Below are 57,671 nucleotides of genomic sequence, written 5' to 3'. Positions count from 1 at the left end.
GTCGCCCGGGCCGGGGTTGGTCGGGTCGGTCTCGCCGCCGAGGTGACGCATCACGCCCCACACCGCGTTGAGCGCGGTCTGGACGGCGCCCTCGGCCCAGCCGGCCGTCCAGGAGATGTCGTCGCCCGCGAGGAACAGGCCACGCCGGTCCTCGGGCAGCCGGTCCTGCACGAAGTGGGTGAACAGGCGGCGCTGGTACCGGTAGTGACCGGGCAGGTTGGCCTTGAACGCGCCCATGAAGTAGGGCTCGTTCTCCCAGGAGACGGTGACCGGGTTGCCCACGATGTGGCTGCGGATGTCGAGGTTCGGATAGATCTCGCCGAGCGACTTCAGCATGACCTCCATCCGCTCGTGGGCGGACAGCGGCAGCCACTTGAGGCTGTCGTCGCACCAGGTGTAGGAGAGGCAGATGGCCGCCTGGCCGTCCGGGCCGTTGTCCAGCAGGTAGGTGCCGCGGGTCATCCGGTCGGTGAGGGTCATCGACATCAGGTCGCGGCCGGTCTGCGGGTCCTTGTCGCGCCAGAACGGCCGGTCCACCGGCACGAACAGCTTGCTGGACTCCATGTAGTGGGTGCGCTCGACGGCGGTCCAGTGGTCGATCGGCAGCAGGGCGTCGTCGCACTGGATCTTGGAGAGCAGCATCCAGGACTGGGCGGTGAACACCGCCGCCCGGTAGGTGCGGATGTCGCCGTCCGCGTCGGTGACGGTGATCCGGTTGCCGGCCGTGCGGTGCAGCCGGGTGACCGCGGGGCGGGGCTCGCCGGCCGGGTGCAGGGAGCTCAGCGAGGTGCCGTGGGGCCAGTGGACGATCTTCTGCGGCTCCCGTTCCCACAGCCGCAGCGGCAGCTGCTGGGAGCCGCCGACGATGCCGCGGTGGTGGTCGTCGGCCTCGGTGTAGACGACGCGGAGGATCTCCAGGATGGAGTTGGGGAAGTCGGTGTCCCAGCCGCCGGTGCCGAAGCCGACCTGGCCGAAGATCTCCCGGTCGCGGAAGGAGGAGAAGGCCGGGGAGTCGCAGAGGAAGCCGTAGAAGGTCTGGTTGTCGAGCTTCTCGACCAAGCGGGCCCAGACCTCGCGGATGCGCGGGACGTCGCGCTCGCGGATGGCGCGGTTCATGTCGGAGAAGTCCGCGCCCTCCTCCAGGCACCGGGCCCAGGCGTCGGCGACCCGGCGGTACACCTCGGGCAGGTCCTCGGCCGACTCCGCGTAGTGCGACTCGCCCTTGAGGTCGACCACCGTCGAGGGGGTGCAGGGGGCCAGCGGGTTGGGGAACGGCTTGGTCTCCAGGCCGACCAGGTCGATGTAGTGCTGGAGCGCGGTGGAGCTGGGCGGGAAGCGCATCGCGCCGAGTTCCGCCGTCAGGTCGGGGTCGCAGCCGTCGAAGCCGACGGTGCGCAGGCGTCCGCCGAGCTGGTCCGCCTCGTAGACGACGGGCTTGAGGCCCATCTTCATCAGCTCGTAGGCGGTGACCAGGCCGGACAGACCGCCGCCGATGACGGCGACCTCGGTGCCGTGCTCGGTGGCGGGCACCTGGCCGAGCCCCGCCGGGTGGGCGAGGTAGTCGTCGTAGGCGTAGGGGAAGTCCGGGCCGAACATGGTGACCGGGGGCAGCCCGTCACCGGGGTGCGGGACGGCGGTGGGCACGGTGGACGTCATCGGGTGCGGACTCCTGTGGATGCTGCTGACGGGGCGGGGGCGGGGAGGTGCGGCAGGGCGGCGGCGGTGCGGCGGCGCGGGTGGATCAGACGGTGCCGGTGCGCTCGGCGGTCCCGGCGGGCTCGGCGATCGTGGCGGGCTCGGCGATCGTGGCGGTCGTGGCCAGGGAGCCGTAGAGGCCGGGGCGGCGGTCCTCAAGATAGGGGTTGACCTTGCGCGAGGCGGCCGGGAGCAGCGGGTCGAGGTCGGCCAGGAGCAGTTCCTCGTCCTCACCGGCCCGGGCCGTGACGACGCCGTCCGGGGCGGCCACCGTCGAGAGCCCGACGAACCGGAACTCCCCCTCCGAACCGGTGCGGTTGACGTACGCGACGTACATCTGGTTCTCGAACGCCCGCACCGGGACCACGGAGTCGGCCACGAACCGGTACGGGTGCATCAGGGCGGTGGGCACCAGGAGGAGGTCGGTGCCGGCCAGCGCGTGGCCCCGGGTGTTCTCCGGGAACTCCACGTCGTAGCAGATCAGCAACCCCACGGTGAGCGAGCCGAGGCGGGCCTGGACGACGGGGGTGTCGCCGGGGGTGAAGTGGGCGCGTTCGAAGTCGCCGTAGAGGTGCGTCTTGCGGTAGTTGGCCAGCGGGGTGCCGGCCGCGGAGATCAACTGCACGGAGTTGTACACGTGCGCGCCGTCGCGCTCCGGGTAGCCGTAGGCGATCGCGATGCCGTGGCGGGCCGCGACGGCGGCGAGGGCCCGGGCCGACGGGCCGTCGGCGGGCTCGGCCAGCCGCGGGACGTCGTCGCCGATCGCGTAGCCGGTCAGGAACATCTCCGGCGCTGCGATCAGCTCCGCCCCCGCGCGGGCGGCGCGGGCGGCCGCGGCCTCGAGGGCACGCAGGTTCGCGTCGACCTCGCCGGGGCGGCCGGAGCTTTGGAGCAGGGCGGTGCGCATGACGGGGTCTCCGACGGGAAGGTGGGGTGAGCTGCGGTTTCGCCGCGCCCACGACAGTACGGTCCGCGGCTCGGGGCGGACAATACGCATCCGTTGCGGACAACCGCCCGAAACGTTGCGTGTTCCCCGCCCGTCCCGGCGATTCGTTGCGCCCTTCACCGCACGGACCGGCGGTGGAGGAGCAGCAGGGCGGCGGGGACCGCGTAGGCGGTGGCGAGGAGGGCGAAGGTGCCACCGTGCGACAGGGAGAGGACGCCGTAGGCCGCGTAGGTCACGATCACGGCGAGGTCGGTGCCCATCCCCGCGACGGAGGTGACGGTCGCCCGTCCCGGCCCCCGGATCGCCGCCTGCAGCGCCGCGTCCGCCAGCACCGTCGCCAGCTGGAACCCGGCGAAGGCGGCCCCCACCAGCGCCGCCGTCCCCGGTGGCGAGCCGCACGCCGCGCCCGCCGCCAGCAGCCCGGCGGAGGCGAGCAGCAGCACTGCCAGTCCCCGTCGCCCGCGTCCGCGCCCCCGGCTCCCCGGTCCGAACCGGCGCTCCACGGGTGCCGCCAGCAGTCCGCCGGCCGCCGCGCCCGCCCAGATCACCAGCAGGTACCAGGACGCCTCGCCGTCACCCGCCCCCGCCTCACGGATCAGCAGCGGTGTGTACTCGTCGAGCGCGCCCCATACGCCGGCCACCGCCGGCACCAGCAGCACCGCGCCCACCGGCCACCGCCGCAGCCGGACCCGGGCCCCGCCGTCCTCCCCGGAACCCCACTCCCCGGCCCCGCTGCTCGTGGTCCCGCCGTCCTCCTCGGAACCCCGCTCCCCGGCCGCGCCGCTCGCGGTCCCGCCGTCTCCGGTGCCACCATGCGCGGTCACGCCGTCCCCGGTGCCACCATCCCCGGTCACGCCGTCCCCGCCGGACGCGTCCGGCTCCCGTAGCCCCTCCGGCATCGCGTGCGCCGCCACCGCCGTCAGCAGGCACGCCGCCACCGACGCCGCGCCGACCAGCGCGAAGCCGCCCGCCCGCAGGAGCGGACCGGCCGCGGCCATCGAGACGACGACGCCGAGCACTTCGGCGGTGCGGGCGCGGCCCATGACCGCCGGGTAGGTCCGCACCGCACCCGCCCGCTCGAGTTCGTCGTGGACCAGCGCCTCCAGGGCGCCGGAGGAGAACGAACCGCCCAGGCCCCACAGCACGAAGCCGGCGGCGAACGACCAGAAGGAGGGCGCCAGGACCCACAGGGCGAAACCGGCCGCCGTCAGCAGCGGACCGGCGCGCAGCAGGGCGCGCCGGGACCACGCGTCGGCCAGCACACCGGAGGGCGCCTCGGCGAGGACTCCGGTCAGGGACCAGAGGGCGAAGAGCGTGGAGATCTGTCCCGTGGACAGCCCGGTGTCGGCGAAGAGCAGCGCGTACACCGGGTACAGGGCGACGCAGTCGCCCAGGAAGGAGTAGCCGTACAAAGCCGCCGTCAGACGGCGCGTGCCGGCCGTCGCGGTGGCGGAGTCAGGTCAATGTCGTCGGCGCTTCATACCGTCGAGGGTAGTCCGGATCCGCCGGAGAAGCGCCGCAGAAGCGGGGAGAGCACGAGCACGGACTTGGTCCGCTCGACGAACGGCTCCCCCGCGATCCGCTCCAGCACCTGCTCGAAGTGGCGCATGTCCGCGGCGAACACCTGGACGACCGCGTCCGCCTCCCCGGTGACGGTGGAGGCGGACACGACCTCGGGATAGCGCTCGAGCCCGCGCCGGATGGTCTCCGGCGAGGTGTTGCCGCGGCAGTAGACCTCCACCAGGCCCTCGGTGGCCCAGCCGAGCGCCGCCGGGTCCACGCGGACCGTGAACCCGGTGATCACTCCGGTCGCCCGCAGCCGGTCCACCCGCCGTTTCACGGCGGGGGCGGACAGGCCGACCGTCTGGCCGATGTCGGCGTAGGACCGGCGCGCGTCCTCGGCGAGGGCGCGCACGATGCGTTCGTCGAGCTCGTTCAGCAAGGTGCGAAGGTCACTTCCGTACGGGGTGGTACGGGCAGTAGAACAGATTAGCTCCAGCTGGCGTGCAGCGGCTTGCCCTCGGCGTAGCCGGCGGCGCTCTGGACGCCGACGACGGCCTTGTCGGCGAACTCCGCCAGGTCGCCCGCGCCCGCGTAGGTGCAGGAGGAGCGGACGCCCGCGACGACGGAGTCGATGAGGTCCTCCACGCCCGGCCGCTGCGGGTCGAGGAACATCCGCGAGGTCGAAATGCCCTCCTCGAACAGGCCCTTGCGGGCGCGGTCGTACGCGGACTCCTCCGAGGTGCGGTTGGCGACCGCGCGGGCGGAGGCCATGCCGAAGGACTCCTTGTAGTAGCGCCCGTCGGGGGCCTGCTGGAGGTCGCCCGGGGACTCGTAGGTGCCGGCGAACCAGGAGCCGATCATCACGTTGGAGGCCCCGGCCGCCAGGGCCATCGCCACGTCGCGCGGGTGACGGACGCCGCCGTCGGCCCAGACGTGCTTGCCGTGCTTCTTCGCCTCGGCGGCGCACTCCAGGACGGCGGAGAACTGCGGGCGTCCCACGCCGGTCATCATCCGGGTGGTGCACATGGCGCCCGGGCCCACGCCCACCTTGACGATGTCGGCGCCCGCCTCGATCAGGTCGCGCACGCCCTGCGCGGAGACGATGTTGCCCGCGACGATCGGCACCTGGGGGTCGAGCGCCCGGACGGTGCGGACGGCGTTGATCATCGACTCCTGGTGGCCGTGCGCGGTGTCGATGACCAGGGTGTCGATCCCGGCGTCGAGCAGCTGCTTGGCCTTGCCCGCCACGTCCCCGTTGATGCCGACGGCCGCGGCGATGCGCAGCCGGCCCTGGGCGTCGACGGCGGGGGTGTACAGGGTGGCGCGCAGCGCGCCCTTGCGGGTGAGGATGCCCGCCAGGCGGCCGTCGGCGTGAACGGCGGGGGCGTAGCGGCGGTTGGCGTGGTCGAGGGTGTTGAACGCCTCACGGGGGTCGATGTCCGCGTCCAGCAGCAGGAGGTCACGGGACATGACCTGGGCGAGCTGGGTGAAGCGGTCGACGCCGGAGAGGTCGCGGTCGGTGACGACGCCGACCGGCTTGTAGTCCTCGTCGACGACCACGCCGGCGTTGTGGGCCCGCTTGGGCAGCAGCGAGAGCGCGTCGGCGACGGTCTGGTGCGGCGAGAGCACGATCGGCGTGTCGAGCACCAGGTGGCGGCTCTTGACCCAGCCGACGACCTCGGTGACGACCTCGATCGGGATGTCCTGCGGGATGACCACGAGCCCGCCCCGGCGGGCGACGGTCTCGGCCATGCGGCGTCCCGCGACGGCGGTCATGTTGGCGACGACCAGCGGGACCGTGGTGCCGGTGCCGTCCGGAGCGGAGAGGTCGACGGCCTGACGGGAGCCGACGGAGGAGCGGCTCGGAACCATGAAGACGTCGTCGTAGGTGAGGTCGTACGTCGGCTGGACGTCGTTGAGGAATCGCACGTGCACATCCCGAAAGAACAGATACGGCCCTGCGGCGAGGACCGCCGAGGGAAAAAGGCACGTACTTCAGTTTCCCCCGGCGGATGCGGGCAGAACCAGCCACAGAACGTCCGGAAGTGCGATCTTCAGCCTTGTATCTTCCTACCAATGCCGTGCGGGCCGCGGGCGGTGCGGCGGCGGCGCAGGTGGGGGAAGCGTTCCCTGGCGTGCCAGCCGAGCTGGATGCGGGTGTTGACGCCCGCCGCGTCCATCATCTGCCGGATGCGGCGCTGCACGGTCCGCTGCCCGATGCCCAGCCGCAGGGCGACGGTGGCGTCGGTGCATCCCTCGAGCAGCATGCCCAGGATCTGCAGGTCGAGGCTTCCGGTTTCGGCTCCGTGCGCTTCCATCCGCTGTCCCCTCTCGCGCGGCGGTCCCGGTCCCGGCGACCCGGCCATTTTGCGATCATGTTCATGACCGCACAACACGGGCGGCGTCTTCCGCGCAGGGTTGGCCGAAAGCCGCCGCCGGGAGGACGCCGGACGGCCCGCGCCTGGGGCGCGGGCCGTCCGGAGCGGCACGGGGGCGGGACCGTGAGGGCGTCAGACGCCGTCGGGGTCGGCCCGGTTGAGAGCGGGAGCCGGCGTCGGACCCGCGGTCAGCAGGTAGTCGGCGGCCGACGTGTCGGTCACCAGGCTGGTGACCAGCCCCGAGCGCAGCACCGCGTCGATGGCGGAGCCCTTGCGCGCGCCGCCGGCGATGGCGACCACCTCGGGGATGCGGCGCAGCTGCTCCGCCTTCACCGTGATGCACCGCTCGCCCAGGTCGCGGCCGACCCGCCGGCCCTGCGCGTCGAACAGGTGCGCCGACATCTCCGCCGCGACGCCCAGCGAGGCGTAGTGCTCCCGCTCCTCGTCGCTGAGCATGTCGTGCACCGTGGAGACGCCGGGGTCCCAGGAACCGATCGAGACGCAGGCGACGGTGACCTTGTCGAAGTACTCGAAGGCCCGCGCGATGCCCGTCTGGTTGCGCAGCGCGGCCGCGGTGGCCACGTCGGGCAGCAGCATCGGCGCGTAGATGGGGTGGGCGTCGCCGCCCGACACCTGGGCGGCGCGGCGCACCGCCTCCACCGAGCCGCGCTCGGCGGTTCCGGCGTCGTAGACGCCGGTCAGCTGCACCACCGTGCACTGCGGCAGCTTGCTCAGCGCCGCCGCCATGTGGATGGTGGACCTGCCCCACGCCAGACCCAGGACGTCCCCCTCGTCGATGAGCTCGCCGAGGAGGTCCGCGGCGACCTCGCCGAGGTTCTCCGGGTCCGGGGAGTCCTGGGCCTCCGCGGGGGACTCGACCACGACGGCGTGCCGCAGGCCGTACCGGGCCCGGAGCGCGTCGGAGCGCTCCGCGTCCAGTTCGGCCGGGACACGGATCTCGATCCGCACGAGGTCCCTCTCGAGGGCGGTCTCCAGCACCCGCGCCACCTTGAAGCGGCTCACGCCGAACTCCTCGGCGATCTGGATCTTGGACTTGCCCTCGAGGTAGAAGCGGCGGGCCATGGCCGCCGCCTGCACCAGCTCAGCGGGACCCATCCGCATGGCTGACCGGCCCGCCGACATACCCGACACGGCGCTCTCCTCACTGCTGTTCACATCTTGGACCTGCCGTCCATCCTCGCAGATGCGGCAGGGCGGATCCGCCTTGATCGGCGTCGTTCACATTCCGTTGGCCCGGCATCTGCCGGGCGCTGGGCGGCGGGTGCGGTTCAGTGGGCGCACGCCCAGGACGCGGAGGCGGTCGCCGCCTGCGCCTTGGCGCGCAGCGCCCGCACCGCCTCGGCCGGGTCCTCGGCGCTGTACACCGCGGAACCGGCCACGAACACGTCGGCGCCCGCCTCGGCGCAGCGCTCGATGGTGGACTCCGAGACACCGCCGTCGATCTGCAGCCAGAGCTCCAGGCCGTGCTTGGTGATGAGCTCACGGGTGCGGCGGATCTTGGGCAGCATGATGTCCAGGAATGCCTGGCCGCCGAAGCCGGGCTCGACCGTCATGATCAGCAGCATGTCGAGCTCGGGGAGCAGGTCCTCGTAGGGCTCGATCGGCGTGGCCGGGCGCAGCGCCATGGAGGCGCGGGCGCCCTTGGCGCGGATCTCGCGGGCGAGGCGCACCGGCGCGGCGGCGGCCTCGACGTGGAAGGTGACGGACCCGGCGCCGGCCTCCACGTACTGCGGGGCCCAGCGGTCGGGCTGCTCGATCATCAGGTGACAGTCCAGCGGGGTGTCCGTCGCCCGCGCCAGGGACTCGACCACCGGCACGCCGAGGGTCAAGTTGGGCACGAAGTGGTTGTCCATCACGTCGACGTGGAGCCAGTCGGCTCCGGCGACCGCCTTCGCCTCGTCGGCGAGGCGCGCGAAGTCGGCGGACAGGATGCTCGGGTTGATCTGCACGGCCATGCCCACAGCCTGCCATGGAGCGGGCCCCCGGGCGGCATCCGGGGGCCTTCCACTTTCCGCCCGGGGCCGGTCTCCGGGCACGGTCGGGGGCGCGCCCCGGGTGCGGTCGTTACGCGAGGCGGCGCAGCAGCGCCAGATACATCGCGTCGGTGCCGTGCAGGTGCGGCCAGAGCTGGACGTCGGGCCCTTCCCCGAGGTCGGCCACACCCGGCAACAGGGGCCGCGCGTCGAGGAGTTCGGCCTCGCCGGCGTGCTGCTTGAGCACGTCGTCGACGACGGCGCGGGTCTCCGCGAGGTGCGGGGAGCAGGTCACGTAGCCGACGACCCCGCCGACCCGGACCGATTCCAGCGCGGTGCGCAGCAGCGCCCGCTGCAGCGGGGCGAAGCCGTCGAGGTCCTCGGGCCGCCGGCGCCAGCGGGCCTCCGGGCGGCGCCGCAGCGCGCCCAGACCGGTGCACGGCACGTCCATCAGGACGCGGTCGAACGAGCCGGGACGCCACGGCGGGCGCGTCCCGTCGGCGGCGATCACCTGGTACGGGCCGGGGTTGCCCTCCAGCGCCCGGGCGACCAGGCCGGCCCGGTGGGGCTGCTTCTCGGAGGCGAGCAGCACGGCGCCGCGCTCGGCGGCCAGCCCGGCGAGCAGCGCCGCCTTGCCGCCGGGGCCCGCGCAGCCGTCCAGCCACGCCTTGTCGGGGCCCTCCAGCGGCGCGTTGGCCAGCGCCAGGGCGACCAGCTGGCTGCCCTCGTCCTGGACGCCCGCGCGGCCCTCGCGCACGGCCTCCACCGCCCCGGGCTCGCCGCCCTCGGTGAGCCGCACCGCGTACGGGGACCAGCGCCCCGGCGCGGCGGCCTCCTCCTCCAGCGACTCCAGCAGCTCGGCCGCGGTGGCCCGCCCGGGGCGCGCCACCAGGGTCACCTCGGGCCGCTCGTTGTCCGCGGCCAGCAGCTCCTCGACGCCGGCCCGGCCGCCGCCCAGCGAGTCCCACAGCGCGGAGACCACCCAGCGGGGGTGGGAGTGGACCACGGCGAGGTGGTCCTCCGGGTCCTCGTCGTAGGGCGGGGCGACCTGCTCCAGCCAGCCGTCGAGGTCGTGCCGGGCGATCTTGCGCAGCACGGCGTTGACGAACTTGGCGCGGCCGTCGCCGAGCACCACGCGGGCCAGCTCCACGGTGGCGGAGACCGCCGCGTGCGGCGGGATCCGGGTGCCCAGCAGCTGGTGCGCGCCGAGCGACAGCACGTCGAGCACCGGCGGGTCCACCTCGCGCAGCGGCCGGTCGACGCAGTCCGCGATGATCGCGTCGTAGGTGCCCTGGCGGCGCAGCGTGCCGTAGACGAGCTCGGTGGCGAGGGCGGCGTCGCGGCCGTCGAAGCCCTCCTTCTCGCGGGCCTTGCGCAGCAGCGGCGGCAGGACCAGGTTGGCGTACGCGTCCCGCTCGTCGACGGCGCGCAGCGCCTCGAAGGCGAGGACGCGGACCGGGTCCTTCTGGGGCCGGCGGTACGGCTTGGCGGGCCTGCGGGGGCGGCGGGAGGGGTCGCTCACGAAAAAGGTGCTCCGGATCGGGTCATCGAGAAGGTGGTACGTCCCCAGACTACGGCCCGCGGACCCGCGGCCCGCCGCGCCCCGCTCCCCCGGCGGCCCGTCCCGGCCGCCGGGGTCTCCGCCGCCGCCCGTCCCGGCCGCCTGCTGTCTCCCCCGCCGCCCGTCTCAGCCGCCCAGGGTCTCCCCGGCGGCGATCCGCACGCCGCGGGCCCAGTCGGCGGCGCGCATGGGCTTCTTGCCCTGGGGCCGGAGCCACACCAGCTCCACGGCGTGCGAGCCGGTGCCGACGTGGACGTTGTTCTTGGCCGCCGCGATCTCGCCGGGCGCCAGGTCGGTGCGGTCGGGGACGGGGGTGACCTGGGTGAGCTTCAGGCGCTCGCCGCGGAAGGTGGTCCAGGCGCCGGGGGCGGGGTTGCAGCCGCGCACCACCCGGTCCACCCGCAGGGCGGGCGCGGCCCAGTCGACGCGTGCGTCGTCCACGGTGATCTTCGGTGCGAGGCTGACGCCGTCGGCGGGCTGCGGCACGGGCTCGAGGGCGCCGTCCTCGATGCCGTCCATGGTGGCGGCCAGCAGGCCGGCGCCGGCCAGTGACAGGCGGGTGAGCAGGTCGCCCGCGGTGTCGGTGGGACGGACCGGCTCGGTGACGGTGCCGTAGACGGGGCCGGAGTCCAGGCCCTCCTCGATCAGGAAGGTGGACGCGCCGGTCATCTCGTCGCCCGCCATCACGGCGTGCTGCACGGGGGCGGCGCCGCGCCAGGCGGGGAGCAGCGAGAAGTGCAGGTTGACCCAGCCGTGGGCGGGGACGTCGAGGGCGACGCGGGGCAGCAGGGCGCCGTAGGCCACCACCGGGCAGCAGTCGGGGGCGATCTCGCGCAGCCGGGCCAGGAAGGCCTCGTCGCGCGGGGTGGCGGGCCTGAGCACCTCGATGCCCGCCTCCTGGGCCCGCTCGGCCACCGGGCTCGCCACCAGCCGGCGGCCCCGTCCGGAGGGCGCGTCGGGGCGGGTGACGACGGCGGCCACCTCGTGCCGCCCGGAGGCGATCAGTGCGTCCAGGGCGGGGAGGGCGACCTCGGGGGTGCCTGCGAAGACGAGCTTCATGGGTGGGTCAGGGCCTCTCGGGGCGGGGATGCGGGCGGCGCACCAGTCTAGGAGGCCACGGGGCGTCACGGCTCGCCCCCGTGGCGTCCTCGGGCGTCCGTGGGCGTACCGGGGCATCCGGGGCGACGCGGCGGGAGCGGCCGCGCGTGCGCTCGCCCCAGGGCGCGCGGCGGGTGCCGAGCGCCCCCACGACCGTGACCCCCCGGGGGTCGGGCGCGTTGGTCAAAGGAGAGTTGACCACAGCGGGCCGCCTTCGTCGCGGCCGATCCTTTCATCGCCGGTTCGAGAGGCTTGTTCATGGCCGACCACGCAACCCACGACGCCCAGGCTCGGGCCAGCCTGCACCTGCTGGTACGGGACATCGAGCGGGTCCGCCGGCAGGTGGACGCGTTGCGCACGCTCACCGCCCAGCTCGGGAACGTCTACCGCCCGCGCCGTACGGGTTCCTCCGCCGGCTTCGTCGTCTACGGGCGGGCGCCGGCGCCGACGGTCCGTCTCGCGCAGGAGCTGCGCGACAGTGTCGAGACGCTGGTCACGGCGGCGGTCGACTTCGACCGGTCGCTGGGGTTCTCGTGGGACGCGGTGGGGTCCGCGCTGGGGGTCACCAAGCAGGCGGTGCACCGGCGGTACGGGGCGCGCAGGGCGGCGCAGCAGGCGGCCGCCGAGGCCGAGCGGCAGTCCCGGCAGCAGCCGCCCGCCGCCCCGGGGGACCTCCCCACGGTCCCCGCGGCCCGCCAGCCCCTCCCCGACCGCCCCACGCCCTTCCCCTCCCCCCGCAACGGCACCTGAGGGCCTCCCGCTGCGGGCGGCTGTGCCTGCCCGTCCCTGCGGGCGGCCGGGCAGCCCAGGGGCGACGGCGGCCGCGGGGGCGTGCCGCCTCGGCGGCGGTCCCACAGAGGCGTGCGGCCTCGGCGGCGTGCGGCGGAGGTCCCGCGGAGGGCACGGCGACACCCCTGGGTACGGGTCAGCCGATGTCCGGGGGGTCGATGCGCAGGCGGACGGGGGTGGCGCCGCCGCGGGCCATGCGGGCGGCCTGCGCGGACTTGAGGGCGGCGGCCAGCGCGGCCCCCCGCCCGGGCGGGACCCGCACGAGGGCCCGCTCCCAGATCTCTCCCGGCGGCGGCGCTCCCCGGCGGGCCGCCCCAGCCCGCCCCGCGGGCGTCACCGGCAGCGGCACGGGACCCAGCACCTCCGCCTCCGCCGGCAGCTCCGCGGCCGAGAGGAACTCCGCCACCGCCTCCGGCGGCCCGGACACCGCGGCCATCCGCGACACCGGCGGGAACCCGAGCTCCGCCCGCTCCGACAGCTCCCGCAGCGCGTGCCCCACGGGATCCCACCGCACCAGTGCCTGCACCGGCCGCAGCGTCGGCTCGGCGACGACGACGACCGTCCCCCCGGCCTCCTGCCCCCGCACCAGCGCGGCCGCCGCGATCCACCGCCGCAGCGCCTGCTCGTCGGAGCGCAGGTCCTGCCGCCCCAGCATCGCCCAGCCGTCGAGCAGCAGCGCGGCCGCGTAGCCGCCCTCGGCGACCGGTTCGGCCCCGGGCGTGGAGACCACCAGGGCCGGACTCCCCGGCACCGTGTCCAGCACCTGCTCCCGTCCCGAGGTGCGCACCGGCACCGAGGGAAAGGCCCGTCCCAGTTCCTCGGCGGTCCGCCGCGCCCCGACCACGCTGGCCCGCAGCCGCAGCGCCCCGCACTCCGGGCAGTGCCACTCGGGCTCGGCCCGCCCGCACCAGGCACACGCCAGGCGTGTCTCGTCCTGACCTTCCAGTGGTCCCGCGCAGTGCCGGCAGCGGGCGGGCGTCCGGCAGTTCGCGCAGGCCAGCCGGGGCACGTAGCCGCGCCGCGGCACCTGCACCAGCACCGGCCCGCTGCGCAGGCCCTCGCGGGCGACCTGCCAGGCCAGGGTGGGCAGCCGGGCGCTGCGCGCCGCCTCGTCCCGGGCGAGATCGTGGTCGCCGACGGTCCGCACCAGCGGTGCGGCGGCCCGCACCAGCGCCCGCCCGGCGACCAGCGGCCGCGCCCAGCCGCTCTCCACCAGCTGCGCGGCCTCCACCGTGGTGCTCCACGCCCCCAGCAGGAACCCGCAGTGGGCGTGGGCGGCCCGCAGTTCGAGCACCTCCCGGGCGTGCGGCTGGGGGGCGTGCGGCTCGCTGTGGCTGTCGTCGCCGTCGTCCCAGACCACCACCAGGCCGAGGTCGCGGACCGGCGCGAACATGGCGGCGCGGGTGCCGACGACCGCGCGCACCGAGCCGCGCCGCACCGCCAGCCACTGGCGGTAGCGCTTCTCGGGGCCGGCGTCGGCGGTCAGCAGGACGTGGCGGCCCTCGCCCAGCACGGTGGTGAGCGCGGCGTCGACCCGGGCGGCGACGCGCCCGTCGGGGACGACGACCAGCGCGCCGCGCCCGGAGGCCAGCGCGGCGGCCACCGCGCGGGCGATCTCCTCGCTCCAGCCGGGGCCCGGCAGCGCGTTCCACACCGCCCGCGGGGAGCCGCCGAGGGCCAGGCTCTCCAGGAACGCGGGGCCCTGCTCGTAGCGGCTCCAGGAGCCGGGGGCGGGCGCGGCGGGCGGCGGCAGCGGATCGGGCGAGGGGGCGCGCTCGGCGGTGGCGTTGCGCGGCGGGACGGCGAGCTGCAGCACGTCGGCGAGGCTGCCGGCGTAGCGGTCGGCGACGGCCCGGCAGAGCGCCAGCAGGTCGGGGCCGAGCACCGGCTCCGGCGAGACGACCTGGGCGAGGGCGGCGAGCGGGCCGCTGTAGTCGGACTCGGCGAGCCGCTCGACGATGAAGCCGTCCACCAGCCCGCCGCCCTCGCGGCGCCCGCCGCGCACGCGGCCCCGGCCCGCGCCGAAGCGGACCCGCACCCGGACCCCGGGACGGGCGTCGGCGTCCAGGTCGGCGGGGACGGCGTAGTCGAAGTAGCGGTCGAGGTGCAGGACGCCCTTGTCGACGAGGACGCGCGCCACGGGGAGGTGCTCGGCGACGGGCGCGCCGCGCCATGTCCTCGGCTTGGCCTTGGGCGCCTTCTCCTTGCCCTCGCGGACGCCCGCCCGGATGAGCGCGAGCTGCTCGGGCGGCGCGCCGTTCGCGCCGCCCTCCCGGGGAGTCTCTTCGCTGCTCACGCCGTCATTGTTCCACCGGCCTCGGACACCGTGCGGTGCCCGGCCGCCCGCCCGCCGGCCAGCCGGCCGGCCGCGCCGGTGCCCTGGCCCTGTGGACGCGCGGGACGGCCGAGGCCCGGCCGCTCCCCGAAGGGGCGGCCGGGCCTCGGCACGGACAGCGGGGGCGGACTCAGGCGCCCGCGGCCTTCTTGAGCTCCTCGACGCGGTCCGTGCGCTCCCAGGTGAAGTCGGGCAGCTCACGGCCGAAGTGGCCGTACGCGGCCGTCTGGGCGTAGATCGGCCGCAGCAGGTCGAGGTCGCGGATGATCGCGGCCGGCCGCAGGTCGAAGACCTCGGTGATGGCGGCCTGGATCTTCTCCACGTCGACCTTCTCGGTGCCGAAGGTCTCGACGAACAGACCCACCGGCTCGGCCTTGCCGATCGCGTAGGCGACCTGGACCTCGCAGCGCGCGGCGAGCCCGGCGGCGACGACGTTCTTGGCCACCCAGCGCATCGCGTACGCGGCGGAGCGGTCGACCTTGGAGGGGTCCTTGCCCGAGAAGGCGCCGCCGCCGTGGCGGGCCATGCCGCCGTAGGTGTCGATGATGATCTTGCGGCCGGTGAGGCCGGCGTCACCCATCGGGCCGCCGATCTCGAAGCGGCCGGTCGGGTTGACCAGCAGGCGGTAGCCCTCGGTCTCCAGCTTGATGCCGTCGTCGGAGAGCGCCTGCAGCTCCGGCTCCACCACGTACTCGCGGATGTCCGGGGTGAGCAGCGAGTCGAGGTCGATGTCCGAGGCGTGCTGCGAGGAGACGACCACGGTGTCCAGGCGGACCGCCTTGTCGCCGTCGTACTCGATGGTGACCTGGGTCTTGCCGTCGGGGCGCAGGTAGGGGATGGTCCCGTTCTTGCGCACGTCGGACAGGCGCTTGGAGAGGCGGTGCGCCAGGAAGACCGGCAGCGGCATCAGGGTCGGCGTCTCGTCGGAGGCGTAGCCGAACATCAGGCCCTGGTCGCCGGCGCCCTGCCTGTCGAGCTCGTCGTCGTCACCCTCGACGCGCGCCTCGTAGGCCGCGTCGACGCCCTGGGCGATGTCGGCGGACTGCGAGCCGATGGAGACCGACACGCCGCAGGAGGCCCCGTCGAAGCCCTTCTTGGAGGAGTCGTACCCGATCTCGAGGATCTTGTCGCGCACCAGCTGCGGGATCGGGGCGTAGGCCTTGGTGGTGACCTCGCCGGCGACGTGCACCAGGCCGGTGGTGATCAGCGTCTCGACCGCGACACGGGAGGTCGGGTCCTCGCGCAGGAGCGCGTCGAGAATGGTGTCGCTGATCTGGTCAGCGATCTTGTCGGGGTGACCTTCGGTCACGGACTCCGAGGTGAACAGGCGACGGGACACAACGCTCCCTGGGTTTGCAGCGGCTGCTGGCTGAATCTTGGGCGACGACGCGGGGCTGCGCCCGGACGTCCGGCACAGTCTAGTAGGTGTTGCCCGTTTGGCGGGCCATCGATCTCACCCTACGGGCGGAAGGGGCCAGGACGGACCGCAACATCCGGCACATCACGCCCCGCGCGCGCCCGGGTGCGGATCACGGTGCGAGACGTCCGGCGACCAGGTCCCAGACGGTGTCGGCCAGGTCCTCCTTGGGGCCGCGCGGCACCGGCGTCTCGCTGCCGTCGGCGCCGAGGACCAGGGCCTCGTTCTCCTCGGACCCGAAGGTCAGGTTCTCCCCGACCTGGTTGACCACCAGGAGGTCGCAGCCCTTGCGCTTCAGCTTGGCCCGGCCGTTGGCGACCACGTCGTGGGTCTCGGCGGCGAAGCCGACCACGACCTGGCCGGGGCGGGCACGCCCGGCGGAGATCTCCGCAAGCACGTCGGGGTTGCGCACCAGGGCGACCGGCTCGGGCTCCTGGCCGTCCTTCTTCTTGATCTTCCCCTCGGCGTACACGGCCGGGCGGAAGTCGGCGACGGCGGCGGACATGACCACGGCGTCGGCGTCCCGGGCGGCCGCCACCACGGCCTCGCGCAGCTCCACGGCGGTGCCCACGCGGACCACGTCCACGCCCGCCGGGTCGGGCAGGGCCGCGTTGGCGGAGACCAGGGTGACCCGGGCGCCGCGGGCGGCGGCGGTGCGGGCCAGGGCGTAGCCCTGCTTGCCGGAGGACCGGTTGCCGAGGAAGCGGACCGGGTCCAGCGGCTCGCGGGTGCCGCCCGCGCTGATCACCACGTGGCGTCCGGCCAGGTCGGCCGGAGCCGGTCCGCGGGTGAGCACGCGGCGGCAGAGCTCGTAGATCTCGACCGGGTCGGGGAAGCGGCCCTTGCCGGTGTCGACGCCGGTCAGGCGGCCCACGGCCGGCTCGACCACCACGGCGCCGCGGCGGCGCAGGGTGGCCACGTTCTCCTGGGTGGCCGGGTGCTCCCACATCTCGGTGTGCATGGCGGGGGCGAAGACCACCGGGCAGCGGGCGGTGAGGAGGGTGTTGGTGAGCAGGTCGTCGGCGAGGCCGTGGGCCGCCTTGGCCAGCATGTCGGCGGTGGCGGGGGCCACCACGACCAGGTCGGCGGCCTGCCCGATGCGCACGTGCGGCACCTCGTGGACGGACTCCCACACCTCGGCGGAGACCGGGTTGCCGGAGAGCGCGGACCAGGTGGGCGCGCCGACGAACTGCAGGGCCGAGGCGGTGGGCACCACCCTGACGTCGTGGCCGGACTCGGTGAACCGCCGCAGCAGCTCACACGCCTTGTAGGCGGCGATGCCGCCGCTGACGCCCAGGACGATCCGGGGCCGGCCGTCCGTCTCGTGCACCGTCGTGTCCACCGTGTCTCTCCCCTGAAGTGCCTACCTGTGCCGGTTCCGAGCCTACGCAGGGCCGGCGGTCGCCTCGGGAGGCGGCCCGGGCAGACCACAGGCCCGGCAGCTCGCTGCCGGGCCTGTGGCCGATGAAAACACGTGGCTCCGCGGGAGCCGGCGAGTCAGCGCGTCGGGTCCGTCGCCGGGCCGTCGACGGCCTCGGAGGTGAGCAGACCGGCGTTGATCTCGCGCAGGGCGATCGAGAGGGGCTTCTCGTGGACGTGGGTGTCGACGAGCGGGCCCACGTACTCGAGGAGGCCCTCACCGAGCTGCGAGTAGTACGCGTTGATCTGGCGGGCACGCTTGGCCGCGTAGATCACCAGGCTGTACTTCGAGTCGGTCGCCTCGAGGAGCTCGTCGATCGGCGGGTTGATGATGCCCTCGGGCGCGGTCATGGAAGAGGACACGCTCTGACCTTCCGATAAGGATGAATGAGATCTGGGAGCTGTCCCGCCCGGATCGCTCCGGCGGGATCGGCGGGCACCGGGCCCGCCCTGCGACGGTCCTCCCGACCGCCGGACAGGTCCGTGACCTGTCGCTGCCGGCCCGCGCGTGGTGGCATGCGTTTTCGGCCGACACCCCGGAGTATAGCTTCGCGGCCGGACGATCCGCGCAGCGTACCCCGCGACGGCCCCGCGCACGAGGGGCCGCGAGGGTCCGTCAGACGGTGCCCATCAGCGTCAGGAGCTCCCGCGCCACGGCGTCCACGGAGGTGTTGACCAGCGTGACGTCGAACTCCGGCTCGGCGGCCAGTTCCACCTTGGCGGCCTGCAGCCGGCGCTCGATCACCTCGGGCGACTCGGTGCCCCGCCCGGTGAGCCGGCGCACCAGCTCGTCCCAGGACGGCGGCGCGAGGAACACCAGCTGGGCCTGGGGCATGGACTCGCGCACCAGGCGGGCGCCCTGGAGGTCGATCTCCAGGAGCACGGGCTTGCCCGCCTCGAGCCGCTCCATCACGGCGCCCCGCGGGGTGCCGTAGCGGTTTCCCGCGAACTCTGCCCATTCCAGCAGCTCGCCGTTGGCGATCATCTTGTCCATCTCCTCGTCGGTGACGAAGAAGTAGTGGACACCGTCCTGCTCGCCCGGGCGGGGCTTGCGGGTGGTCGCCGAGACGGAGAGCCACACGTCGGGGTGCTCGTTGCGCATATGGGCGACGACCGTGCTCTTGCCGACCCCGGAGGGGCCGGAGAGCACGGTCAGACGCGGACGTACGTCCTGGGGGACGGGGGTGGTCGTCCCCCGGGGTGTTGCAGCCATGCGCCGATTATTCCAGTAATCCCGGGTGGTCCGGGACTCAGGAGGCGCTGCCGCCGAACTCCCGCTCCAGGGAGGCGATCTGGTTGGAGCCAAGGCCACGCACCCGGCGGCTCTCGGAGATCCCGAGTCGCTCCATGATCTGCTTGGCGCGGACCTTGCCGACGCCCGGCAGCGACTCGAGCAGGGCGGAGACCTTCATCTTGCCGATGACGTCGTTCTCCTGGCCCTGCTTGATGACCTCGTGAAGGGAGGCGCCGGAGTGCTTGAGTCGATTCTTGACCTCGGCCCGCTCCCGGCGAGCCGCGGCGGCCTTTTCGAGCGCGGCTGCGCGCTGTTCGGGGGTAAGGGGCGGAAGAGCCACGCCTACGTCACCTCGGATGTCGAACTGTCGGATACGGACCGGTGAGGAACTCGCTTGCCCCACACCCGGTGAGCCACACACCGCAGTTGGCCTGTGGCTCTGGTCGGAGACTAGCGGTCCGGGCAGCGAGAGTCAGCGAGAACGACGGAAAAGTCCTGGTCAGACTCAGGAGCGGCTCGATAGCGGCCGACATTTACGACAAACCGGAGCGGTTTCGCGTGCCGGAGGGCGGAGATACGGATGAAGCGGGTCCGCGACGGGGGGCCTTCCCCGTCGCGGACCCGCTTCACCGGCGCCCGCGCCGTCCTTCGGCGTGCCCTGTCAGCCTTCGGCGGCCGTGCGGACCTCGTCGGCGTACCGCTCGGCCGCGTCCCGCAGCGCCGCCGGATCCGGGCCCTCGCCCAGCACCGCGCGGGAGACGTTGGGGACCACGTTGCGCACCGCCGCGCCGAAGACGCGCGGGAGGTCGGCAGGGGTCGCGCCCTGGGCGCCGATCCCCGGGGCCAGCAGCGGCCCGTTGACGTCGAGGTCGTAGGAGGACAGGTCGCCCAGCGTGGCGCCGACCACCGCGCCGAAGGAGCCCAGCGGCTCCTCCCCCGCGTTCTCCGCGGCCAGGTGGGCCAGCATCGTCGCGCCGACCCGGCGGCCGTCCTCGCGCACCGCGTGCTGCACCTCGCCGCCCTCCGGGTTGGAGGTGAGCGCCAGCACGAACAGTCCGGTCCCGCTCTCGCGGGCCAGGTCCACGGCCGGCTTCAGAGAGCCGTAGCCGAGGTACGGGGAGACGGTGAGCGCGTCGGAGAAGAGCGGGGCGTCCTTGCGCAGGAACGACTCCGCGTAGGCGGCCATGGTGGAGCCGATGTCACCGCGCTTGGCGTCCATCACGACCAGGGCGCCGGCCGCCCGGGCCTCCTCCACGGACCTCTCCAGCACCGCGAGGCCGCGGGAGCCGAAGCGTTCGAAGAAGGCGATCTGCGGCTTGAGCACGGCGACCCGGTCGGCGAGCGCCTCGACCACGGTGCGGCTGAAGCGCTCCAGCCCGGCGACGTCGTCGGCCAGGCCCCAGGAGCCGAGCAGGGAGGCGTGCGGGTCGATGCCGACGCACAGCGGCCCGCGCTCGTCCATCGCGCGGCGCAGACGTGCGCCGAAGGGTTCGAGGTGGCTCATGCGGCGTTCCCCTTCCGTGCGTTCCTCGCGTCCTTGCGGACGTCGGCGCCGACCGCGTCGGCGAGGGTGGCGTAGGGGCTCTGGCGCAGGCGCTGGGCCAGGCCCTTGTGGATCGCGCGGGCCCACAGGGGGCCCTCGTAGATGAAGGCGCTGTAGCCCTGCACCAGGGTGGCGCCGGCCAGGATGCGCTGCCAGGCGTCCTCGGCGGTCTCGACGCCGCCGACGCCGACCAGGGTGATCCGGTCGCCGACGCGGGCGTAGAGGCGGCGCAGCACCTCGAGCGAGCGCGCCTTGAGCGGGGCGCCGGACAGGCCGCCGGCCTCCTGCACCTGGGCGGGCGAGGAACGCAGGCCGAGTCCGGCGCGGGCGATGGTGGTGTTGGTGGCGATGATCCCGTCCAGGCCCAGTTCGACGGCCAGGTCGGCGACGGCGTCCACGTCCTCGTCGGCGAGGTCGGGGGCGATCTTCACCAGCAGCGGCACGCGGCGGCCGGTCACCGCGCGGTCGGCGGCCTCCCGGACGGCGGTCAGCAGCGGGCGCAGCGCCTCGGTGGCCTGGAGGTTGCGCAGGCCCGGGGTGTTGGGCGAGGAGACGTTGACGACCAGGTAGTCGGCGTGGCGGGCGAGCCGCTCGGCGGACTTCACGTAGTCGGCGGCGGCCTCCTCCTCGGGGACCACCTTGGTCTTGCCGATGTTGACGCCGACGACCGGCGTGAAGACGGGCCTGCGGGCGGCCAGGCGGGCGGCGACGGCGGCGGAGCCGTCGTTGTTGAAGCCCATCCGGTTGATCAGCGCGCGGTCCGCCACCAGGCGGAAGAGGCGCTTGCGCGGGTTGCCGGGCTGCGCCTCGCCGGTGACGGTGCCGATCTCGACGTGGTCGAAGCCGAGCATGGCCATGCCGTCGATGGCGACGGCGTTCTTGTCGAAGCCGGCGGCCAGGCCGAACGGGCCGTGCATCCGCAGGCCGAGGGCCTCGGTGCGCAGCTCGGTGTGACGCGGGGCGAGCCAGGCGGCGAGGAAGGTGCGCAGCACGGGGATCCGGGCGGCGACGCGGATCCAGCGGAAGGCGAGGTGGTGGGCGGCCTCGGGGTCCATGCGGCGGAACACGAGGCGGAAGAACAGCTTGTACATGAAAAGGGCTCCTCATGAGGAGGGGGACACCTTCCGGTGTCCCCCTCGTCGGTCACTGTCCGCGCGACGCGGTCAGTTGTTCCGCGTGTTCCTGCAGGGAGCGGACCGAGACGTCGCCCTGGGTGAGGGCGTCGATGCCCTGCACCGCGGCGGCGAGCGCCTGGACGGTGGTGAGGCAGGGGACGCCCCGGGCCACGGAGGCGGTGCGGATGTCGTAGCCGTCCAGGCGGCCGCCGGTGCCGAAGGGCGTGTTGACGATGAGGTCGACCTGTCCGTCGTGGATCAGCTGGACGATCGTCTTCTCGCCGTTCGGGCCCTCGCCCTCGGACTGCTTGCGCACCACGGTGGCGGGGATGCCGTTGCGGCGCAACACCTCGGCGGTACCGGAGGTGGCGAGCAGTTCGAAGCCGTGCTGGACGAGCTCCCGCGCGGGGAAGATCATCGAGCGCTTGTCGCGGTTGGCGACCGAGATGAAGGCACGGCCCTTGGTGGGCAGCGGGCCGTAGGCGCCGGCCTGCGACTTGGCGTAGGCGGTGCCGAAGACCGAGTCGATGCCCATGACCTCGCCGGTGGAGCGCATCTCCGGGCCGAGGACGGTGTCCACGCCGCGGCCGTGCACGTCGCGGAAGCGCGACCACGGCATCACGGCCTCCTTGACGGAGATCGGCGCGTCCAGCGGCAGGTCGCCGCCGTCGCCGTTCGCCGGCAGCATGCCCTCGGCGCGCAGCTCGGCGATGGTGGCGCCGAGCGAGATGCGGGCGGCGGCCTTGGCCAGCGGCACCGCGGTGGCCTTCGAGGTGAAGGGCACGGTGCGCGAGGCGCGCGGGTTGGCCTCGAGGACGTAGAGGATGTCGCCGGCGAGGGCGAACTGGATGTTGATCAGGCCGCGGACGCCGACGCCCTTGGCGATGGCCTCGGTGGAGGCGCGCAGCCGCTTGATGTCGTAGCCGCCGAGGGTGATCGGGGGCAGGGCGCACGCCGAGTCGCCGGAGTGGATGCCGGCCTCCTCGATGTGCTCCATGACGCCGCCGAGGTAGAGCTCGGTGCCGTCGTAGAGGGCGTCGACGTCGATCTCCACCGCGTCGTCGAGGAAGCGGTCGACCAGGACCGGGCGGTCCGGGGAGATCTCGGTGGACTCGGCGATGTAGGCCTCGAGGCGGGACTCCTCGTAGACGATCTCCATGCCGCGGCCGCCGAGCACGTAGGACGGGCGGACCAGGACCGGGTAGCCGATCTCGTCGGCGATCCTCTTGGCCTCGGCGAAGGTGGTGGCGGTGCCGTGCTTGGGGGCGGGCAGGCCGGCCTCGGCGAGGACGCGGCCGAAGGCGCCGCGGTCCTCGGCGGCGTGGATCGCCTCCGGGGAGGTGCCGACGACGGGCACGCCGTTGTCCTTGAGCGCCTGGGACAGGCCCAGCGGGGTCTGGCCGCCGAGCTGGACGACGACGCCGGCGACCGGGCCCGCCTGCTGCTCGGCGTGGACGATCTCCAGGACGTCCTCCAGGGTGAGCGGCTCGAAGTACAGCCGGTCGGAGGTGTCGTAGTCGGTGGAGACGGTCTCGGGGTTGCAGTTGACCATCACGGTCTCGTAGCCGGCGTCGCTGAGCGCGAAGGAGGCGTGGACGCAGGAGTAGTCGAACTCGATGCCCTGGCCGATGCGGTTGGGGCCGGAACCCAGGATGATCACCGCGGCGCGCTCGCGCGGGGCGACCTCGCTCTCCTCGTCGTAGGAGGAGTAGAAGTACGGGGTCTTCGCGGCGAACTCGGCGGCGCAGGTGTCGACGGTCTTGTAGACCGGGCGGACGCCGAGGGCGTGGCGGACCTGGCGCACGACGTCCTCGCGCAGGCCGCGGATCTCGCCGATCTGCTGGTCGGAGAAGCCGTGGCGCTTGGCGTGGGCGAGCAGGTCGGGGGTGAGCTCGGTGGCGGCGGCCAGCTCGTCGGCGATCTCCTTGATCAGGAAGAGCTGGTCGACGAACCAGGGGTCGATCTTCGTGGACTCGAAGACCTCCTCCTGGGTGGCGCCGGCCCGGATGGCCTGCATCACGGTGTTGATGCGGCCGTCGGTGGGCCTCACGGCCTCGCGCAGCAGCTCGTCCTTGTCGCCGGGCTCGCCGGTGAAGGTGAACTGGCTGCCCTTCTTCTCCAGGGAGCGCAGGGCCTTCTGGAGGGCCTCGGTGAAGTTGCGGCCCATGGCCATGGCCTCGCCCACCGACTTCATGGTGGTGGTGAGGGTGGAGTCGGCGGAGGGGAACTTCTCGAAGGCGAAGCGGGGCGCCTTGACCACGACGTAGTCGAGCGTCGGCTCGAAGGAGGCCGGGGTCTGCTCGGTGATGTCGTTGGGGATCTCGTCCAGCGTGTAGCCGACGGCCAGCTTGGCCGCGATCTTGGCGATCGGGAAGCCGGTGGCCTTGGAGGCGAGCGCGGAGGAGCGGGAGACGCGCGGGTTCATCTCGATGACGATGACCCGGCCGTCGACGGGGTTGACCGCGAACTGGATGTTGCAGCCGCCGGTGTCGACGCCGACCTCGCGGATGACGGCGATGCCGATGTCGCGCAGCACCTGGTACTCGCGGTCGGTGAGGGTCATCGCCGGGGCGACGGTGATGGAGTCGCCGGTGTGGACGCCCATCGGGTCGAAGTTCTCGATGGAGCAGACGACCACGACGTTGTCGTGCTTGTCGCGCATGAGCTCCAGCTCGTACTCCTTCCAGCCGAGGATGGACTCCTCCAGGAGCACCTCGGTGGTCGGGGAGAGCGTGAGGCCCTGGCCGGCGATGCGGCGCAGCTCCTCCTCGTCGTGGGCGAAGCCGGAGCCGGCGCCGCCCATGGTGAAGGAGGGTCGGACGACGACGGGGTAGCCGCCGAGCGTGTCGACGCCGGCGAGGACGTCGTCCATGGAGTGGCAGATGACCGAGCGGGCGGACTCGCCGTGGCCGATCTTCTTGCGGACCTCCTCGACGACCACCTTGAACTGCTCGCGGTCCTCGCCCTTGTGGATGGCCTCCACGTTGGCGCCGATCAGCTCGACGCCGTACTTGGCGAGCGTGCCGTTCTCGTGGAGGGAGATCGCGGTGTTGAGCGCGGTCTGGCCGCCGAGGGTGGGCAGGAGGGCGTCGGGGCGCTCCTTGGCGATGATCTTCTCGACGAACTCGGGGGTGATCGGCTCGACGTAGGTGGCGTCGGCGATCTCCGGGTCGGTCATGATCGTCGCCGGGTTGGAGTTCACCAGGACGACGCGCAGGCCCTCGGCCTTGAGGACGCGGCATGCCTGGGTGCCTGAGTAGTCGAACTCCGCGGCCTGGCCGATGACGATCGGGCCGGAGCCGATGACCAGGACGGACTGGATATCGGTGCGCTTAGGCACGCTGGCCCTCCATGAGCACGTTGTTCATCAAAGACGTGAAGCGGTCGAACAGGTAGGCGGCGTCGTGGGGACCCGCGGCCGCTTCGGGGTGGTACTGGACGCTGAACGCGGGCCGGTCGAGCAGTTGCAGGCCTTCGACGACGTCGTCGTTGAGGCAGACGTGGGAGACCTGCACGCGGCCGTACGCGGTCTCGGAGATCGTGTCGATGGGGGCGTCGACGGCGAATCCGTGGTTGTGGGCGGTGACCTCGACCTTGCCGGTGGTGCGGTCCTGGACCGGCTGGTTGATGCCGCGGTGGCCGTACTTCAGCTTGTAGGTGCCGAAGCCGAGGGCGCGGCCGAGGATCTGGTTGCCGAAGCAGATGCCGAAGAGCGGGGTGGAGCGCTCGAGGACGCCGCGCATCAGCTCGACGGGGTGCTCGGCCGTCTCCGGGTCGCCGGGGCCGTTGGAGAAGAACACGCCGTCGGGGTTCACGGCGTAGATCTCGTCGAGGGTGGCGGTGGCGGGCAGGACGTGCACCTCGATGCCGCGCTCGGCCATCCGGTAGGGGGTCATGCCCTTTATGCCGAGGTCGATCGCGGCGACCGTGAACTTCTTGTCGCCCTGCGCCCGGACGACGTACGCCTCGGTGGTGGCGACCTCCTCGTAGAGGCTGGCGCCCTTCATCGGGGCCGACTCGCGGACCCGGGCGAGCATGGCCTCCTCGGAGGCGACCGCCTCGCCGGAGAAGACGCCGACGCGCATCGCGCCGCGCTCGCGCAGGTGGCGGGTGAGGGCGCGGGTGTCGATGCCGCTGATGCCGACGACGCCCTGCTCGGCGAGCTCGTCGTCGAGGGTGCGGGTGGAGCGCCAGTTGGAGGGGACCCGTGCGGGGTCGCGGACGACGTAGCCGGACACCCAGATCTTGTGGGACTCGCGGTCCTCCTCGTTCATGCCGGTGTTGCCGACGTGCGGCGCCGTCATGACGACCACCTGGCGGTGGTAGGACGGGTCGGTGAGGGTCTCCTGGTAGCCGGTCATGCCGGTGGAGAACACGGCCTCGCCGAAGGTCTCCCCCACGGCCCCGTAGGCGCGGCCGCGGAAGATCCGGCCGTCCTCCAGGACGAGTACTGCGGGAGACGTGGCTCCCCTGGTGGAGGTCGTCATCGTGCGCCTTCCGTCTGCTGGTGGTGCTGTGCGGTCATGTGGTTGATGGCGGTGACCCAGTCGGCGTGCTCGGCCGACCGGTCGGAGCGGAAGCCGGAGTCGATCAGCCTCTCGCCGAGCTCCCAGGTCACCACCAGCAGGCCGCCCTCGGTGAGGACCTTGCCGGCGATGCCCTTGTCGAGCCGGGCCTCGCGGAGCTTGCCGGCCGGGACGAAGAAGTCGGTGGCGCCGGGGCGGCCGACGACCAGTCCGGCGTCGGTCAGGGTGAGCTCGGCGCGGCTCCGGGTGCCCAGGCCGTGCGCCACGATGCGGTCCAGCCAGCGGCCCGCCTCGGTGGAGCCGTGGTACCGGCCGCTCATGGTCAGCTTGGGCTCGCCCAGCTCCTCGGGCGCCTGCGGGAGCTCGGCCACGTCGCCTTGGAGGGTGCTCCGCCACTTCCAGCCCTCGCGCATCAGCCAGTAGACCAGTGCGACGAAGAGGGCGAGGCCGATGACCCAGGCGATGCGGCCCGGCCAGTTGGTGACCTCGGCCGACTTGCGTTCGGCCTCGGCGGCGAGGGTCAGGAGGAGGGGGGTGGAGGTCGTCACGCGAGCTTCCCGTCGGAGTAGGTGGCCGTGCCCCGCAGCCACGTGTGGGTGACACGGCCCGGCAGCTCACGGCCCTCGTAGGGGGTGTTGCGGCTGCGGGAGGCGAAGCCCGCGGGGTCCACGCCTCCACGGTATGCGGTGTCGACCAGGGTGAGGTTCGCAGGCTCACCGACGGCCACCGGACGGCCGTGGCCCTGGGCCCGGCCGATCCGCGCGGGCGCGGCGGACATCCGGTCGGCGACGCCGGCCCAGTCCAGCAGGCCCGTCTCCACCATGGTCTCCTGCACCACGGACAGGGCCGTCTCCAGGCCGACCATGCCCATGGCGGCGGCGGCCCACTCGCAGTCCTTGTCCTCGTGCGGGTGCGGGGCGTGGTCGGTGGCGACGATGTCGATCGTGCCGTCGGCCAGCGCCTCGCGCAGGGCCATGACGTCGCGCTCGGTGCGCAGCGGCGGGTTGACCTTGTAGACCGGGTTGTAGCTGCGCACCATCTCGTCGGTGAGGAGCAGGTGGTGCGGGGTGACCTCGGCGGTCACGTCGATGCCGCGGGACTTGGCCCAGCGGACGATCTCGACGGAGCCGGCCGTGGACAGGTGGCAGATGTGGACGCGCGAGCCCACGTGCTCGGCGAGCAGGACGTCGCGGGCGATGATCGACTCCTCGGCCACCGCCGGCCAGCCGCCGAGGCCGAGCTCGGCGGAGACCACGCCCTCGTTCATCTGGGCGCCCTCGGTGAGCCGGGGCTCCTGGGCGTGCTGGGCGACGACGCCGCCGAAGGCCTTCACGTACTCCAGGGCGCGGCGCATGATCACGGCGTCGTGGACGCACTTGCCGTCGTCGGAGAAGACGGTCACGCCGGCCGCGGACTCGTGCATCGCGCCGAGCTCGGCGAGCTTCTCGCCCTCCAGGCCGACGGTGACGGCGCCGATGGGCTGCACGTCGCAGTAGCCGTGCTCCTGGCCGAGGCGGTACACCTGCTCGACCACGCCGGCCGTGTCGGCGACGGGGAAGGTGTTGGCCATCGCGTACACCTGCGTGTAACCGCCCTTGGCGGCGGCGCGGGTGCCGGTGAGGACGGTCTCGGAGTCCTCGCGACCGGGCTCGCGCAGGTGGGTGTGGAGGTCGACCAGGCCCGGCAGGAGGACCTTGCCCTCCGCCTCGACGACCGTGTCGACACCCTCGGCGTCCAGGCCGGCGCCGACGGCGGCGATCGTGGAGCCGTCGATCAGGACGTCCTGCGGCTCGCCGCCCAGCACGCGCGCACCGCGGATCAGGGTCTTGCTCATGGGTTCTGCCTTTCCTCGGATGCGGTTCACTGGCCGGGCGTGGGCTCGTTGGCGTTGCCGCCGAGCAGGAGGTAGAGGACCGCCATCCTCGTGAAGACGCCGTTGGCGACCTGCTCGGTGACGGTGCAGCGGTCGGAGTCGGCGACCTCGGCGGTGATCTCCATGCCGCGGACCATCGGTCCGGGGTGCATGACGATCGCGTGGTCGGGCGTCTTCGCCATCCGGTCGGCGTCCAGGCCGTAGCGGCGGGAGTACTCGCGCTCGGTGGGGAAGAAGGCGGCGTTCATCCTCTCCCGCTGGACGCGCAGCATCATCACCGCGTCGGCCTTCGGGAGGGCGGAGTCGAGGTCGTAGGAGATCTCGCAGGGCCAGGTCTCGACGCCGACCGGCAGCAGGGTGGGCGGGGCCACGAGGGTGACGTGCGCTCCGAGGGTGTGCAGCAGGTCGACGTTGGAGCGGGCCACCCGGCTGTGCAGGACGTCGCCGACGATGGTGACGTGCTTGCCGGTGAGGTCCTGCCCGAGACCGGCGTCGGGGCCGACGAGGCGGCGGCGCATGGTGAAGGCGTCCAGCAGGGCCTGGGTGGGGTGCTGGTGGGTGCCGTCCCCGGCGTTGATCACGGGGGCGTCGATCCAGCCGGAGGTCGCCAGGCGGTAGGGGGCGCCCGAGGCGCTGTGGCGGATGACGACCGCGTCCACGCCCATGGCGGCCAGGGTCTGGGCGGTGTCCTTGAGGGACTCGCCCTTGGAGACGCTGGATCCCTTGGCGGCGAAGTTGATGACGTCGGCGGACAGCCGCTTCTCGGCGGCCTCGAAGGAGATCCGGGTGCGGGTGGAGTCCTCGAAGAACAGGTTGCAGACGGTGCGGCCGCGCAGGGCGGGAAGCTTCTTGACCGTGCGGTCTCCGACCCGTGCCATCTCCTCGGCGGTGTCGAGGATGTGGACGGCGTCGTCGCGGGTCAGGTCGGCGGCCGAGATGAGGTGACGCTTCATCGGGCAGGCTCCGTGGGAAGGATCATCTGGGAGATTTCGGGCAGGCGCGGACGCGCCGGCGCACCCCGGGTGGCGGGGTCGCGCCTGCGGGTCTAGTGCCGTTCGCCCTGGGAGGCCGGCTTGGCGCCGAGCAGCACGGTGTCGCGACCGTCCTCCTCGGCGAGCTGGACCTTGACCGTCTCCCGCAGCGACGTGGGGAGGTTCTTGCCGACGTAGTCGGCGCGGATCGGCAGTTCGCGGTGGCCGCGGTCGACGAGGACCGCGAGCTGGACGGCCCGCGGGCGGCCGATGTCGTTCAGCGCGTCGAGCGCGGCGCGCACGGAGCGGCCGGAGAAGAGCACGTCGTCGACGAGCACGACGAGGCGGCCGTCGATCCCGTCACCGGGGATGTCGGTGCGGGCGAGGGCCCTGGGCGGCTGCAGCCGCAGGTCGTCGCGGTACATGGTGATGTCGAGGGAGCCGACGGGGATCTTCCGTCCGGTGATCTCCTCGAGCTTGTCGGCGATCCGGCGGGCGAGGTAGACGCCCCTGGTCGGGATGCCGAGCAGCACGACGTCCTCGGCGCCCTTGGCGCGTTCAACGATCTCGTGCGCGATGCGGGTCATGACCCGCGCGATGTCCTGGGCCTCGAGCACGGCACGTGCGTCGGACCCCTGCGCCGCCGAGGCGGAGCTGTTCGTGTCCATACGAAAAGGACCCCCTTCTCCGCCTCACGGGACGGACCTTAAAGGACGTCGTGGTTACGGCCTCTACCCTAACAGGCGCCCGAAGGCCCCGGCCGTCCCCCCTCCCCCGCCGCGGGCCGCCGCCGAATTCACCCGTGCGGAGCAAGCGAGCGAACCGATCATCGAACCGTCGGTCCGGACCATTCCGCTTGACGGGGCAGAGTAACGCTGCGTAACCTTACAGTGAGTTACCAACCGTGCGGCACGCCGGGAGGGCGCGGCGCGATCATGGCTCCGCCCCGCCACCGACACCCGGTCCGCACGCGCCGCCGACTGTCCGGGAGCTTTATGTCCAGCGAATACGCAAAGCAGCTCGGGGCCAAGCTCCGGGCCATCCGCACCCAGCAGGGTCTGTCCCTCCACGGCGTGGAGGAGAAGTCCCAGGGCCGCTGGAAGGCCGTCGTGGTCGGTTCCTACGAGCGCGGGGACCGCGCCGTGACCGTGCAGCGCCTCGCCGAGCTGGCGGACTTCTACGGTGTCCCCGTGCAGGAGCTGCTCCCCGGCACCACGCCGGGCGGCGCCGCCGAGCCGCCGCCGAAGCTGGTCCTCGACCTCGAGCGCCTGCAGCACGTGCCGGTGGAGAAGGCCGGCCCGCTGCAGCGCTACGCGGCGACGATCCAGTCCCAGCGCGGTGACTACAACGGCAAGGTGCTCTCGATCCGCCAGGACGACCTGCGCACCCTGGCCGTCATCTACGACCAGTCGCCCTCGGTGCTGACCGAGCAGCTGATCAGCTGGGGCGTCCTGGACGCCGACGCCCGCCGTGCGGTCGCCCACGAGGAGAGCTGACCGAACGGGCGTGCAGAAACGAAACCTCAGACCGAAGGGCCCCGGCGTGACGCTGGGGCCCTTCGGTGTTTCCTGCCTGGTGCGGCGGGCGCGGCTCAGGCCTCGTCGCGCCGCAGCGACGGCTTGAGGTCCTTGAACCGGCCGAGCAGCCCGTTGACGAACGCGGGCGAGTCGTCCGTGGAGAACTCCTTGGCCAGCTGCACCGCCTCGTCCAGCACCACGGCGTCGGGCGTCTCGTCCACCCAGATCAGCTCGTAGGCGCCGAGCCGCAGGATGTTGCGGTCGACCACCGGCATCCGGTCCAGCGTCCAGTCCACGGCGTACTGGGCGATCAGCTCGTCGATGCGGCGGACGTGGTCCGCGTACCCCTCGACCAGCTGCATCGTGTACTCGCTGACCGGGGGCTGCCGGGTGTCGTTCCGGGAGTGCCGGACCCAGTCGGCGAGGACGGACAGGACGTCCACGCCGCGCTGGTCCGCCTCGAAGAGGATCTGGAACGCGCGCTTGCGGGCCGTATTGCGGGCAGCCACGGTTAGCTGTTCACCCGGCCGAGGTAGTCGCTGGTGCGGGTGTCGACCTTGATCTTCTCGCCCGTGGTGATGAAGAGCGGGACCTGGATCTGGTGGCCCGTCTCCAGGGTGGCCGGCTTGGTGCCACCGGTGGAGCGGTCGCCCTGGACGCCCGGCTCGGTCTCCTGGATGGTCAGCTCGACGGCGGCCGGCAGCTCGACGAAGAGCACCTCGCCCTCGTGCTGCGCGACGACGGCGGTGAAGCCCTCGACCAGGAAGTTGGCGGCGTCGCCGACAACCTTGCGGTCGATCATCAGCTGGTCGTAGGTGTCCATGTCCATGAAGACGAAGTAGTCGCCGTCCATGTACGAGAACTGCATGTCGCGCTTGTCGACGGTGGCCGTCTCGACCTTGACGCCGGCGTTGAAGGTCTTGTCGACGACCTTGCCGGAGAGCACGTTCTTGAGCTTGGTGCGCACGAAGGCCGGGCCCTTGCCGGGCTTGACGTGCTGGAACTCGACGACGGACCAGAGCTGGCCGCCTTCGAGCTTGAGCACCAGGCCGTTCTTGAGGTCGTTCGTGGAAGCCACGGTTGCGGAATCTCCTGGACTGACGTGGACGACCTGGGGAACGGGCGGGCGCTACGGCTCGGAAGCTACAGCGCGAGCAGCTCCTTGGTCGTGATGGTGAGTAGCTCGGGTCCGCCGTCCGCCTCGGGGCGCACGACGAGCGTGTCATCGATCCGGACCCCGCCCCGACCGGGGAGGTGAACCCCCGGCTCGACGGTGACCGGCACGCAAGCGTCCAGTTTACCCATGGCCGCGGGGGCCAATTGCGGGTCCTCCGCGATTTCCAGCCCGACACCGTGTCCGGTCCGCGCCGGGAGGGCGCTGCCGTACCCGGCGGAGGCGAGGACCTGCCGGGCGGCCCGGTCCACCTCGCGGTGTTCGACGCCCGGGGCCAGGGTCTCCCGGCCCGCGCGCTGGGCGGCGAAGACCACCTCGTACAGCTCGATCTGCCAGTCCGCGGGCGTGGTGCCGATGACGAAGGTCCGCCCGATCTCGCACCGGTAGCCGCGGTAGGCGGCCCCCATGCACACGGAGAGGAAGTCGCCCTCCTCCACCCGCCGGTCGGTGGGCCGGTGTCCGGGCCGCCCGGCGTGCGGGCCGGTGGCCACCGAGGTGGGGAAGGCCGGGCCGTCGGCGCCGTGGTCGACGAGGCGGCGCTCCAGCTCCAGGGCGAGGTGGCGTTCGGTGCGGCCGACCAGGATCGACTCCAGCAACTCGCCCAGCGCCTGGTCGGCGATCTCGGCGCCCGCGCGCAGGCAGGAGATCTCCTCCTCGTCCTTGACCACCCGCATCTGCTCCACGGCGACGCCCAGATCGGTCAGCCGCAGCCGGGAGGCCACCGAGCCGATGGCCCGGTGCCGGGCCACCGTGAGGTGGTGTTCCTCCACGGCGAGCGAGTCGGCGCCCTCCTCGGCCGCCAGCCCGGCGGCGGCCACCGCCGCGTCGCCGCCCTCCGGGGAGAGGCTGCCGCCCAGCGGGCGGATCCGCAGCAGCTCGTCGGGCCGGCCGCCCTCGCGCGCCCCGGACGGCTGCTGCTCCTCGAGCGGGTGCGGGCACAGCAGGACGTCCTCGGCGCCGTCGCGGGGCGCGAGCAGGAGCGCGGCGCCGGGCGGGGCGGCCCCGGCGAGGTAGCGCACGTTGGCGGGGCGGGTGACCAGCGCGGCGGCGCTGCCGGCAGCGTGGCAGCGTTCCCTCAGCCGCGCCCGACGGGCGGCGAACACCTCTGGCATGGCCCGAGCGTATGTTCCGGCGCGTTCGACCGCGTCCTGAACGCCGCCGGTCGGGTCTGCGGGGCCCTCGCGGGGTCAGGGCCTCGGCCGGGTCACCACTGCGGGGGCGCGGCCATGGAGCGGGCGAGGACGTCGTCGAGCAGCCGGGCGGTGGCCGGGACGTCCAGCTGGGAGTTGTCGATGATGGGCAGGCCCGAGCCGTACCAGCCGGCCATCCGGCCGTGGATCCGGGCGACCTCCTCGTCGGTGAGCCGCCGGTTCCCGGAGCGCTGGGCGTTGCGCTCGAGCACGACCTCCAGGCCGGGCAGCAGCACCACCGGCAGCAGGCCGGGGCCCACGTGCCGCTTCCAGCCGCCCAGCCCGACGACGGGCCGGTCGGGGAAGACGGCGTCGTCGATCACGCAGGAGATGCCGTTGGCGAGGAAGTTGCGGGCGGCGAAGCCGCAGGTGCGGCGGGCCAGGCGGTACTGGGTCTCGGACTGCTCGTTCCACCCGCTCTGCGGGTCGGCGAAGCCCGCGCGCACCCATTCGCGGACGTCGTCCAGGCTGACGTGGGCGGTGGGCACCCTGCGGTGACCGGCCCAGTACTTGGCGACGCTGGTCTTGCCCGCTCCGGCGGGGCCGATCAGCAGCACCGCGAGGGTCGCCGTCCGGGGGTCGGGCGGGACCGGGGCCGGCGGCGCCGGGTGATGGACCCCGCCCTGGGCCAGGGGGACCCCCGGCGCGTGCACCGGGCCCCCCGGGGGCAACGGGACCTGCCCGGTCGCCTCCGGCGCCTGCCCCGCCCAGGCGGTCCGCCCGGGCCCGTGGGGCGGCGGCAGTTCGGACCCCACCGCGTGCTGCATCCCCTGCCACTCCGTCTCGTGATGGTCTCGCGTCGGTCGTGCCGACCGTACCGGCCGTCGGAACGGTACCGCCCCGCGCCGTCTGGTGGGGAACGGGCGGGGCGGCCGGAAAGTGCCCTGCGGCGGTGCGGGGCCGAGGCCCGCTACTCGGCGACCTCGCCGTAGGCGGCGAGCAGCACCGCCGGGTCGGGGCCCTCCAGCACGGTGGGGCGGGCCAGGCCGTCCAGGACGATGAAGCGCAGCAGGTCGCCGCGGGACTTCTTGTCGACCTTCATGTTCTCCAGCAGCTTGGGCCACTGGTCGTAGCGGTAGGTCAGCGGCAGGCCGAGCGAGCGCAGGACCTCGGTGTGCCGGTCGGCGGTGGCGTCGTCGAGCCGCCCGGCGACCCGGCCGAGCTCGGCGGCGAAGCGCATGCCGACGGCCACGGCCGCGCCGTGGCGCCACTTGTAGCGCTCGTTCTTCTCGATGGCGTGGGCCAGGGTGTGGCCGTAGTTGAGGATCTCCCGCAGGCCCGACTCCTTGAGGTCGGAGGAGACCACCTCGGCCTTGACCCGGATGGCGCGCTCGATCAGCTCGGCGGTGTGCGGGCCCTCGGGGCTGCGCGCGGCCTCGGGGTCGCCCTCGATGAGGTCGAGGATGACCGGGTCGGCGATGAAGCCGGCCTTGACGATCTCGGCGAGTCCGGAGACGTAGTCGTGCACCCCCAGCGAGTCCAGCGCGGCCAGGTCGCACAGGACGCCGGCCGGCGGGTGGAAGGCGCCGACCAGGTTCTTGCCCTCGGCGGTGTTGATGCCGGTCTTGCCGCCGACGGCCGCGTCCACCATGGCGAGCACGGTGGTGGGGACGGCGATCCAGCGCACGCCGCGCAGCCAGGTGGCGGCGACGAAGCCGGCGAGGTCCGTGGTGGCGCCGCCGCCGACGCCGACGATGACGTCGGTGCGGGTGAAGCCGGTCTGGCCCAGCGCCTTCCAGCAGTAGGCGGCGACCTCGGCGGTCTTGGCCTCCTCGGCGTTGGGCACCTGGATCGCGACGGCCTCGTAGCCCTGCTCGGCCAGGTCGGCGCGGAGCGCGTCCCCGGTGTCGGCGAGGGCCTCCGGGTGGATCACCGCGACGCGCTTGGCCTTGTCGCCGACCAGGCCGCCGAGCTCGCCGAGGAGCTGCCGGCCGACCAGGACCTCGTAGGGATCGGTGCCCGCCGTCCCGGCGACCTCGATCCGGGTCACGGCCTCGCTGGTGCTCATGCTTCGTCCTCGTTCTTGCGGAGTTCGGTTGCGTCGAGGACCGCCTCGGCGACTTCTTCGGGCGTGCGCCCGTCGGTGGCGACCACCACGCGGGCGACCTCGGTGTACAGGTGGCGGCGGGCCTCCATCAGCTCGCGCCACTGCTTGCGCGGGTTGACCGTCAGCAGCGGGCGGGCGACGTTCAGTCCGGTGCGCCGGACGGCCTCGTCGACGTCCATCGACAGGTAGACCACCGGGTGGGCGGCCAGCAGCGCCCGGGTGCCGGCGTCGAGGATCGCGCCGCCGCCGAGGGCGAGGACGCCGTCGTGCTCGGCGAGCGCGGCGGCGACGGCCGCCTTCTCCAGGGCGCGGAAGTGCTCCTCGCCGTCGTCGACGAAGATCTCCGAGATGGGGCGGCCCTCGGCGGCGACGATGTCGTCGTCGGTGTCCCGGTAGGCGACGCCCAGCCGGGCGGCGAGCAGGGCGCCCACGGTGGACTTGCCGACGCCCATCGGGCCGACCAGGACCAGCCGGGGCCCGGCGCCCGTTGGGGCCTCCTGGCCGGCCGGAGGTGCCGGGCTCATCGGACGGTCAGGCTGTCGAGGTACGAGCGGACGTTGCGGCGGGTCTCGGGGACGCTGTCGCCGCCGAACTTCTCCGCCACCGCGTCGGCCAGCACCAGCGCCACCATGGCCTCCGCGACGATGCCGGCCGCGGGGACGGCGCAGACGTCGGAGCGCTGGTGGTGGGCCTGCGCGGCCTCGCCGGTGGTGACGTCCACGGTGCGCAGGGCGCGCGGGACGGTGGCGATGGGCTTCATCGCGGCCCGCACCCGCAGCAGCTCACCGGTGGTCAGGCCGCCCTCGGTGCCGCCGGCGCGGCCGCTGGCGCGGCGGATGCCGTCCGCGGTGGGGAGGATCTCGTCGTGCGCCTGGGAGCCGGGCACGCGGGCCAGGTCGAAGCCGTCGCCGACCTCGACGCCCTTGATGGCCTGGATGCCCATCAGCGCGGCGGCCAGCCGGGCGTCCAGGCGGCGGTCCCAGTGCACGTGCGAGCCGAGGCCGACCGGCACGTCGTAGGCGAGCACCTCGACGACGCCGCCGAGGGTGTCGCCGTCCTTGTGGGCCTGGTCGATCTCGGCGACCATCCGCTTGGAGGTGTCCGCGTCGAGGCAGCGCACCGGGTCGGCGTCCAGCTTCCCGGTGTCCGCGGGGGTCGGGTACACGCCGTAGGGCGCCTTGGCGGCGGCCAGCTCGACCACGTGGGAGACGATCTCGATGCCGGCCGTCTCCTTGAGGTAGGAGCGGGCGACGGCGCCGAGCGCCACGCGGGCGGCGGTCTCACGGGCGGAGGCACGCTCGAGGATCGGGCGGGCCTCGTCGAAGCCGTACTTCTGCATGCCTGCCAGGTCGGCGTGGCCCGGGCGGGGGCGGGTCAGCGGCGCGTTGCGGGCGAGACCGGCGAGGATCTCCGGGTCGACCGGGTCGGCGGACATGACCTGTTCCCACTTGGGCCACTCGGTGTTGCCCACCATGATCGCGATCGGGGAGCCGAGGCTGAGGCCGTGGCGGACGCCGCCGAGGAAGGTGACCTCGTCGCGCTCGAACTTCATGCGCGCGCCGCGGCCGTAGCCGAGGCGACGGCGGGCGAGGTTGTCGGCCACCATCTCGGTGGTGACCGGCACGCCGGCCGGAAGTCCTTCCAGCGTCGCGACGAGTGCGGGTCCGTGGGACTCCCCCGCGGTCAGCCAGCGCAACCTGCTCAACGGTGCTCCTCCTGCTCGCGCCAGTGATCGGCGACGGCGCGCCCAGGTCCTGGCCAGGCCCGCCCTGCCCCCGATCCTCCCATGCCGGGGGTGACGCCCGGCCCACCGGTCCACCGGTCGGACATGGCGTCCCACGGGAGGAGACCGCCCGGGCGGGCGTCAGCGGGCGGCGAGCGCGCGTTCCCCGGCCTCGCGCATGGCGGCCAGCGGACCCGGGGAGCGGCCCGTCATCTGCTCGACCTGGAGGACCGCCTGGTGGACCAGGAGGTCCAGGCCGCCGACGACCGGGCCGCCGGCCGCGGACCAGCGGGCGGCCAGCGGGGTGGGCCACGGCTCGTAGAGGACGTCGAAGAGGGTGCCGGGCTGCGCGGGGACGGCCTCGGCGAGGGCGTCGGTGCTGCCGGCGGGGGTGGTGGCGATCACCAGCGGGGCGCGCAGGGCCTCGGCGGCGTCGTCCCACGGAGCGATACGGACGTCCGCGTTCAGGCGGGCGCCCCACTCGCGCATCTCGGCGGCGCGCGCCTCGCTGCGGACGTACACGGCGATCTCGCCGTCGCAGATCCGGGTCAGCGCGGCCAGCGCGGAGGAGGCGGTGGCGCCGGCGCCGAGGACGGCGGCGGTGTCCGTCCTCCCGACGCCGCGCTCGCGCAGGGCGGCGACCATCCCGGGGATGTCGGTGTTGTCGCCGACGCGGCGGCCGTCCTCGGTGAACACCACGGTGTTGACCGCCTCCACGGAGGCGGCGGTCGCGGTCACCGAGTCGAGCAGCGGGATGACCGCCCGCTTCAGCGGCATGGTCAGCGAGAGCCCGGCCCACTCCGGGCCCAGGCCCTCGACGAAGCCGGGCAGGGCGGCCTCGTCGATCTCGAACCGGTCGTAGCTCCAGCCGTCCAGGCCGAGGGCCGCGTAGGCGGCCCTGTGCAGCTCGGGCGAGAGGGAGTGGGCGATGGGCGAGCCGAGCACGGCGGCGCGGCGACCGTTACCGCTTCTGGCTCTCATTGAACTTTTCCTTCAGGACCAGGAAGTCGTCGTGGTTCTTGGCGAACTCGGTGTTGTTCATGCCGTCGGTGGCGACGAAGTAGATCCAGCCGTCGCTGGTCGGCTTCAGCGCGGCGTCCAGCGCCTCCTGACCGGGGTTGCCGATCGGCCCCGGCGGCAGGAACTTGTTCGTGTACGTGTTGTACGGGTCGCGGTTCGTCTGGATGTCCCGCTCGCTGATCTGGATCTGGCTCTGACCCATGGCGTAGTTGAACGTCGAGTCGAACTGGAGGTAGTTGTTCGTCTCGGTGTTGTCCGGGGCCAGCCGGTTGTAGACGACCTCGGCCATCTTGCGGAAGTCGTCGTGGGTCTTGCCCTCCGCCTGGACCAGGCTGGCCACCGTCACGACGTCCATGGGGCTCTCGAGGTCCAGCTTCTCGGCCGCGGCCTCGAGGTCCTGCTTCTCGTACGTCTCGACGGCCTTGGACACCATCTCCTTGAGGAGGTCCTCCGGCTTGGTGTCCTCGGACGCCGGATAGGTCGCCGGGAAGAGGAAGCCCTCGAGGGGATCCTTTATGTCCTTGTCGTCGTCGGCCCACTCGGGCAGGCCGAGGGTGTCGTACTTCTCCTCGGCGATCTTCCGCGTGGTGCCGGCCTTCAGCTTCAGCTTCTTGTCGACCGCCTTGTAGACGGCGACGTTGCGCATGCCCTCGGTGACGACGACGCCCTTCGCCCCGCTCTTCTTCGGGTCGAGGAGCCACTCCACGGCGGACTCGGCGGACATCTCCTTCTCCAGCTGGTACGCACCCGCCTGGAGGTCGCCGCCGTTCTCGGTGAGGGCGGCGACGAAGCCGTCGACGCTCTTGACGACGCCCTTCGCCTTGAGGATCTGACCGACCTGCGCGCCGGAGGAGCCGGGCGGAATGGTGATGGACACGGCCTGCCCGTTGCCGTCCCCCGAGTAGTCCGGGGCGGCGGCGAAACGTTCCTGGTAGAGGTAGTAGCCTCCGCCGACGACCAGCGAGCCGACCACCAGCAGGGCGATCAGGCAGCCGCCGCGGCCTCTGCGGCCCTCCTCGCGGTCGTCGCGGTCGCCGCCGCGCCCTCGCCGCTCGGAACGGCCGCCGCGCCCGCGGCCCTCGCGGGCCTGCCGCCGGTCGCGCGGGGCCTCGTCGTCGTCCTCGTCGTCCCGGCCGGTGAAGAAGGGGTGCTCCTCCTCCTGCGGCTCGGCGTCCCACTCGCCGGGGCCCTGGTCGTGGCCGGAGCCCTGCTGCTGGGGGTAGCCGCTCTGCCCGTAGCCGTCGTCGTACTGCTGCTGGTGCTGCTGGTGCGCCTGCGACTGCTGGTGTTGCTGCGCCTGCGGCTGCTGCTGCGCCTGCTGGTGCTGCTGGGCGTAGGGATCGTGCTGCGGCTGGCCGTACTGCTGGCCGGTGCCCCAGTCGCCGCCGTACTGCTGCTGACCGTCGCCGTACTGCTGCTGCTCGCCGCCGTACTGCTGGTGCTGCTGACCGTCGCCGTACTGCTGCTGGTGCTGCTGCCCGTAGCCGTCGCCGTACTGCTGCTGGTGCTGCTGCCCGTAGGGGTCGTGCTGCGGCTGGCCGCCGTAGGGGTCCTGCTGCCCGTGGGCGTGCTGCTGCCCCTGGGGGTACTGGCCCTCCCATCCGCCGTCCCCGTAGTACGGGTCACCCGGATGCCACGGTTCGGAGCCTTGGCCCCGGCCATACTCAGTCATCGATCCCCTAGAGCCGCGAGGCGGTGTCTCGGCCGGCGCCGGTCGGGCAGGGAGCCGCGCCGCCTCTCGTTACGCGACGGCATTCGAACGTGCGCCGCATCGCGCGGAACGTTACCGTACCGCGATCAGCCCGCCACCTCGACTGCTTCCCCTGGCGCAGCGCCGGACACCCGTTCGGACTCCAGTGCCTGCTGCAGGATGATCACGGCCGCGACCTGGTCGATCACGGAGCGTCCCTTCTTGGACCGCACGCCCGAGGCGCGCAGGCCCTGGCTCGCCGTGACCGTGGTCATCCGCTCGTCGACCAGCCGCACCGGGACGGGGGCGATCCGCGCGGCCAGCTCCTGCGTGAAGCCGCGCACCTTGGCGGCCGCGGGGCCCTCGCCGCCCTTGAGGGAGCGGGGAAGGCCGACCACGACCTCGATCGGCTCGTACTCCTCGACGAGCTGCGCGAGGCGCCGCTGTGCCGCCGGGACGTCCCGCCCGGGCACGGTCTCCACCGGTGTGGCGAGGATCCCGTCGGGGTCGCACGAGGCGACCCCGATCCGGGCGTCCCCGACGTCGACGGCCAGCCGGCGTCCTCTGCGCATGTGCTCGATTCCCTCTTCGGAGTTACTTGGCCGTGTCGGCCACGAGGCGCTCGACGGCGTCGACGGCCTCGCCGATGGCGGCCGGGTTCTGGCCGCCGCCCTGGGCGACGTCCGGCTTGCCGCCACCGCCGCCGCCGAGGGTCTTGGCGGCGACCCGGACCAGGTCACCGGCCTTGAGGCCGCGGTCGCGGGCGGCGTCGTTGGTGGCGATGACCGTCAGCGGCTTGCCGTTGACCGTGGTGAACAGGGCCACCACGGCGGCCCGGCCGCCCTGGATGCGGCCGCGCACGTCGAGGACCAGCTTGCGCAGGTCGTCGGCGGTGGTGCCGTCCGGCACCTGGCCGGTGACCAGGGCCACGCCGCGGACGTCCTTGGCGGACTCGGCGAGACCGGCGGCGGCCTGCAGCACCTTCTCGGCGCGGAACTTCTCGATCTCCTTCTCGGCGTCCTTCAGCTTGCCGAGCATGGCGGCGACCTTCTCCGGCAGCTCCTCCGAGCGGCCCTTGAGCAGCTCGGTGAGCTGGTTGACCACCGTGTGCTCACGGGCCAGGAAGTTGTACGCGTCGACGCCGACCAGGGCCTCGATGCGGCGCACGCCGGAGCCGATGGACGACTCGCCGAGCAGCTTCACCAGACCGAGCTGGGCGGTGGAGTGGACGTGGGTGCCGCCGCACAGCTCCTTGGAGAAGTCGCCGATGGTCACCACGCGGACCCGCTCGCCGTACTTCTCGCCGAACTCGGCGATGGCGCCCTGCTTCTTGGCCTCGTCGATGCTCATCACGTCGGCGCGCACGTCGAGGTCGCGGGAGAGCACCTCGTTGATCTTCTGCTCGACGTCGGTCATCACGGCCGTCGGCACGGCGGCCGGGGAGCCGAAGTCGAAGCGGAAGCGGCCCGGCTGGTTCTCCGAGCCGGCCTGGGCGGCCGTCGGGCCGAGCGCGTCGCGCAGGGCCTGGTGGGTGAGGTGGGTGGCCGAGTGGGCGCGGGCGATGGCGGTGCGGCGGCGGTGGTCGATCGAGGCCTCGGCCTTGGAGCCGAGGGTCACCTCGCCGACCTGGACGACGCCCTTGTGCACGTAGACGCCCGGCACCGGCTTCTGGCAGTCGCGGATCTCGATCACGGCGCCGGAGTCGGCCTTGATGCGGCCGGTGTCGCCGATCTGGCCGCCGCCCTCGGCGTAGAACGGGGTGCGGTCCAGGACGATCTCGACCTCGTCGCCCTCACGGGCGGCCGGGGAGGAGACGCCGTCGACCAGGATGCCGACGACGGTGGACTCGCCCTGGGTGTGGGTGTAGCCGATGAACTCGGTCTCGCCGGCGGCGTCGGCGATCTCGCGGTAGGCGCCGAGCGAGGCGTGGCCGGTCTTCTTGGCCTGGGCGTCGGCCTTGGCGCGCTCCCGCTGCTCCTTCATCAGGCGGCGGAAGCCGTCCTCGTCCACCGACAGGCCCTGTTCGGCGGCCATCTCGAGGGTGAGGTCGATCGGGAAGCCCCAGGTGTCGTGGAGCAGGAACGCCTTGTCGCCGGCGAGGACCTTGCCGCCGGCGGCCTTGGTCTCGGTGACGGCGGTGTCGAGGATGTTGGTGCCGGCCTTCAGCGTCTTGAGGAAGGCGTTCTCCTCGGCGAGGGCCACCTTCTCGATGCGCTCGCGGTCGGTGACCAGCTCGGGGTACTGCTGCCCCATCATCGCGATGACGACGTCGATGAGGTCCTTGACCACCGGGCCGGTGGCGCCGAGCAGGCGCATGTTGCGGATGGCGCGGCGCATGATGCGGCGCAGCACGTAGCCGCGGCCCTCGTTGCCGGGGGTGACGCCGTCGCCGATGAGCATCACCGAGGTGCGCATGTGGTCGGTGACCACGCGCAGCGAGACGTCGGAGGAGGCGGCGTCGCCGTAGCGGACGCCGGTCAGCTCGGTGGCCTTCTCGATGACGGCCATCGAGGTGTCGATCTCGTACATGTTCTGCACGCCCTGCAGGATCATGGCGAGCCGCTCGAGACCGAGACCGGTGTCGATGTTCTTGCTGGGCAGGTCACCGAGGATCCGGAAGTCGTCCTTGCCGGTGCCCTCGCCCCGCTCGAACTGCATGAAGACGAGGTTCCAGATCTCCACGTACCGCTCGTCGTTGACGGCCGGGCCGCCCTCGACGCCGAACTCGGGGCCGCGGTCGTAGTTGATCTCGGAGCAGGGGCCGCAGGGGCCGGGGACGCCCATGGACCAGAAGTTGTCCTTCTTGCCCAGGCGCTGGATCCGCTCGGCGGGCACGCCGACGACGTCGCGCCAGATCTGCTCGGCCTCGTCGTCGTCCTGGTAGACGGTGATCCAGAGCTTCTCGGGCTCGAGGCCGTAACCGCCCTTGTCCTGGGGGCTGGTGAGCAGCTCCCAGGCGAGCTTGATGGCGCCTTCCTTGAAGTAGTCGCCGAAGGAGAAGTTGCCGCACATCTGGAAGAACGTGCCGTGGCGGGTGGTCTTGCCGACCTCCTCGATGTCCGGCGTGCGCACGCACTTCTGCACGCTGGTGGCGCGCGGGTACGGCGGCTTGACCTCGCCCAGGAAGTAGGGCTTGAAGGGCACCATGCCGGCCGGGACGAGGAGCAGAGTCGGGTCGTCCGCGATGAGCGACGCCGAAGGGACGACGGTGTGCCCGCGCTCCTCGAAGAAGCTCAGCCAGCGGCGGCGGATCTCGGCCGACTCCATCAGTGGTCCTCATTCCGGTTGTACGAGTACGTGTCGACGTACTTCTCGTTGCTGCGGTGGGTGGTGCCATGGCGGTGGTCCACGGCGGCGACCGGCCGCACGGTGGTGCGCCCCGGCTCCAGGGCGGCCGGGCGGGGTCCGCCCTCGACGGAGGCGCGCAGTCCGAGCGCCTCGCCGAGTTCGGCCTCCCGCTGGGCCATGTTGTCGCGCACGTCGAGTGCGAAGTCCTTCAGCCGGTGGCCCGCCTCGAGCGCCTTGTTCGCCGCCTGCGCGGCGAGGCTCTCGGGGGTGAGCTGCTTCAGCTTGCGGTTGACCTTGGTGGTGGCCCACACGCCGGCGGCTGCGCCGGCGGAGAACCAGAAGGCTCGACGGAACATCGGTGGTTCAGTCCCTCTTCCGCTTCGTCCGGCTGGCCCGGCCCTCGGCCGGGAGGGTTCGGCCCACGATCACGGTGCGCCGGGGTTCGCGCGACGCCCCGGGTGCGGCGTCGCCCCGGCCGAGCGCGCGACGCACGCCGTAGCCGAACGCCGCGACCTTCACCAGGGGGCCGCCGAAGGTGGAGGCCACGGTCGTCGACAGCGCGGACGCGTTCGACGTGACCTCCTGGACGTCCGATGCGATGGCGTCGACCCGGTCGATCTGGGTCTGTGCGGAGCGCACGGCGTCGGAGGCGTCGGCGAGCAGCGGGACGGCCTGTTCGGTCACGTCCGCCACCAGCTTGGTCGTCGCCTTGAGCGTCTGGGCCAGTCTCGCCAGTGCGACGGCGAGGAAGGACACCAGGATGGCCCAGAAGACGGCCACCAGGATTCCGGCCACCTCTCCACCGGACACTGCGCACCCGCTCCCTGACATCGGAAAAGTCGTGCCCCGAGCCTATCGCGCCACGGACCGCGCCCTGTACCGGATTCCCGGCGCCACGGCCGGGGCGGGGCCCGGCCCGCGGGGGCGGACCGTGCCGGGGAACGGCGACGGCCCGCCGCCGTGCCGGGGAACGGCACGGCGGCGGGCCGAGGCGCGCGGTGGTACTACGTCGGCCGAAGGATCAGCGGGCGTAGTACTCGACGACGAGCTGCTCGTCGCAGATCACCGGGATCTCCTTGCGGTTCGGCTCACGGTCCAGGCGGAACGCCAGGGCCTTGAGGTTCACCTGCAGGTAGCGCGGGGTCTCGCCGTCGGGGGCGAAGCCACCCTCGCGGGCGACCTGGAACAGCGTCTTGTCCTTGGAGCGGTCGCGGACCTGCACGACGTCGTCCGGACGGACACGGAAGGACGGCTTGTCGACCTTCTGGCCGTTGACCTGGATGTGGCCGTGGACGACCATCTGGCGGGCCTGGTAGATCGTGCGGGCGATGCCCGAACGCAGGACCAGCGCGTCGAGACGGCGCTCGAGCTCGATGATCAGGGCCTCACCGGTCTTGCCCTGCACCTTGGAGGCACGCTCGTAGGCGCGGACGAGCTGGCGCTCGGACACGTCGTACTGCGCGCGCAGACGCTGCTTCTCGAGCAGACGGACCTTGTAGTCCGAGTTCTGCTTGCGGCCGCGGCCGTGCTCACCCGGCGGGTAGGGGCGGGCCTCGAAGTACTTGACGGCCTTCGGGGTCAGCGCGATGCCGAGGGCACGCGACTTCTTGACCTTGGGGCGGGACTGGTTCGCCATGGAACCGACACCTCATTGTTTCTGTGTGAATACGGCTTCACCAGGGTTAGGGGAGGTCGCAATCCGCAGCCCGGGAAACCCGTGGGCTCCGAGGAACCCGGCGGGCAGCCGCTCCCAGGTCTGGGCACATACGTGCAGCACGCGAGTGGCCCACCGACCGGTTCTCCGGGCGCGTGGACCGGAGGCGGTGGTGGGCTGCCCGCGACACCTTCGACGGTGCGCGACGCTCCTGGATCCCCACGCCTCGCGGCACGGGGTTCCGGCTGGATGTCCCGCCTGGTGGAGTCCGCCGGGGCGGACAACGGGACGCAGCACTTCGGGCAATGCTACAGGGGCCGCGGCGGTGCTCCGGACACGGGGCCGCCTGGGCCCGGAGCCGCCCCGGGCCCAGGCCCTCCGTCGGCATTCAAGCCCTCCGTCGGGATCCAGGCCCTCCGTCGGGATCCAGGCCCGCGCCGGTCCTCAGGACCGCCGGCGGCCGAGGTTCTTGCGGGTCCACTCCACGGCGTCGGCGTACCGCGCCTCGGCGCCGTGCCGGGTGGGCGCGTAGTACTCGCGGTCCTTGATCGCGTCCGGCGCGTACTGCTGGGCGGCGATGCCCTCGGGCAGGTCGTGCGGGTAGACGTACCCCTTGGCGTGCCCCAGCTTGGCGGCGCCCTGGTAGTGGCCGTCCCGCAGGTGCGTGGGCACCGGACCGGCCAGGCCCTTGCGGACGTCCTCCAGCGCGGCCCCGATCGCGGTCGTCGCGGCGTTGGACTTGGGGGCGAGGGCCAGCGCGATGGTGGCGTGGCTCAGCGTCAGCGCGGCCTCGGGGAAGCCGATCATGGCGACGGCCTGCGCGGCGGCCACCGCGATCGGCAGGGCGTTGGGGTCGGCCAGGCCGATGTCCTCGCTGGCGGAGATCATCAGCCGGCGGGCGATGAAGCGGGGGTCCTCCCCCGCGTCGATCATGCGGGCCAGGTAGTGCAGCGCGGCGTCGACGTCGGAGCCGCGGATGGACTTGATCAGCGCGCTGGCGACGTCGTAGTGCTGGTCGCCGTCCTTGTCGTAGCGGACGGCGGCACGGGCGACGGAGTCCTCCAGCGTCTCCAGCGTGATGGTGTCCTCGCCCTTGGCCAGCGCGGAGCCGGCGCCCGCCTCCAGGGCGGTCAGCGCGCGGCGGGCGTCGCCGCCGGCGATCCGCAGCAGGTGCTCCTCGGCGTCCTCGGGCAGTTCGACCGAGCCGCCGAGCCCGCGTTCGTCGCTCACCGCGCGGCGCAGCAGGCCGCGCAGGTCGTCGTCGGTGAGCGGCTCCAGGGTGAGCAGCAGGGAGCGGGAGAGCAGCGGCGAGATCACCGAGAAGTAGGGGTTCTCGGTGGTGGCGGCGATCAGCGTGACCCAGCGGTTCTCGACGGCGGGGAGCAGGGAGTCCTGCTGGGCCTTGCTGAAGCGGTGGATCTCGTCGAGGAAGAGGACGGTCTCCTTGCCGAAGCCTCCGGTGGCGCGGCGGGCGCCGTCGATGACCGCCCGGACCTCCTTGACGCCGGCGGTGATGGCGGAGAGCTCCACGAACCGCTTGTCGGTGGCCTTGGAGATGACGTACGCGAGGGTCGTCTTGCCGGTCCCGGGCGGACCCCAGAGGATCACCGAGGAGGGCCCGGCCGGGCCGGCGGCCCCCTCGCCGACGAGGCGGCGCAGCGGGGAGCCGGGCTTCAGCAGGTGCCGCTGGCCGACCACCTCGTCGACCGTGCGCGGACGCATCCGGACCGCCAGCGGACTGGCGGCCGGGTCCTTCTCCTGGCGTTCTTCGGCTGCGGCGGTGAACAGGTCGGGCTCCACACAAAAACCCTAAGCCACCGCTCCGACAGCGCCGGGCCCGGAGTCCGGGCCCGGGGCGTCAGGCCCAGAGGTTCGCGCCCCAGCGGGTCAGGATCAGGATGGCGATGATGCCGATGTGCACCACCGGAAGAGGCCAGGTGAACTCGGCCAGGAAGGTGCGCACGGCCTTGGGCGCGGGCAGGAATCCCTGCCGGACGTTGAAGGAGGTCACGTACCAGAACATGATGATCGTCACGGTCCAGGCGAGCATGCACCACAGGCAGAGCTTGTTGATCTCGTACAGGGACTGGATCATCAGCCAGGTGCAGAAGCCCACCCCGAAGAGCGTGCCGGCGTTGAAGGTGAGCCAGTACCAGCGGGGGAAGCGGGCGCCGGAGAGCACGCTCATGCCCACGCAGACGACGATGCCGTAGGTGACCAGCCCCAGCAGCGGGTTGGGGAAGCCGAAGGCCGCCGCCTGGTCGCTCGCCATGATGCTCTTGCAGGAGAAGATCGGATTGATGCCGCAGGCCGGCTCGTAGCCCGGGTCCTCGAGGATCCGGAACTTGTCCATGGTGATGATCCCGGAGGCGAAGACGCCGAGCAGGCCGGTGATCACCAGCAGCAGCCCGAAGCCCCGGCTGCCGCCTTCCCGGCGCGGGCCGTCCTCGCCGGTCCTGGGCGCCGGTACGTCCACTCTCGTCATGCTGCTCATCACACCGATCCCTTGTATGGCAGGGGCTGAAGAAGGGGCTGGGGCACGGCCAATTGTGCCGCAGTCTGACGCCTCGACCGTTCGACCGACATAAACAGGGCCCACCGGTGGTACCGGCGGGCCCCCGCACACGGGACACCTGGCCCAAGAGGGCACACCTGTGCGCATCGCACGGCGGCGCCGCGCGCACGGCGGTGCGGCGTCGTGCGGGACACGACGCCGCGTGCGACCGCCTCAGGCGGCCACGTGCCGCACGGTCCGGGTCCGGCGACGGCCGGTGAGCAGGTGGTCGGCGCTGAAGCGGCCGGCGCCCACGGCGGCGAGGGCCAGGGCCGCCGCCCCGAGCACCAGGACGAGTTCGTAGCCGCCCGCGTCGACGAAGAGGCCGTTGCCCGCGTGCACGAAGGCGAACGCGCCGATCATGTCGATCAGCAGCAGCACCCCCGCCGCGGGCACGGCGAGCCCGGCTATCAGCGCGGCGCCACCGGCGAGCTCCACGACGGCCGCGAACCACGCCGAAGCGGTCGCGGCGGGCACGCCCGCCTGGTCGAAGAAGGCGGCGGTGCCGTCGATGCCGTTGGTGAACAGCTTCTGCCAGCCGTGGGCGAGGAAGACGACGCCGACGGCGACGCGGGCGAGGAGGAGGGCGAGGTCACGGGCTGCGGCGGGGAAGGTCATGTCTGGTCCTGTCGTTGCTGTGGGGGCGCCGGGGGCCGGTACACGGCCGCCCCCGGCGCGGGCGAGGAAGTCGGCGCCGGGGTGGAACTCCCGGACGAGGCGCCGCGGGGGGTGCGGTCGGATCCGCGGGGACGGTCGGTCGACGACGGGCCGGTCGACGGCCGGTCGGTCGGTCGACGGCGGGTCAGTCGACGACGGCGAACCCGCCGGTCCAGGCGACCTTCTCGGCGGCCGCGAGGGTGAGCTGGAGGAAGCCGACCGCTTCCAGCTCGCGCGCCCGGCGCAGCGGCCCGGCGTCGAGGGCGCGCAGGCCGCCCGCGGTGACGATCGCGGTCAGCGCCGACTTGGCATCGGCGTCGTCCCCGGCGATCAGCACGGTGACGGGCCGTCCGCCGACAGCACCCGCGGCCAGGGTCGGCGCGAAGTTGGTGTTGAAGGCCTTCAGCACCCGGGAGTCCGGCAGCGCGTCGGCCAGCTCCGCGGCCGCCGAGCGGTCGGCCGGGACGACCAGGGAGTCGAAGGTCGCGAAGTCGACCGGGTTGGTGATGTCGACGACCACCTTGCCGGCGAGCTGCTCGCGCCGCTGCGCGACCACGTCGGCCAGCGCGGGGTACGGGACCGCCAGGACGACGATCTCCCCGGTGACCGGCTTGCCGGAATCCCCCGAGCCGAGCGACTCGACGGCGTGGCCGCCCTTGCGGGCGATGCCGGCGATGGCCGACCCCATGGTGCCGGTCCCGATGACGCTCACGTGTGCCATGACTTCCTCCTTGTGGAATGGTTGTAGCGACAATGGACGAACATCCCGTCCAGCAAACTTGTAGCTACAACCATTCCGGGTGGCGACGTGACCACGAACACACCTTGGCTCGACCGGCGGCAACTGCGGGCCTGGATACGCCTGCGCGCGATGCTGGAGCTGCTGCCTGGCACTCTCGACACCCAGCTGCGCCACGACGTCGACCTCACGGAGTTCGAGTACACCGCCCTGGCGATGCTCTCGGAGGCACCCGGTCGGACGATGCGCATGACCGGTCTGGCCCAGCGGACCAACGCCACCCTGCCCCGGCTGTCCCACGTGGTGGCGCGGCTGGAGAAGCGGGGGCTGGTGGAACGCTTCCCGTGCCCGGAGAACCGCAGGGCCACCAACGCCCGGCTCACCGAGGCGGGCTGGGCGAAGGTGCTGCAGGCGGCGCCGGGTCACGTCGCCACGGTCCGCCGGCACGTCATCGACGTGCTCACAGACGAGCAGTTGGACCAGCTCACGGCCATCGGTGACGCCGTCCTCGCCTCGCTGGACCCGTCCGGGAAGGGCGCGGTGTTCTACACGCACTACGACGACGAGCAGACCGGGCCGGCTTCCTGACCGGAAGACCGGAGGGTGCACGACGCTCCGTGCACGACGCTCCGTGCGCGTCCCCCGGCGGCGGGGAAGCCGGCCGCGGCCCGCGTCGCGGCCGGGGCGGACACGGCGACGGGGGCCCGCGCATGCCTGCGCGGGCCCCCGTGACGTCGACGCGTCGCTCGGCGGGTGTCAGCCGAGCCGGGCCTCCAGCTCGGCGATGATCTCGCCGACGCCGACCGCCGTCTGCTCGCCGGACTCCATGTCCTTCAGCTGGACGACGCCCTCGGCGAGGTCCCGCTCGCCGGCGACGACCGTGAAGCGCGCGCCGGAGCGGTGGGCGCTCTTCATGGCGCTCTTCAGCCCCTTGCCGCCGTAGCAGAAGTCCGCGGCGATCCCCACCTTGCGCAGCTCGGTGACCTTCGCGAACAGCAGCCGGCGCGCCTCCTCGCCCATCGGCACGGCGAACACGCTGGTGGTGGCGGGCAGGTCCAGCTCGACGCCCTCGGCCTCCAGGGCGAGCACGGTGCGGTCGACGCCGAGCGCCCAGCCCACCGACGGCAGCGCGGGGCCGCCGATCATCTCGGAGAGCCCGTCGTAGCGGCCGCCGCCGCCCACCGCGGACTGCGAGCCGAGGCCGTCGTGGACGAACTCGAAGGTGGTGCGGGTGTAGTAGTCCAGGCCGCGCACCAGCTTGGGGTCGTCCTCGAAGACGACGCCCGCGGCGGTGATCAGCTCGCGGACCTCCTCGTGGTAGGCCTTGCACGCCTCGCACAGGTGGTCCTCGAGCAGGGGTGCGCCGACGAGCTGCTTCTGCACGTCGGCCCGCTTGTCGTCGAGGACGCGCAGCGGGTTGATCTCGGCGCGGCGCAGCGTCTCCTCGTCGAGGTCCAGGCCGCGCAGGAAGTCCTGCAGCGCCGCCCGGTAGGCGGGGCGGCATTCCTTGTCGCCGAGGCTGTTGAGCAGGATGCGGAAGTTCCGCAGGCCCAGCGAGCGGTACGCCTGGTCGGCGAGGATGATCAGCTCGGCGTCCAGCGCCGGGTCCTCCGCGCCGATCGCCTCGGCGCCCACCTGCGAGAAGTGGCGGTAGCGGCCCTTCTGGGGGCGCTCGTAGCGGTAGTAGGAGCCCGAGTACCAGAGCTTCACCGGGAGGTTGCCGGCCTTGTGGAGGTTGGCCTCCAGCGCGGCCCGCAGCACCGAGGCGGTGCCCTCCGGGCGCAGCGCGAGCTCGCTGCCGCCCTTGGTGGTGAGCGTGTACATCTCCTTGGTGACGATGTCGGTGGACTCGCCGACACCGCGGGCGAACAGCTCGACGCTCTCGAAGCCGGGCGTCTCGATGTAGCCGTAACCGGAGTTGCGCAGCGGGGCCGAGATCGCGTCGCGGACCGCCAGGAAGCGGGCGGAGTTCGGCGGGATCAGGTCGTAGGTGCCTTTGGGGGCCTTGAAAGTGCTCACGGGTGTTCTCTCGTCACATTCCTCGTCGGGGGGCGCGGAAGCCCTCCGGGGCGGCGGCCACCTGCCGCAGATAGGGGTTGGTGGCGCGCTCCTGGCCGATGGTCGTCTGGGGGCCGTGGCCGGACAGGACGACGGTGGAGTCGTCCAGCGGCAGGCACACGCGGGCGAGCGACGCGAGCATGTCGTCCATGTCGCCGCCCGGCAGGTCGGTCCGTCCGATGGAGCCGGCGAACAGCAGGTCCCCGGAGAAGAACACGGACGGGACGTCCGCGCTCTCGGGCATCCTGAAGGCCACCGACCCCTTGGTATGGCCGGGTGCGTGCGCCACGGAGAACTCGAGGCCGGCGAGTTCCAGCGCGGAGCCGTCGGTCAGCTCCTTGACGTCGTCGGGTTCCCCGACGGTCAGCTCACCCATGAGCGGCATCCCGATGGACCGGCCGAGCGCCTTCTCGGGGTCGCTCATCATGTACCGGTCCGCCGGGTGGATCCAGGCGGGCACGTCGTGGGCGCCGCACACCGGGACGACCGAGGCGACGTGGTCGATGTGTCCATGGGTGAGGACGACCGCGACGGGCTTGAGCCGATGCTTCCTGAGCGTCTCCTCGACTCCCTGGGCGGCCTGGTGGCCGGGGTCGATGATCACGCATTCCTCGCCGGCTCCGGGGGCGACGAGATAACAGTTCGTCCCCCAGGCACCGGCCGGGAACCCGGCAATGAGCACGATCGTCCCTCGTTGTGTCGATACGGGCGGGCGGCTATCCGGCCAACCCTGGCCTCCGCAGCCTACCGGCGCTGCCGAATCATCGGCGAACCCATATACGGTACGGGGCACACGTACGCGGTCGGCTCAGGAGGCCCGCGCGGCCCGGTCGACGCACGATTCGCACGAGGAGTGAGACCCGGTGGTCAGCCAGGAACAGCGGCGGCGTCAGCTCGCCCGGGAGAAGTTCTTGCGCCAGCAGCAGCGGCGCACCGAGACCCGCCGCAAGGCGCGCATTCGGAACGCGGTGGTCGCGTCGGTCCTCGGCGTGGTCCTGGTCGGCAGCGTCGCGCTGTACACCACGGGCACCCTGCGGGAGGACGGCGAGAACACGGCGGCGAGCGCGGAGGCCTCGCCGAGCGCCAAGCCGAGCAAGGCGCCGGACCCCTGCGAGAAGCCCGAGGCGGGCAAGGTCGAGAAGCTGAGCTTCGACAAGGAGCCGGCCCTCGACCTCGACAAGTCGGCGAAGTACACGATGACGCTGGACACCACGTGCGGCGAGATCCCGGTCGCGCTGGACGCCGCCGGCGCGCCGCACACCGTGAACTCCTTCAAGTTCCTGGCCGGCAAGGGGTACTTCGACCACACGAAGTGCCACCGTCTGACCACCCAGGGCATCTACGTGCTGCAGTGCGGCGACCCGACGGCCTCCGGTTCCGGCGGCCCGGGCTACGAACTCAAGGACGAGAACCTGAAGTCGGACGCCCTGAAGAAGGACACGTACCCGACGGGCACGGTCGCCATGGCCAACGCCGGTCCGAACACCAACGGCAGCCAGTTCTTCCTCGTCTACAAGGACAGCCCGCTGCCGCCGAACTACACCCCCTTCGGCAAGCTCGACGAGAAGGGCCTGGCCGTCCTGGAGAAGATCGCCAAGGCCGGTGAGAGCACCGGCATGGGGGACGGCGCCCCCAACGCGACGGTGGTCATCGACAAGGCGACCGTCACCGCGTCCTGATGTCAGCGGCCTGTCTGCCGTGACCGCCATGACCACCGCGTGGGCCGATATTCGGTCGCGCGGAATGCGGACAGGCCACCCGCCGGTCGCCTATGTTGACCGGTGACGAAACTGTGGAGGATGCCCGGGGCCACGAACCCCCCGCGGCATCATGTGGAGGAGGCGCTGTGAGCAGCGACCCGTGGGGCCGCGTCGACGAGACGGGGACCGTGTACGTGCGTACGGCCGACGGCGAGAGGGTCGTCGGCTCCTGGCAGGCCGGCTCCCCCGACGAGGCGTTGGCCTACTTCGAGCGCAAGTACGAGGGCCTGGTTGTCGAGATCGGCCTCCTCGAGCGGAGGGTGCGGACCACCGACCTCGCCGCGAAGGACGCCCTGGCCGCCGTCGAGCACCTGCGCGAGCAGGTGGACGCCCACCACGCGGTGGGCGACCTGGACGCGCTGCGGGCGCGTCTGGACAAGCTCGTGGCGACGGTCGAGTCGCGTCGGGAGGAGCGCAAGGCGCAGCGGGCCAAGCAGTCCGAGGAGGCTCGCCAGGCCAAGGAGGCGCTGGTCACCGAGGCCGAGGAGCTGGCGCAGTCCGAGCAGTGGCGGTCGGCCGGCGAGCGGCTGCGCGCGCTGGTGGACACCTGGAAGGGGCTGCCGCGGCTGGACCGCAAGTCCGACGACGAGCTGTGGCACCGCTTCTCGCACGCCCGCAGCGCGTTCTCCAAGCGCCGCAAGGCCCACTTCGCGCAGCTGGACGCGCAGCGCGAGGACGCCCGCAAGGTCAAGGAGCGCCTGGTCGCCGAGGCCGAGTCGCTGTCCGGGTCGACCGACTGGGGTCCGACGGCCGCCCGCTACCGCGAGCTGATGACCGAGTGGAAGGCGGCGGGCCGCGCCCAGCGCGAGCACGAGGACGAGCTGTGGAACCGCTTCCGCGGCGCCCAGGACGTCTTCTTCGCCGCCCGCGGCTCGGTCTTCGCCGAGCGGGACGCCGAGCAGGCGGAGAACCTGAAGCTGAAGGAGGAGCTGGCCGGGGAGGCCGAGCAGCTCCTGCCGGTCACCGACCTCAGGTCGGCGCGCGCCGCCTTCCGTTCGATCAACGAGCGGTGGGAGGCCGTCGGTCACGTCCCGCGCGACGCCCGGCCGAAGGTCGAGGGCCGGATGCACGCGGTGGAGCGGGCGATCCAGGAGGCCGAGGAGGCCGAGTGGCGCCGCACCAACCCGGAGGCGCGGGCGCGTGCCGCGGGTCTGACCGGTCAGCTGCAGGCCGCCGTGGACAAGCTCGAGGGCCAGATCGAGCAGGCCCGCGCGCAGGGCAACACCGCCCGGGCGGAGAAGCTCGAGCGTGAGCTGGAGGGCCGCCGTGCCCTGCTGGACCAAGCCCTGAAGGGCCTCCAGGAGTTCGGCGGCTGAGCGTCGCCCTCCTGCCCCGAAGCCCCCGGCCGCCGTGCGGCCGGGGGCTTCGCCGTGCGCGCCCCCGCGGCGGGGGGCGCGGTGGGCCGGCGGTGGGTCAGCGGGTCTGCCGGGCCGAGGTGACGCGGTAGACGTCGTAGACGCCCTCCACGCCCCGCACGGCCTTCAGCACGTGGCCCAGGTGCTTGGGGTCGCCCATCTCGAAGGTGAACCGCGAGGTGGCCACCCGGTCGCGCGAGGTCTGCACCGCGGCCGACAGGATGTTGACGTGCTGGTCGGACAGGACGCGGGTCACGTCGGACAGGAGCCGGGAGCGGTCCAGTGCCTCGACCTGGATGGCGACCAGGAACACCGAGGACTGGGTGGGCGCCCACTCCACCTCGAGCATCCGCTCGGGCTCGCGGGAGAGCGAGTCGACGTTGACGCAGTCGGTGCGGTGCACCGAGACGCCGCTGCCGCGGGTCACGAAGCCGATGATCGGGTCGCCGGGCACGGGCGTGCAGCACCGGGCCAGCTTGACCCACACGTCGTCGACGCCCTTGACGACCACGCCCGGGTCGGCGCTGGAGCGCCGCTTGCGGGTGCGGGCCGGCGGGACGCTCTCGTCGACCTCCTCGCTGGCCGCCTCCTCGCCGCCCATCGCTTGGACCAGCTTCTGCACGACGTTCTGCGCGGCCACGTGGCCCTCGCCGATCGCGGCGTACAGCGAGGAGATGTCGGGGTAGCGCATCTCGTGCGCGATGGTGACCAGGGAGTCGCCGGTGAGGATCCGCTGGATCGGCAGGTTCTGCTTGCGCATGGCCCGCGCGATGGCGTCCTTGCCGTGCTCGATCGCCTCGTCGCGGCGCTCCTTGGAGAACCAGGCGCGGATCTTGTTGCGGGCGCGCGGCGACTTGACGAAGCCCAGCCAGTCGCGGGACGGGCCGGCGTTGTCGGCCTTGGAGGTGAAGACCTCGACGGTGTCGCCGTTGTCCAGGGTCGACTCCAGGGGCACCAGGCGGCCGTTGACGCGGGCGCCGATGGTGCGGTCGCCGACCTCGGTGTGGACGGCGTAGGCGAAGTCGACCGGCGTCGCCCCGGCGGGCAGCGCTATCACGTCGCCCTTGGGGGTGAAGACGAAGACCTCGTTGCGCGACAGGTCGAAGCGCAGCGAGTCCAGGAACTCCCCGGGGTCCTCGGTCTCCTTCTGCCAGTCCAGGAGCTGGCGCAGCCAGGCCATGTCGTTGACGGCGTCCTTGTCCTTGCCGGAGCCGCCGGAGCGCGGGGCGTCGGTGCGGACCTTGGAGGCGCCGGCCACGGCCTCCTGCTTGTACTTCCAGTGCGCGGCGATGCCGTACTCGGCGCGGCGGTGCATGTCGAAGGTGCGGATCTGCAGCTCGACCGGCTTGCCGCCGGGGCCGATGACCGTCGTGTGCAGCGACTGGTACATGTTGAACTTGGGCATCGCGATGTAGTCCTTGAACCGGCCGGGGACCGGGTTCCACCGCGCGTGCACCGTGCCGAGGGCCGCGTAGCAGTCGCGGACGGTGTCCACCAGGACGCGGATGCCGACCAGGTCGTAGATCTCCGCGAAGTCGCGGCCGCGGACGATCATCTTCTGGTAGACGCTGTAGTAGTGCTTCGGGCGCCCGGTGACGGTCGCCTTGATGCGGGCGGCCCGCAGGTCGGCCTGGACCTCGTCGATGACCGTGGCGAGGTACTCGTCGCGCTTGGGGGCGCGCTCGGCGACCAGGCGGACGATCTCGTCGTACATCTTGGGGTAGAGGATCGCGAAGGCGAGGTCCTCCAGCTCCCACTTGATGGTGTTCATGCCCAGCCGGTGGGCCAGCGGGGCGTAGATCTCGAGGGTCTCGCGGGCCTTCTTCTCCTGCTTCTCCCGCTTGAGGTAGCGCATGGTGCGCATGTTGTGCAGGCGGTCCGCGAGCTTGATCACCAGGACCCGGGGGTCCTTGGCCATCGCGACGACCATCTTGCGCACCGTCTCGGCCTGCGCGGCCTCGCCGAACTTGACCTTGTCCAGCTTGGTCACGCCGTCGACCAGCAGGGCCACGGTGTCGCCGAAGTCCTGGCGCAGCTGCTCCAGGCCGTACTCGGTGTCCTCGACGGTGTCGTGGAGCAGGCCGGCCATCAGCGTCGCCGGGTCCATGCCGAGCTCGGCGAGGATGGTGGTGACGGCGAGCGGGTGGGTGATGTACGGGTCGCCGCTCTTGCGCTTCTGGCCGCGGTGCCAGCGTTCGGCGACCTGGTAGGCCTTCTCGATCTGGCGGAGCGTGGACGACTCGATCTTCGGGTCGTTGCCGCGCACTATCCGCAGCAGCGGCTCCAGGACCGGGTTGTACGCGCTGGAGCGCTGCACGCCGAGGCGGGCGAGGCGGGCGCGGACGCGGCTGGAGGAGCCGGAGCGCGGGCCGGCGCCGCTCGCGGCGGCGCCCGCCGGTCCGCCGGTGCGGGTCGAGGGCCTGGGCCGCGTCTCCTCGGCCGGCGCCGCGGGCGTCTGCTCCCGGTCGCGGGCGGGTGCCGCGGGGGCGGCGGACTCCTCGCGGATGTCCTGTGCGTCCGTGTCCGGCGCTGGGCTCGCCGCGTCGTCCTTCGCCCGCTCGGGCTGGGCGGCGGTCAGTGACTGGGCCTCGTCTGGCAAGAGGACTCCTCGGGCGCGGTCCGGGTCACCCGGTCGGGCCCCGGAGATCCCATGGTAGCGAGCGTTCCCCCTCCGACGCCCCTCAGCCTGCCGGGCGGCCGGTTTCCCGGGCGTGGGGCGGCCCGGAGGGGAAAGCGCCGGACCCCGGGCACGAGGGCCCGGGGTCCGGTGGGGTGGAGCGGGGTGGCCGAGAGGTCAGACGACGAGGAGCGCCGTGAGCGGGGCGCCGGCCAGGGCCGGCTCCAGGCGGGCGCGGCCCCGCAGGAAGGCGAGCTCCATGAGGACCGCGAGACCCGCGACCTCGGCTCCCGCCCTGCGGACCAGTTGCACGGAGGCCTCCGCCGTGCCGCCGGTGGCGAGCACGTCGTCGACGACCAGCACCCGGTCCTCGGGGGCCAGGTCCTCCGCGTGCACCTCGATCTCCGCCGATCCGTACTCCAGGTCGTACGCCTGGCTCAGCGTCGCGCCCGGCAGCTTGCCGGCCTTGCGGACCGGGACGAACCCGATCCCGGCCCGCACCGCCGCCGGCGCGCCGAGGATGAAGCCGCGGGCCTCCAGGCCCACGATCTTCGTCGCCCCGGTGCGCACCGCGATGTCCGCCAGCGCGTCGGTGAGCGCGCCGAAGGCGGCGGGGTCCGCGAGCAGCGGCGTGATGTCCTTGAACTTCACGCCGGGCTCGGGGTAGTCCTCGACCTCGCGGATGCGGCTGAGCAGCAGCGCCTGGATGTCGGTCACGGCGTCATCGCCTCTTTCCGGAGGCGCGGCCGCTGCGGCCGGCCCGCGGGCCCACCACGGCGGGGCCGGAGCCCTCCGGGTCGTCCGCGGTCCCGGCGCCCGCGGCGGCCACCGCGGTCGCGCCCTCGCCGGCCTGCGCCCGCTTGGCGAGCACCCGGCGGCGCAGCGCCTTCATCTCCGGCTCGCGCTCCTTGAGGTCGGCGACCAGCGGGGTGGCGATGAAGATCGACGAGTACGCGCCGGCCGCGAGGCCGACGAAGATCGACAGGGAGATGTCGTTCAGCATGCCGGCGCCCAGCACGCCACCGCCGATGAACAGCAGGCCCGCCACCGGCAGCAGCGCCACCACGGTGGTGTTGATGGACCGGACGAGCGTGCCGTTGATCGAGCGGTTGGCGACGTCCCGGTACGTCCAGCGGGTCTGCTTGGTGATCCCGTTCGTCCCCTCCTTGAGGCTGTCGAAGACGACGACCGTGTCGTAGAGGGAGTAACCGAGGATGGTCAGCAGACCGATGACCGTGCCGGGGGTGACCTCGAAGCCCACCAGGGCGTAGATGCCGACGGTGATCGTGATGTCGTGGATCAGGGCCACCAGGGCGGCCAGGGCCATGCGCCACTCGAAGGCGATGGCGAGGTAGATCACCACGAGGACCATGAAGATCGCCAGGCCCTGCCAGGCCTTGTTGGCGATCTGCTCGCCCCAGCTCGGGCCGACCAGCTCGGCGTTGATCTCCTCGGAGTCGACCTTCAGCTTGTCGGCGAGCTCCGTCTTGATCGCGTCGGACTTGTCGGTGTCGATGCCCGCGACCTGGATGCGCATGCCGCCGGTGCCCAGGCCCTGGACGATCGCGTCGTGGCCGGACGCCTCCTCGGCGTAGGACTCCGCCTGGGAGACCGAGACGCCGGTCTTCGGGGTCGTGAAGACGGCTCCGCCCTGGAACTCGATGCCCATGTGCAGGCCGCGGCCGAACAAGCCGGCGATCGCCAGGATCGTGATCAGGATGGAGACGCCGTACCAGATCTTGCGCTTGCCGACGAAGTCGTAGCCGACCTCACCGCGGTGGAGCCGGGCGCCGAGGGTGCCGAGTTTCGACATCTCAGGCCTCCTTGGGTTCGACGAGGGAGGAGGGACGACGGGTGCGGCGCAGCGGGGGCTGCACACCCAGGCGCTTCGGGTCCAGGCCGGACCAGGGGTGACCGCTGGAGAAGAACTTGGTGCGGGCCAGCAGCGTCATCAGCGGCTTGGTGAAGAGGAACACCACGACGACGTCGAGCAGGGTGGTCAGGCCGAGGGTGAACGCGAAGCCCTGCACCTTGCCGACCGTCACCACGAAGAGGACCGCGGCGGCGAGGAACGAGACGAAGTCCGAGACCAGGACGGTGCGCCGGGCGCGGGGCCAGGCCCGCTCGACGGCCGGGCGCAGGGTGCGCCCGTCGCGGATCTCGTCGCGGATGCGTTCGAAGTACACGATGAACGAGTCCGCGGTGATGCCGATCGCGACGATCGCGCCGCA

52 protein-coding genes and 1 pseudogene (1 of these 53 running past the window's edge) are annotated in these 57,671 nt (G+C 72.7%); 5 read left to right on the top strand and 48 right to left on the bottom strand.

Going from position 1 to position 57,671, the window contains the following annotated elements:
* The 10 genes and pseudogenes from Sfr03f_RS28520 to fmt all read right to left on the bottom strand — a co-directional run.
* A protein-coding gene (locus Sfr03f_RS28520) for a flavin monoamine oxidase family protein (protein ID WP_108957100.1) crosses the window boundary here: on the bottom strand, positions 1–1,656 show its 5' portion. It extends 42 nt beyond the left edge of the window; 1,656 of the gene's 1,698 nt are visible here — the first part of the coding sequence; the start codon lies at positions 1,654–1,656; its stop codon lies off the left edge, out of view.
* A gap of 163 nt (positions 1,657–1,819) precedes the next feature.
* A pseudogene (locus tag Sfr03f_RS28515) lies at positions 1,820–2,602 on the bottom strand (carbon-nitrogen hydrolase family protein); the annotation flags it as partial.
* Between the two features lie 155 nt (positions 2,603–2,757).
* A complete protein-coding gene (locus Sfr03f_RS28510) occupies positions 2,758–4,053 on the bottom strand; it encodes an MFS transporter (protein ID WP_245967812.1) in 1,296 nt (431 codons plus the stop codon).
* Positions 4,054–4,118: 65 nt separating this feature from the next.
* Positions 4,119–4,583, bottom strand: a complete 465-nt coding sequence (locus Sfr03f_RS28505; protein WP_108957098.1) for an Lrp/AsnC family transcriptional regulator — start codon at positions 4,581–4,583, stop codon at positions 4,119–4,121.
* Between the two features lie 47 nt (positions 4,584–4,630).
* Entirely contained in the window at positions 4,631–6,073 is a 1,443-nt protein-coding gene (locus Sfr03f_RS28500) for a GuaB1 family IMP dehydrogenase-related protein (RefSeq protein WP_108957097.1), read from the bottom strand.
* Positions 6,074–6,198: 125 nt separating this feature from the next.
* Complete coding sequence (locus Sfr03f_RS28495) at positions 6,199–6,462, bottom strand: helix-turn-helix domain-containing protein (RefSeq protein ID WP_108957096.1); 264 nt, start codon at positions 6,460–6,462, stop codon at positions 6,199–6,201.
* A gap of 192 nt (positions 6,463–6,654) precedes the next feature.
* Positions 6,655–7,698 carry a sugar-binding transcriptional regulator gene (locus Sfr03f_RS28490; RefSeq protein WP_108957095.1) on the bottom strand — a complete coding sequence of 348 codons (1,044 nt, stop codon included), beginning with the start codon at positions 7,696–7,698 and terminating at the stop codon, positions 6,655–6,657.
* Between the two features lie 113 nt (positions 7,699–7,811).
* Positions 7,812–8,498: a ribulose-phosphate 3-epimerase gene (gene rpe, locus Sfr03f_RS28485; protein WP_108957141.1), complete on the bottom strand. Its 687-nt coding sequence runs from the start codon at positions 8,496–8,498 to the stop codon at positions 7,812–7,814.
* 109 nt (positions 8,499–8,607) lie between these two features.
* On the bottom strand, positions 8,608–10,038 hold the full coding sequence (locus Sfr03f_RS28480) for an RsmB/NOP family class I SAM-dependent RNA methyltransferase (RefSeq protein WP_108957094.1): 1,431 nt from the start codon (positions 10,036–10,038) through the stop codon (positions 8,608–8,610).
* Positions 10,039–10,203: 165 nt separating this feature from the next.
* Positions 10,204–11,136 (bottom strand): methionyl-tRNA formyltransferase, encoded by a 933-nt coding sequence (gene fmt, locus Sfr03f_RS28475; RefSeq protein ID WP_108957093.1) that lies wholly within the window; start codon positions 11,134–11,136, stop codon positions 10,204–10,206.
* 297 nt (positions 11,137–11,433) lie between these two features.
* Here fmt and Sfr03f_RS28470 point away from each other — a divergent pair, with 297 nt between their 5' ends.
* Positions 11,434–11,925, top strand: coding sequence for a hypothetical protein (locus Sfr03f_RS28470; RefSeq protein ID WP_108957092.1), 492 nt, complete (start codon positions 11,434–11,436; stop codon positions 11,923–11,925).
* Between the two features lie 175 nt (positions 11,926–12,100).
* On the opposite strand, the gene Sfr03f_RS28465 is transcribed toward Sfr03f_RS28470, so the two are convergent.
* The 14 genes from Sfr03f_RS28465 to pyrR form a co-directional block, all read right to left on the bottom strand.
* Positions 12,101–14,260, bottom strand: coding sequence for a primosomal protein N' (locus Sfr03f_RS28465; protein ID WP_108957091.1), 2,160 nt, complete (start codon positions 14,258–14,260; stop codon positions 12,101–12,103).
* Positions 14,261–14,429: 169 nt separating this feature from the next.
* Positions 14,430–15,638 (bottom strand): methionine adenosyltransferase, encoded by a 1,209-nt coding sequence (gene metK / locus Sfr03f_RS28460; protein WP_108957090.1) that lies wholly within the window; start codon positions 15,636–15,638, stop codon positions 14,430–14,432.
* Positions 15,639–15,828: 190 nt separating this feature from the next.
* The gene (gene coaBC / locus Sfr03f_RS28455; protein WP_245967811.1) at positions 15,829–17,058 is read right to left on the bottom strand and encodes a bifunctional phosphopantothenoylcysteine decarboxylase/phosphopantothenate--cysteine ligase CoaBC; all 1,230 of its coding nucleotides are present in this window, start codon (positions 17,056–17,058) and stop codon (positions 15,829–15,831) included.
* Positions 17,059–17,213: 155 nt separating this feature from the next.
* On the bottom strand, positions 17,214–17,498 hold the full coding sequence (gene rpoZ / locus Sfr03f_RS28450) for a DNA-directed RNA polymerase subunit omega (RefSeq protein WP_108957089.1): 285 nt from the start codon (positions 17,496–17,498) through the stop codon (positions 17,214–17,216).
* Positions 17,499–17,751: 253 nt separating this feature from the next.
* Positions 17,752–18,348, bottom strand: a complete 597-nt coding sequence (gmk, locus tag Sfr03f_RS28445; protein ID WP_108957088.1) for a guanylate kinase — start codon at positions 18,346–18,348, stop codon at positions 17,752–17,754.
* Positions 18,349–18,385: 37 nt separating this feature from the next.
* Positions 18,386–18,709 (bottom strand): integration host factor, encoded by a 324-nt coding sequence (locus Sfr03f_RS28440; protein ID WP_108957087.1) that lies wholly within the window; start codon positions 18,707–18,709, stop codon positions 18,386–18,388.
* Positions 18,710–19,030: 321 nt separating this feature from the next.
* Entirely contained in the window at positions 19,031–19,873 is an 843-nt protein-coding gene (pyrF, locus tag Sfr03f_RS28435) for an orotidine-5'-phosphate decarboxylase (RefSeq protein WP_108957086.1), read from the bottom strand.
* The gene (locus Sfr03f_RS28430; protein ID WP_108957085.1) at positions 19,870–21,003 is read right to left on the bottom strand and encodes a quinone-dependent dihydroorotate dehydrogenase; all 1,134 of its coding nucleotides are present in this window, start codon (positions 21,001–21,003) and stop codon (positions 19,870–19,872) included. The genes pyrF and Sfr03f_RS28430 overlap by 4 nt, the downstream gene beginning before the upstream one ends.
* A gap of 52 nt (positions 21,004–21,055) precedes the next feature.
* On the bottom strand, positions 21,056–24,367 hold the full coding sequence (carB, locus tag Sfr03f_RS28425; RefSeq protein WP_108957084.1) for a carbamoyl-phosphate synthase large subunit: 3,312 nt from the start codon (positions 24,365–24,367) through the stop codon (positions 21,056–21,058).
* The gene (gene carA, locus Sfr03f_RS28420) at positions 24,360–25,514 is read right to left on the bottom strand and encodes a glutamine-hydrolyzing carbamoyl-phosphate synthase small subunit (RefSeq protein WP_108957083.1); all 1,155 of its coding nucleotides are present in this window, start codon (positions 25,512–25,514) and stop codon (positions 24,360–24,362) included. Before carA ends, carB begins: the two co-directional genes overlap by 8 nt.
* Positions 25,511–26,101, bottom strand: coding sequence for a PH-like domain-containing protein (locus Sfr03f_RS28415; RefSeq protein ID WP_108957082.1), 591 nt, complete (start codon positions 26,099–26,101; stop codon positions 25,511–25,513). The genes carA and Sfr03f_RS28415 overlap by 4 nt, the downstream gene beginning before the upstream one ends.
* On the bottom strand, positions 26,098–27,387 hold the full coding sequence (locus Sfr03f_RS28410) for a dihydroorotase (RefSeq protein WP_108957081.1): 1,290 nt from the start codon (positions 27,385–27,387) through the stop codon (positions 26,098–26,100). Before Sfr03f_RS28410 ends, Sfr03f_RS28415 begins: the two co-directional genes overlap by 4 nt.
* A gap of 26 nt (positions 27,388–27,413) precedes the next feature.
* A complete protein-coding gene (locus tag Sfr03f_RS28405; protein ID WP_108957080.1) occupies positions 27,414–28,379 on the bottom strand; it encodes an aspartate carbamoyltransferase catalytic subunit in 966 nt (321 codons plus the stop codon).
* A 92-nt stretch (positions 28,380–28,471) separates the two neighbouring features.
* Positions 28,472–29,065 (bottom strand): bifunctional pyr operon transcriptional regulator/uracil phosphoribosyltransferase PyrR, encoded by a 594-nt coding sequence (pyrR, locus tag Sfr03f_RS28400; RefSeq protein WP_108957079.1) that lies wholly within the window; start codon positions 29,063–29,065, stop codon positions 28,472–28,474.
* Positions 29,066–29,392: 327 nt separating this feature from the next.
* On the opposite strand from pyrR, the gene bldD reads away from it, so the two are divergent.
* Positions 29,393–29,893, top strand: a complete 501-nt coding sequence (gene bldD / locus Sfr03f_RS28395; RefSeq protein WP_108957078.1) for a transcriptional regulator BldD — start codon at positions 29,393–29,395, stop codon at positions 29,891–29,893.
* Between the two features lie 95 nt (positions 29,894–29,988).
* Here bldD and nusB read toward each other — a convergent pair whose 3' ends face one another.
* From nusB to Sfr03f_RS28305, 18 genes are all read right to left on the bottom strand, one after another.
* Positions 29,989–30,423, bottom strand: coding sequence for a transcription antitermination factor NusB (gene nusB, locus Sfr03f_RS28390; protein ID WP_108957077.1), 435 nt, complete (start codon positions 30,421–30,423; stop codon positions 29,989–29,991).
* Positions 30,424–30,425: 2 nt separating this feature from the next.
* Positions 30,426–30,992 (bottom strand): elongation factor P, encoded by a 567-nt coding sequence (efp, locus tag Sfr03f_RS28385; RefSeq protein WP_108957076.1) that lies wholly within the window; start codon positions 30,990–30,992, stop codon positions 30,426–30,428.
* Between the two features lie 65 nt (positions 30,993–31,057).
* Positions 31,058–32,200 carry an aminopeptidase P family protein gene (locus Sfr03f_RS28380; RefSeq protein ID WP_108957075.1) on the bottom strand — a complete coding sequence of 381 codons (1,143 nt, stop codon included), beginning with the start codon at positions 32,198–32,200 and terminating at the stop codon, positions 31,058–31,060.
* Positions 32,201–32,292: 92 nt separating this feature from the next.
* Positions 32,293–33,045: an AAA family ATPase gene (locus Sfr03f_RS28375; RefSeq protein ID WP_108957074.1), complete on the bottom strand. Its 753-nt coding sequence runs from the start codon at positions 33,043–33,045 to the stop codon at positions 32,293–32,295.
* Positions 33,046–33,188: 143 nt separating this feature from the next.
* Positions 33,189–34,286, bottom strand: coding sequence for a 3-dehydroquinate synthase (gene aroB, locus Sfr03f_RS28370; RefSeq protein WP_108957073.1), 1,098 nt, complete (start codon positions 34,284–34,286; stop codon positions 33,189–33,191).
* The gene (locus tag Sfr03f_RS28365) at positions 34,283–34,849 is read right to left on the bottom strand and encodes a shikimate kinase (protein WP_108957072.1); all 567 of its coding nucleotides are present in this window, start codon (positions 34,847–34,849) and stop codon (positions 34,283–34,285) included. The genes aroB and Sfr03f_RS28365 overlap by 4 nt, the downstream gene beginning before the upstream one ends.
* Complete coding sequence (aroC, locus tag Sfr03f_RS28360) at positions 34,846–36,030, bottom strand: chorismate synthase (RefSeq protein WP_108957071.1); 1,185 nt, start codon at positions 36,028–36,030, stop codon at positions 34,846–34,848. The genes Sfr03f_RS28365 and aroC overlap by 4 nt, the downstream gene beginning before the upstream one ends.
* Before the next feature lie 159 nt (positions 36,031–36,189).
* Complete coding sequence (locus tag Sfr03f_RS28355; protein WP_108957070.1) at positions 36,190–37,029, bottom strand: shikimate dehydrogenase; 840 nt, start codon at positions 37,027–37,029, stop codon at positions 36,190–36,192.
* On the bottom strand, positions 37,010–38,740 hold the full coding sequence (gene mltG, locus Sfr03f_RS28350; RefSeq protein WP_108957069.1) for an endolytic transglycosylase MltG: 1,731 nt from the start codon (positions 38,738–38,740) through the stop codon (positions 37,010–37,012). The genes Sfr03f_RS28355 and mltG overlap by 20 nt, the downstream gene beginning before the upstream one ends.
* 125 nt (positions 38,741–38,865) lie before the next feature.
* On the bottom strand, positions 38,866–39,330 hold the full coding sequence (gene ruvX / locus Sfr03f_RS28345) for a Holliday junction resolvase RuvX (RefSeq protein ID WP_108957068.1): 465 nt from the start codon (positions 39,328–39,330) through the stop codon (positions 38,866–38,868).
* A 22-nt stretch (positions 39,331–39,352) separates the two neighbouring features.
* Complete coding sequence (alaS, locus tag Sfr03f_RS28340) at positions 39,353–42,025, bottom strand: alanine--tRNA ligase (protein WP_108957067.1); 2,673 nt, start codon at positions 42,023–42,025, stop codon at positions 39,353–39,355.
* Positions 42,025–42,402: a hypothetical protein gene (locus Sfr03f_RS28335; protein WP_108957066.1), complete on the bottom strand. Its 378-nt coding sequence runs from the start codon at positions 42,400–42,402 to the stop codon at positions 42,025–42,027. The genes alaS and Sfr03f_RS28335 overlap by 1 nt, the downstream gene beginning before the upstream one ends.
* A gap of 7 nt (positions 42,403–42,409) precedes the next feature.
* A complete protein-coding gene (locus Sfr03f_RS28330; protein ID WP_170145175.1) occupies positions 42,410–42,856 on the bottom strand; it encodes a DUF948 domain-containing protein in 447 nt (148 codons plus the stop codon).
* Positions 42,857–43,067: 211 nt separating this feature from the next.
* Positions 43,068–43,682, bottom strand: coding sequence for a 30S ribosomal protein S4 (gene rpsD, locus Sfr03f_RS28325; protein ID WP_108957064.1), 615 nt, complete (start codon positions 43,680–43,682; stop codon positions 43,068–43,070).
* Between the two features lie 462 nt (positions 43,683–44,144).
* Positions 44,145–45,500, bottom strand: a complete 1,356-nt coding sequence (locus tag Sfr03f_RS28320) for a replication-associated recombination protein A (protein ID WP_108957063.1) — start codon at positions 45,498–45,500, stop codon at positions 44,145–44,147.
* Positions 45,501–45,558: 58 nt separating this feature from the next.
* The gene (locus Sfr03f_RS28315; protein ID WP_108957062.1) at positions 45,559–46,194 is read right to left on the bottom strand and encodes a vitamin K epoxide reductase family protein; all 636 of its coding nucleotides are present in this window, start codon (positions 46,192–46,194) and stop codon (positions 45,559–45,561) included.
* 234 nt (positions 46,195–46,428) lie between these two features.
* Positions 46,429–46,872 (bottom strand): DoxX family protein, encoded by a 444-nt coding sequence (locus Sfr03f_RS28310; RefSeq protein WP_108957061.1) that lies wholly within the window; start codon positions 46,870–46,872, stop codon positions 46,429–46,431.
* 184 nt (positions 46,873–47,056) lie between these two features.
* Entirely contained in the window at positions 47,057–47,632 is a 576-nt protein-coding gene (locus tag Sfr03f_RS28305) for an NADPH-dependent F420 reductase (RefSeq protein ID WP_108957060.1), read from the bottom strand.
* Positions 47,633–47,719: 87 nt separating this feature from the next.
* Here Sfr03f_RS28305 and Sfr03f_RS28300 point away from each other — a divergent pair, with 87 nt between their 5' ends.
* Complete coding sequence (locus tag Sfr03f_RS28300; protein WP_218028189.1) at positions 47,720–48,238, top strand: MarR family winged helix-turn-helix transcriptional regulator; 519 nt, start codon at positions 47,720–47,722, stop codon at positions 48,236–48,238.
* A 168-nt stretch (positions 48,239–48,406) separates the two neighbouring features.
* On the opposite strand, the gene hisS is transcribed toward Sfr03f_RS28300, so the two are convergent.
* Entirely contained in the window at positions 48,407–49,669 is a 1,263-nt protein-coding gene (hisS, locus tag Sfr03f_RS28295; protein WP_108957058.1) for a histidine--tRNA ligase, read from the bottom strand.
* 13 nt (positions 49,670–49,682) lie between these two features.
* Positions 49,683–50,390, bottom strand: coding sequence for an MBL fold metallo-hydrolase (locus Sfr03f_RS28290; RefSeq protein ID WP_108957057.1), 708 nt, complete (start codon positions 50,388–50,390; stop codon positions 49,683–49,685).
* A gap of 181 nt (positions 50,391–50,571) precedes the next feature.
* Between Sfr03f_RS28290 and Sfr03f_RS28285 the strand changes: the two genes are divergently transcribed.
* Complete coding sequence (locus Sfr03f_RS28285) at positions 50,572–51,387, top strand: peptidylprolyl isomerase (RefSeq protein ID WP_108957056.1); 816 nt, start codon at positions 50,572–50,574, stop codon at positions 51,385–51,387.
* A gap of 167 nt (positions 51,388–51,554) precedes the next feature.
* Positions 51,555–52,784: a DUF349 domain-containing protein gene (locus Sfr03f_RS28280; protein WP_108957055.1), complete on the top strand. Its 1,230-nt coding sequence runs from the start codon at positions 51,555–51,557 to the stop codon at positions 52,782–52,784.
* 97 nt (positions 52,785–52,881) lie between these two features.
* Here the strand turns inward: Sfr03f_RS28280 and Sfr03f_RS28275 are convergent, their stop codons facing one another.
* From Sfr03f_RS28275 to Sfr03f_RS28260, 4 genes are all read right to left on the bottom strand, one after another.
* Positions 52,882–55,422, bottom strand: a complete 2,541-nt coding sequence (locus Sfr03f_RS28275) for a RelA/SpoT family protein (RefSeq protein WP_108957054.1) — start codon at positions 55,420–55,422, stop codon at positions 52,882–52,884.
* 195 nt (positions 55,423–55,617) lie between these two features.
* Positions 55,618–56,157: an adenine phosphoribosyltransferase gene (locus Sfr03f_RS28270; protein ID WP_108957053.1), complete on the bottom strand. Its 540-nt coding sequence runs from the start codon at positions 56,155–56,157 to the stop codon at positions 55,618–55,620.
* A 4-nt stretch (positions 56,158–56,161) separates the two neighbouring features.
* Complete coding sequence (secF, locus tag Sfr03f_RS28265; RefSeq protein WP_108957052.1) at positions 56,162–57,253, bottom strand: protein translocase subunit SecF; 1,092 nt, start codon at positions 57,251–57,253, stop codon at positions 56,162–56,164.
* A gap of 1 nt (position 57,254) precedes the next feature.
* The coding region (locus tag Sfr03f_RS28260; protein ID WP_159105750.1) for an MMPL family transporter at positions 57,255–57,671 on the bottom strand (417 nt) is incomplete at its 5' end.

This window comes from Streptomyces fragilis, from assembly GCF_003112515.1.
Taxonomy (GTDB): Bacteria; Actinomycetota; Actinomycetes; order Streptomycetales; family Streptomycetaceae; genus Streptomyces; species Streptomyces fragilis.
Note: the sequence above shows the minus strand (reverse complement) of the source record. Positions and strands in the feature narration are given on the sequence as shown.

Coding starts and splice junctions, on each gene's coding strand:
- Sfr03f_RS28495 (WP_108957096.1), bottom strand. CDS start 6,462: ATGGAAGCGCACGGAGCCGAAACCGGAAGCCTCGACCTGCAGATCCTG.
- rpe (WP_108957141.1), bottom strand. CDS start 8,498: ATGGCCGTGCAGATCAACCCGAGCATCCTGTCCGCCGACTTCGCGCGC.
- fmt (WP_108957093.1), bottom strand. CDS start 11,136: ATGAAGCTCGTCTTCGCAGGCACCCCCGAGGTCGCCCTCCCCGCCCTG.
- Sfr03f_RS28470 (WP_108957092.1), top strand. CDS start 11,434: ATGGCCGACCACGCAACCCACGACGCCCAGGCTCGGGCCAGCCTGCAC.
- gmk (WP_108957088.1), bottom strand. CDS start 18,348: ATGGCTGCAACACCCCGGGGGACGACCACCCCCGTCCCCCAGGACGTA.
- pyrF (WP_108957086.1), bottom strand. CDS start 19,873: ATGAGCCACCTCGAACCCTTCGGCGCACGTCTGCGCCGCGCGATGGAC.
- Sfr03f_RS28430 (WP_108957085.1), bottom strand. CDS start 21,003: ATGTACAAGCTGTTCTTCCGCCTCGTGTTCCGCCGCATGGACCCCGAG.
- carA (WP_108957083.1), bottom strand. CDS start 25,514: ATGACGACCTCCACCAGGGGAGCCACGTCTCCCGCAGTACTCGTCCTG.
- Sfr03f_RS28410 (WP_108957081.1), bottom strand. CDS start 27,387: ATGAGCAAGACCCTGATCCGCGGTGCGCGCGTGCTGGGCGGCGAGCCG.
- Sfr03f_RS28405 (WP_108957080.1), bottom strand. CDS start 28,379: ATGAAGCGTCACCTCATCTCGGCCGCCGACCTGACCCGCGACGACGCC.
- pyrR (WP_108957079.1), bottom strand. CDS start 29,065: ATGGACACGAACAGCTCCGCCTCGGCGGCGCAGGGGTCCGACGCACGT.
- bldD (WP_108957078.1), top strand. CDS start 29,393: ATGTCCAGCGAATACGCAAAGCAGCTCGGGGCCAAGCTCCGGGCCATC.
- Sfr03f_RS28380 (WP_108957075.1), bottom strand. CDS start 32,200: ATGCCAGAGGTGTTCGCCGCCCGTCGGGCGCGGCTGAGGGAACGCTGC.
- Sfr03f_RS28375 (WP_108957074.1), bottom strand. CDS start 33,045: ATGCAGCACGCGGTGGGGTCCGAACTGCCGCCGCCCCACGGGCCCGGG.
- aroB (WP_108957073.1), bottom strand. CDS start 34,286: ATGAGCACCAGCGAGGCCGTGACCCGGATCGAGGTCGCCGGGACGGCG.
- Sfr03f_RS28365 (WP_108957072.1), bottom strand. CDS start 34,849: ATGAGCCCGGCACCTCCGGCCGGCCAGGAGGCCCCAACGGGCGCCGGG.
- Sfr03f_RS28355 (WP_108957070.1), bottom strand. CDS start 37,029: ATGAGAGCCAGAAGCGGTAACGGTCGCCGCGCCGCCGTGCTCGGCTCG.
- mltG (WP_108957069.1), bottom strand. CDS start 38,740: ATGACTGAGTATGGCCGGGGCCAAGGCTCCGAACCGTGGCATCCGGGT.
- ruvX (WP_108957068.1), bottom strand. CDS start 39,330: ATGCGCAGAGGACGCCGGCTGGCCGTCGACGTCGGGGACGCCCGGATC.
- alaS (WP_108957067.1), bottom strand. CDS start 42,025: ATGGAGTCGGCCGAGATCCGCCGCCGCTGGCTGAGCTTCTTCGAGGAG.
- Sfr03f_RS28335 (WP_108957066.1), bottom strand. CDS start 42,402: ATGTTCCGTCGAGCCTTCTGGTTCTCCGCCGGCGCAGCCGCCGGCGTG.
- rpsD (WP_108957064.1), bottom strand. CDS start 43,682: ATGGCGAACCAGTCCCGCCCCAAGGTCAAGAAGTCGCGTGCCCTCGGC.
- Sfr03f_RS28315 (WP_108957062.1), bottom strand. CDS start 46,194: ATGAGCAGCATGACGAGAGTGGACGTACCGGCGCCCAGGACCGGCGAG.
- Sfr03f_RS28310 (WP_108957061.1), bottom strand. CDS start 46,872: ATGACCTTCCCCGCCGCAGCCCGTGACCTCGCCCTCCTCCTCGCCCGC.
- Sfr03f_RS28305 (WP_108957060.1), bottom strand. CDS start 47,632: ATGGCACACGTGAGCGTCATCGGGACCGGCACCATGGGGTCGGCCATC.
- secF (WP_108957052.1), bottom strand. CDS start 57,253: ATGTCGAAACTCGGCACCCTCGGCGCCCGGCTCCACCGCGGTGAGGTC.